The following is a 57,671-nucleotide window of genomic DNA, read 5'->3' as shown; positions in this document are numbered from 1 at the left end:
CTGCTGTTGCCCGGACAACGCCCGCAGCACTTCCTGGCTGGGCCCGAACGCTTGCAGATGGCCTTCGCCGAGCACCAGCAATTTGTCGGCCTGGGCCAATGCCGAGGAGCGATGCGTCACCAGCACGACGCTGCTGCCTTGGGCTTTCATCTGCACAATGGCGCTGGCCAACGCCGCTTCGCCGACCGTATCTAGGTTGGAGTTGGGCTCATCCAGCACAATCAGGCGCGGCCCGCCGTACAGGGCGCGGGCCAGGGCCACGCGTTGTTTCTGGCCACCGGACAGGCCGCCGCCGTTATCGCCCAGCACCGTGTCGTAGCCTTGGGGCAGGCGCAGGATCAGCTCATGCACACCGGCCTGTTGCGCGGCCTGGACCACCAGCTCCGGGTCGGCCTCGCGAAAGCGTGCGATGTTGTCGGCGATGCTGCCGCTGAACAGCTCGATGTCCTGGGGCAAATAGCCGATGTGCGGGCCGAGGTCGTCGCGGTCCCAACGGTGAATGTCCGCGCCGTCCAGCCGCACGGTGCCGGCCAGGGTCGGCCACACGCCCACCAGCACGCGGGCCAGGGTGGACTTGCCGGAGCCCGACGCGCCCAGCACGCCCAGCACTTCACCGGCCGCCAGGTTGAAGCTGACTTGATGCAAGGTCGCCATGTGCCGCCCCGGTGGACCAGCACTGACCTGTTCGAAACTGACCTGGCCCTTGGGCGCCGGCAAGGCCATTTGCTCGCCCTCTGGCGGGAATTCACGCAGCAGCCCATCAAGGCGCTGGTAAGCCAGCTTGGCCGAACTCCATTGCTTCCACACCGCGATCAGCTGGTCGATGGGGCTGAGTACGCGGCCCATCAGGATGGAGCCTGCGATCATCATCCCGGCGGTCATCTGGCCCTTGATCACCAGGTAGGCGCCCAGCCCCAATACCAAAGATTGCAGGCACAGGCGCAGGGATTTGCTCAGAGAGGTAATGACCGACCCGGTATCGCTGGCGGTGTTCTGGAAGCCCAAAAACTGCGAATGCACGTCGAACCAGCGTTTGCGCAACGCACCGAGCATACCCATCGCCTGGATCGTCTCGGCGTTGTGCAGGTGGCTGGTGGCCAACTGGGTCGACTGCTGGGAAAACACACCCGCCTCGCCCAATGGTTTTTTGGTCAGGTATTCATTCAGGCAAGCCAGGGCAATCAACAATACCGCGCCAGCCGTGGCCAGCACGCCGAGCCACACGTTGAAGAGGAAAATCACGAACAGATAGATCGGGAACCATGGCGCATCAAAGAACGCGAACAGCGCAGGCCCGGTGATGAATTGACGCAACGCGGTCAGGTCGCCCAGTGATTGCCCAGCATGACCCTGGCCGCGTTGCAGGTTGCGTTCGAATGCGGCCTTGTACACGCGCAGATTGAAACGCCGCTCCAACTGGCTGCCAATTCGAATCACGATAAAGCTGCGGATAACTTCAAGCAGGCCAATAAACGCAAAGAAGCCCACGACCATCAGCGTCAACATCACCAGGGTGGTTTCATTCTGGGAGGACAACACACGGTCATACACTTGCAACATGTAAATCGACGGCACCAGCATCAGCAGGTTAATCAATGCCGTGAAACAGCCAACGCTGATCAAAATACTCTTGTATTCACCCAGCGCCCTGAATAAGGGCGCGACCCCTTGGGACTTCGCCATATTGTTTTATCTTCCTGGAGCGCACTGCACGTAATAGTCGCCCTGCCGAGGAAGCGCACGGCCAACTGCTAAATCGAGTTATATGCTTATAACTTTTAACTAAGGCATTCGTTTCAGCTCGACAACTTGCCCGGTTTTAGTGCGGGCTTGATATTCGCCTTCTTTCTGGCGATTCAAATGCGTGATCCCTGAGCCTTCGGCGTTAAACAGCCAAATGCCGTCCGGCGTTGGCGACCACGTCTGTGGCTTGTCGCCCAGCCATTGCTCCACACAAGCGATATCGCCTCCCAGGGCATTGGCCTGTTCCAATAAATCCAGCGCGCATACCTGGTCCTGCTGCTTCAATTGCCAATGCCCCGCCAACTGGGCGGAGGTCGGTAATACAAGACTGCTAGCCATTGCGTGGGCTCCTGCCAAAACGAACAACACCTGCGAAGCACAGGCGATCAAATGAGAAAAACGTGGCATATAAAGCTCCATCCTGGAGCGCGGCGCCGAGGCGCCGCGCCGTGCATCAGGCCACGATGTCGCTGACGGCTGCCTGGCCAACGGTGGTGACGAGGAAATCCGCCACGCCGTGCCCGGAGAAGTCCACGGCCAAGGTGCCCAGGTTAGTACCCGAGGCATAGCTCAGCACAGCATCGCCGGCATGGCCGGTGAACGCATTGACGAAGCTCAAGCCCGCCCCCTTGGTGATGCCCGACAGATCGATCTTGTCGGAACCGGAGGTGAAGTCAAAGATCTTGTCCGCAGCCCCTGGCTTGGAATCGGAACTGGCACCGTACACGAAGGTATCGCTGCCGGCCCCGCCCCACAGTTGGTCCGCACCGCCGCCGCCGTAGATGAGGTCGTTGCCGGCCCCGCCCTTGATGGTGTTGGCGACTTGGTTACCAATGATCAGGTCGTTGCCCGAACCGCCGAATGCGTTCTCGATGGTGACGCCCTTGGCGATCGACACGTTGCCGACCAGGCCGCCAACATCGGAGAACGAGGTGGCAGTGAGGTTGATCTTCTGGTTTTGAGTGAAGCCAGAGAAGTCCAGGGTGTCGTTGCCGCCACCGTCCCACACCGAGAACACCAGCTTGTCGGCGTTGGATGTGGCGCTGAGGAAATCACGCCCGGTGTTGGAGTTGAACCCGTAGGTGGTGTCGCCGGCGCGGGTGTTGAGGTTGGCACCGTAGAGCTTCTGGATCGCGGCGATGTCGTCGATCAGCGGGCCGGAAGCGTAAGCCTCGACGCCACCTTTGCTGAAGTTCTGGTTGGTGTTGCTCTCGCTCCAGTAACTCATGAGGCTATAGCCACGCGTGTCCTGTCCATAGGTCGCGTCGTTATAGGTCGGGTTGCCGTTCCCGGCGTTGTAGTCGCCAGGGTGAGCCAGGCCCAGGGTGTGGCCGATTTCGTGGGTCAGGGTCTGCCGACCATAGTTGTTCAGGTCCGGAGTCTTGTTCGGCGTGTAGCTGTTGTTGGTCAGGTACCACGAGGTGCCATCGTAGCCCGCACCGGTGCCGGGCAGGTAAGCGAAGGCCGCGGCGCCGTCCTGGCCGCTGCTGTAGTTGCCGAAGGTCATGTGACCGTCACCGCCGGAAGCCTTTTCGGTAAAGGTCACGTTGGCGACATCCGACCAGGATTGCATGGCCAGTGCGGCCTGTGCTTTCTGCTGGGCGTTGAACTGGCTGAACCCTGAGATGCCATGTTTGTTCATGGTGCTCTGGGTAGCCGAGGTGAGGAAGGTGTAGGTCAGATCGATCTTGCCGTTGCCATCAAAGTCCCGATACGCGGCGCCATCCCGCAGCAGCTGGGTCGCTGCCTGGTCCACGGTGTAGGACGGTTTGCCATTGACTGTGAGGTTACCGCCACGGTCATACAAATGGCTGAAGCTATCGATTTGCGAGTAAGCAGTGCTGGCTTGCGCGGCAGATACAATAGCTTTGTCTTTTACTTTTGACATAAACGTACTTCCTTGTTTGCAAGTGCATCAGTCTTTGTTCGATAGGAACCTCGCGGGCGAGGATAGTCCTATCACTCACCTCTTTTGAAGGCGTAAGAAAACTGACACAACTTGAAATCTTTCGTCTACATCTATTTCCACAGCAAAAATGTGACACAGGTTCAACTTGAGGAAGTCCCACGCAGTGTTTACTGGGAACGCTTGCTTTTACCCGCCGAATTCGAGCGCCGCATTATTTAAATATTAAATAGCAGTAAAGCCGCTCCAAGTTGAGCGGCGCACTTGAGTAATGGATCCAATATATTGTCACGGTGTCATTAGCGGCATTAAATAGCCACTACTTGCACTATTAAAGTGCAGTGTCCCCTATTGCCGGGGCACACTCCAGCCACACTTGTGCAATGCTGCCAAGAGGGTCTCGCCGGCCAGGCCAGGCACCTGGACACCCGCCTGTGTGGTCATGTCTTCCCCTGCCAGCATCGCGTTGATGATTGCTTCTTCCACTGCCTCCGCCGCCGCGCTGAACAGTGGAGAAATATGATCGTTATTGACCATATGCAACGCGGTACGCAGCGGCAGGTCCTTGCGCCCGTAGTCCGCCTGCGGCAAATCCTGATTACCGGTGGCAAAGGCCAGAAACAAGTCACCGCTGGAATCCTCGGTGCCGCCACCGGTGCGTGCGATACCGATGGACGCCCGCTGCGCCAGGCGTTGGCACTGATGGGGCAGCAACGGCGCGTCGGTGGCGATAATCACCACGATGGACCCCATGCCGGGCGTGCCCTGCTCGGCAAAGGGCGAAGTGATGTCCATCAAATGTCGGCCCACCGGGTAGCCATCGACCCGCAGCTCCTGGCGCTTGCCATGGTTGGCCTGCACCAATACGCCGACGGTCCAGCCGCCCTGCTCCGCCGACAAGCGCCGGGATGCGCTGCCGATGCCGCCCTTGAACTCATGGCAGATCATCCCGGTGCCGCCGCCCACGGCGCCTTCCTGCACCGGGCCGGTTTCGGCATGGTCGAGTGCCTGGCGCACATGCTCAGGTTGCACATGCTGGCCCCAGATATCGTTGAGCAGGCCGTCATAGGTTTCCATGACCACCGGCATGCACCAGTACACCGCGGGGTCTTGCAGGCGTTCGCGCTCCAGGGCGATCAAGGTGTCACGCACGATCCCGACGCTGTGGGTGTTGGTGATGGCCATCGGCGTGGTCAACAATCCGGCCTCGTTGATCCACTCAAGGCCGGTGGCATCACCATTGCCGTTCAGCACGTGGTACCCGGCAAAACAGGGTTGATGCCGGGCCTCACCGGCGCGTGGCTGGACCACCGTCACGCCGGTACGCACCTGCTTGCCGTCGACACGCGTCTTGAGCGTGGTGTGACCGACGCGAACCCCGGGAACATCGGTGATGGCATTCAATTCGCCAGGCGTGCCCAGCCCCAGCGTGATACCCAATTGACGTGCGCGCATACCCACTCCTTACAATTTCTGAAAGACCGGACTCGACCGGCCACTGATGCAATACAAAATCACCGACAGCGCCAGCAAGCCGATAATGACCATGATGTCGCGCATCGACGCCTCAAGGATCAAGGTCACTAACAGATACCCCGCGCCGAGCACCGCCAGCACGGCCGGCAACGGCCACAATGGCATGCGATAGGGATGTTCGCGATCACGCAGCAGCACCCGGCTCATCAGCGCGCTCAGCGCCACCACCAGGTACACCAGCATGATCAGCAACACGCTGAACGACGTCAGATCCGCCAGGTTCGAGCTGAAACTCAACAGCGCCGAAGGAATCGCCAGGAACAACGTAGCCAGCCACGGCGAATCCCAGCGCGGATGAATCCGCGTGAACAGCTTGTTGATACTCGGCGTCCACAGTGCATCGCGTCCGCTGCTGAACACCACCCGGCCGATCTGGATGACAATGGCCACAATTGCGTTGAACACCGATAGGAAAATCCCGGCACTGACCAACCGCGACAGGGTTTCATTACCGTGACTGGTCAACAGATAGCCAATGGGGTCGGGGCTGCTGATCATCTCACTCAGGGACGGCGCGCCGATCAAGAGTGCGGTGATTGGCACCAGTTCGATCACCACCACCAACCCCAGGGACCACAGCACCGCCTTGTGTACCCCCTTGCCGCCGCATTTCATGTCTTCGGCCAGCAACACCGCCGGGCCGTAGCCATTGAATGAGAACAGGCCAATACCGACGGCACCGATCACCAGGGCCCAGGGCGCGAGGTGCAACACGCCGTTTTCGACGATCTGCGGCTGGAACAATACGCTGGCCGGCTGCACCGGGTTGCCGAAGCCGATCACCACAATCACCAGCAACGCTGCCACTTCCAACAGCAGGCAGGTGCCGGTAATCCAGGCATTGAGCTTGATATTGAGAATGCCCAGGGCGTAGCTGCACACCACGATCACCAGGGCGACAGTTTGGGAGTCGAAGTTCGTACCCAGGGCATTATTCAGATAAGTCGCCGCACCAGTCGCCAATACCGGCGGAATAAACAGCAACATCACCAGCACTGTCAGGAACGTGGCGTAGCCGGCCATGCCACCAAACACGCGCTTGGCATACACATACTCGCCACCGGCACTGTTATGGGCGCGTCCGAGTTCGGCGTAACAGAAGGCGAACATCAACGCCAGCAGCCCGGCCATCACAAACGCCAGGAACACACCGCTGCCCGCTTGCTGAATGGCGAACGGGGCGATCACAAATACGGAACTGGCCGGCGTCACCGCAGAAACGGTGATAGCCACTACATCAAAGACGCTCAAGGTGGGCTTGAGCACGCCATCGGGCGTGGGGGTAGCGGTCATATCGTTATCCTCTGTCGTTGTTTTTGGTGTGAGGCAGAAACGAAAAATGATGTGTGTGTGCGGGATATGCTTCCCGTTGAATAGTGACGACGTTATCGGCTGGCGGGCCGGTAGGCCAATTCCCCTATTGGCGTACTCCCCTTGACGGTACCGGCTAAAAGCCGAACCCTTGGCCGATCTTTTGAGGGGAGCCAGTGATATGAGCCTGTTCCGGGAAATCGGCATGCACGCGGGATTGGGGCGCACCCTGTCACAAATCGGCAGCGAACGGTTCTGGAAACAATTGGTGCTGTTATTGCACCAATGCCTGCCCTTCGATAACGCCCTGGCGATTTTCTACCCGCTGGACGGCCCGCCCCAGGCCCTTGAGGAGTACGACGCCCAGCCCAGCAGCAAACCGGCGTCGATGCTGGTGTACCTCAACGGTCTGTACCTGCTCGACCCGTTCTACCAGGCGTGCCGCGAGAACTATGCCAGCGGCGTGTACCGCCTGGAGGAAGTGGCGCCGGACCATTTTCGCCAGAGTGAGTACTTCCTCAACTACTTCCACGACAACGTGCTGGAAGACGAAGTGCAGTTGATCCTGCAATTGCCCGGTACCGGCACGCTTTCACTGTCCCTGGGCATGCAGCGACGCTTCAGCTTTGAGGAAACCGGGCTGTTGACCACACTGGCTGCTTGGGTGCTGCCATTGATGCAGCAGCACTGGCAGCAAAGCACTCAGCGAGCACCGGCAATAGACAGCCAGATTCGGGACGCGCTGAGTCATTTCGGCAGTGGTGTACTGTCGGACCGCGAGCTGGAAATCGCTCGCCTGGTGTTGCGGGGTTTTTCCTCCAAGGCCATGGCCGAACGCCTCAAGATCTCGCCGGACACGGTCAAAGTGCACCGCAGGCACCTTTACGCCAAGCTCGATATCTCGTCACAGCCCGAGTTGTTTTCACTGTTTATCCAGTCGCTGGGGCATGACCTGGAGAACCCGTAGGCTTAATCCGAATGGAAGAAATTAATATGCTGCGGCAACAGATTTACACCATCAACGCGTACGGAAAAGTTCGGCCCTTCGGCATTGACTTTGATAGTCAATGTACTCACGCCGAACGCGTGGCTCAGTTGCACATCGCCCACCTCCACAGGCGGGCCTGGTTGAATATTGATTGCTGATATAGCGTGGTCCTTTAACATCAGGGACACATCGATCTCATCTTCTTTCGGATTGAAATTCAGGATCGTGTCCGGATCATCGCTGAGGGAGTCGGTGCTTTTTTCATATTTGAATGTATTGGCCCCCTGACGCCCCACCAGTTGGTCGCCGCCTGCCCCACCGACCAGCACTGAAGGCTCGCCGCGCCTGGCCTCCAGGCGTTCGCGCTGGTCTGTGCCACGCAATTCGGACTGGGTCCATGTACCGCCGATTGGAAGGCTTTCTATGGAAGACATATAAGTCACCTGTTGATAATCAGTTATGTGAGAGTGTTACGTGTTGCGGCCGAAATCTCTCACAGTGACACCCCTTCTTTCCATTCGGAATAGTTGACAGAAAATGTCTTAATCATGACGCCATTATTTATTTAACCAGTGGCCGGTTAATTATCTGAAAAGTGTCAATTAACGTCCGGTGCGATGTAGGCCGACCCGTTGCACAACTTGATAGCAGCCAACGTAACCACGATGCGAAGCGAGCCGCTCTTGATCTGCTTTTGATCTTGATCTTAGGCGCCCCGTCAAACCACGCTGGCCGGAATTCGACAGGGATTTGGGGGGTAAACCGGCAGGGATGCCGGTTTAGCCGCCCCGCGCCATGGATGGCGCGTGGCGGCGGCCCCCCAAATCCATGGCGGATTACGGGCACACCGAGCCTAAGCGAGGTGCCGAGTGGTGGGGCAAGAGCGCTTTGGTTACTTTCGCGCTTTTCGAAAGTGACCCGCTGTAAAAGCGGAACCAATAGTGGCCGTTACCCAAACAACGGATATGTACTCGGCTGATCCAGCACCCTGGTCGGCCCTGAGGCCGCCATCGGGAGCAAGTCGAATCCTGCGCCAGCACAGCGAACAAAATGCTTGAGATTGCCTAAATCTACCCGCCCCCCACAATGGCCAGACGACCATTCGAAGTAATGGCCTTTTGCCTAATCTGCTGTAGGACATGATCCACATCAAAATCAGGTAAAAGAACCGCCGAACGGGGCCGAAAAACTCACCTTGTACTTGCGAACGAATGCTATTTTTAAGTTCTTCGCCGTCTTGACCAACGAAGGTCCTGACCCCTGCCGCGAGCTAAAGGAAGCGCTCAATGAACAAGGTGGGCAACATGAACAAAGTGACTTTTCCCAATGCGTGCCAGTTGATGCGCTGGCATTTTCATCCGATGGGCTTCGAGGGGAGTATGGATGCCCCCGGCAGCATGATCGCCCGCCTGTTCGACCGCGCCAGCGGTGAAACATTGATCGCCATCGCCGGCATACCTTGCGCCACAGTGATGAACGCCGCTGATGTGGAGCGCATTATCGAGGCCGTGGAGGATGAGCTGGAGTGTTTTGTGCCGCCGTTGTCGTTGCGGGCCTGAATAGTATTTGTCAGCCGCCGATTACCTGATGCGGGAGGGGACAAGCCCCTCCCACATTTTGCTGTGTGTCAGATGAAGGTTCAGCGCTGATCGTCGAAAAACGCTTTCTTGCCATCCACCCGCTCGGATGCCCTGGGCACGTTTACACCCTGGCCCTCCGACTTTTCCACATACCAGTAGCAGTGGCTGACCGCTCGGGTAATACCGACGTAGGCCAGTCGTAGTATTTCGTCCTTTTGCGCATTGTCGTACGGCTCGCTGTCACCTTCCTTGCCCAAGCCCGCCATGCGGTAGACCTGGTTTTTGTAGGGCGAGCTGGTGAGATGCTGGCAGTCCCCAAGCAGAAATACTGCATCGGCCTGCAGGCCCTTGGCGCTGTGGTAAGTGAGCTGTTTCAGACGGCGCTCGTGGATCGGCAAGCTAGAATCCACATTAACAACAGACTGAATATGCTCTTGAATCAGCAACTTATCGCTGCTTTTTCGATAAAGCATCAAGACCGTATCCCCGCGTTGATAATGCTCCAGCAACCGCCGGCCGAGCGCCGCGTCGTCGCGCTCCAGCACGGTAACCGGCACCAACGCCTTGGACTCGCCACTGGCCTTGGCCTTCTTGCCGGGGATGGCCGGTGCGGTGCGCACGATATGCTCGGCCGCGTCGATGATGTGTTGGTGGCTGCGGTAGTTCTCGCCCAGCATCACGCGAGTGGTGCTCGGTGCGACAAATTCCTGGTTGAACTCCATGAAGTACTTGGGCGAACTGCCGCGCCAGCCATAAATCGACTGCCAGTCATCGCCGACACACAGCAAGGATGAGCGTTGCGCCCCACGCCCGACGTGCATGGCCGGGCCGCGACTGCGGATTTCCCGCAGCGTGGCACGGATCCACGAGACAATCTGCGGCGATACATCCTGGAATTCGTCGATCATCAGGTGTGACATCGGCCGCAGCAAGGGATCACTGAGCAGCTTGAGGTTCTCCGGGGTATTTTCGCCAAACAGGGAAAACATTCGGTTGTAGGTCATGATCGGCGGTGATTGATCGAGCAGGTGGTCTTCCAGGGCCTTCCAGAAAATGCTCAAGGCCTCGAAGAACAACCGATCCGGGTCATCCTTGGCGAAGCTCATCTGGCCCACGGCCGTCGGTACGTCCAGCCCGAGGTTCTCGATAAACCCGGCCGCCATGACAAAACTGTCCAGCAGCGGGGCCGAGGCGAGTTCACCCTTGACCTTGTAATCAAAGCCCGGCCCGGCCGTGGCTTCGCCGGCCAGACTGCTTAAAAGGCGCTTGGATGAATCGTAGTTATCAAGCCATATCAACGGCTTATGGCAGAAAGCTTGAAACAGGGTGCGCTTTACCGCCCACTCTGCGCGCACCGATAGTTTTGAGTTTGGGCGGCTGATCCCCGCGTTTTCCCGCGCATCGAAACCCAATACGACCCAGGCATCCAACTGCGGGATATAGCCGTGACAATGAAACTTGGCACCGTTGATTTCAAAAGTCTGACGGCTGGGTTCGATGCCTTTGATCGGCCAGGCGCCCGCGCGGAACCACAGGTCCTCGATCACGTCGCAGAGTTCTTCATCACGTTTGGCCGCCAACTCGGTCACGGCCATGCGCTTTTGCACGTCCGGATGATCGCGCTCAAGCTCCTTGAGCTGCAGGCCCTGGCGAGCCAGCGGCGCAATCAACTCGCGAAAACGCGCATGATGCCCCTGCAAACGGTGATAACAGGCGTTCATATGTTGGCGCTGGGCATCACTGATACGTAGATCGAAGGCATTGCTATCGGCGTCTTCGAAGCCGCCACTGAGGTTTTCAAAGGCTTGCAGCCGTTCAAAACCCGGCAGGCTGCGCACCATCGGCAGGATGCGCGAGTGAAACGTACGCACCACCGCCTGGGCTTGTTTCAGGTCAAGGGGTTGGCCCCACAGGCTCAGAATCTCCATGAGCTTGTTGATGAAGTCCTTGCGCGACTCGCGGGTGAACGTCACCACGGTCATCGAACTCAACTCAAAACCCAGGTAATGGGTGAGCAACAGGATACGCAACACCAGGGAGGTCGATTTACCTGCGCCGGCGCCCGCAATCACCGAGGTCGAGGGCGTGTCGCTGAAGATCATCTTCCACTGCGCTGTGCTCGGCTGCGCGTGGGCTGGCAGCAGGCGCGCCACATCCGCCTTCATGCGCTTCTTCACATCGGCGGTGAGCGGCAATCGCCAATCGTCGAACAGGCTGTCATCCACACCGGGCGCTCGGTGCTCATCAGGGCGAAAGTCGCGAATCAACAGGACTTGCCGGCCCTCTTCAAGACCATCGGCCTTACCCTCGCGATACCCATATTCCACACCGGCTTCATGCCCATTGCGAAAACCGTCGGCCTGGCCATGCAGCCAGGAAAACCGGTGCTGCGCGCGCAAACGGGTGAGACCATGGCCGAACAGGCGAGCGGCCAGCCGCTTCAATAACGGCATTTCAGCCAAGGGGCGCAGTTCAGGGGGCAGATCAGGCTTTTGTTGCGGCACGCGGACTCCTGCGATGAGCTTGGCTTTGACAAGGCCGCCATGGTCGCCGGAATCGACGCTCAGTTCCAGCCAATTGCTTTACGGTCATGTAGTTAGGCGATGAAGTGAAAGTTGAAGCAGGTTTAAATGATCGAATTGATGGATAGGAATCAGGCATTTTTTACGCTTTTTATCGATCATGCGCTGCTGGATGATGGGCTCATTCCCAGGAGACGATCATGCTTGAACTTCGACCTTTCAACACCCTCGGCGGCGCCCATCATGGCTGGCTCGACGCCCATCACCACTTTTCATTCGCCGAATACCACGACCCCGAGCGTATGCACTGGGGCAATTTGCGGGTATGGAACGACGACATCATCGCGCCTGGCAGCGGTTTCCCCCAGCACCCGCACCGCGACATGGAAATCATCACCTACGTACGCGAAGGCGCAATCAGCCATGCCGATAACCTGGGCAACAAAGGCCGCACCGAGGCGGGCGATGTACAGGTGATGAGCGCTGGTACCGGGATCGCCCACAGCGAGTACAACCTGGAGGCCACCCCGACCAAGATCTTCCAGATCTGGATCATCCCGAATGAGGCCGGCTTGCCACCGTCCTGGGGTGCCAAGCCGTTTCCGCAAGGTAATCGTGAAGGCTTTGTGACGCTGGCCAGCGGCAAGGCTGGCGACAGTGAAAGCCTGCGCATTCGTGCCGATGCACGCTTGGTGGCGGCAAACCTGAAAGCTGGGGAAAGCGCCGAATACCGGCTGGACAACGGACGCCGGGCGTACCTGGTGCCGGCAACCGGCGTAATTGAAGTCAATGGTTTGCGCGCACAGGCGCGAGACGGCGTGGCCGTTGAGGATGAGCAAGTGTTGCGGGTGACGGCGATCGAGGACAGCGAGATCGTGCTGGTCGACCTGGCCTGATCTTGCATCATGCTGCTATCTAATGTGGGAGGGAGTTTGCTCCCGATGAGGTTATGCCAGTCAACACATCTGTGACTGACCCACCGCTATCGGGGGCAAGCCCCCTCCTACACCGTTACTGGGAAATTGCGCCGTCCACCAGCACCTGCGCCTCTTCCACCAGCTGCTTGAGGTGTTCTTCGCCGATAAAGCTCTCGGCGTAGATCTTGTAGATGTCCTCGGTACCCGATGGCCGCGCAGCAAACCAGCCGTTTTCAGTCATGACCTTCAAGCCGCCAATCGCCTGGTTATTGCCCGGGGCATGGCTGAGGATCTGCTGGATGCTCTCGCCGGCCAATTGGGTGGACGTCACCTGCTCCGGCGACAGCTTGCCCAGCAGGGCTTTCTGCGCCGGGGTCGCCTTGGCATCCACGCGAATGGCAAACGGTTCGCCGAGTGCATCGGTCAGGCCGCGGTAGATCTGGCTGGGATCCTGGCCCTTGCGCGAGGTCATTTCCGCTGCGAGCAAGGCCGGGATCAGGCCGTCCTTGTCAGTGCTCCAGACCGTGCCGTCCTTGCGCAGGAACGAAGCACCAGCGCTTTCTTCGCCGCCAAAACCCAACGAGCCTTCGAACAAGCCATCGGCAAACCATTTGAAGCCCACCGGCACTTCATACAGGCGCCGGCCCATACGTGCAGCCACGCGATCGATCAGGCCACTGCTGACCACGGTCTTGCCCACCGCAGCATCGGCTCGCCAATCAGGACGGTTCTGGAACAGGTAATCGATGGACACCGCCAGGTAGTTGTTCGGCGCCAACAGGCCGCCGGAGGGCGTGACGATACCGTGACGGTCATGATCCGGGTCACAGGCAAACGCCACGTCAAAACGTTCCTTGAGACCAATGAGGCTCTGCATGGCGTAGCTGGAGGATGGGTCCATGCGGATCTGTCCATCCCAGTCCACGCTCATGAAGCGGAAGGTGGAATCCACTTCGGTGTTCACCACCTCCAGGTTCAGGCGGTAGTGCTCGGCGATTGCCGACCAGTAGCGCACCCCCGCCCCGCCCAAGGGATCAACGCCCAGGCGCAGATCAGCACTGCGGATCGCGTCCATATCGATCACATTGATCAGGTCGGCCACATAGCTGTTGAGGTAGTCATGGCGATGAGTGGTGTCCGCCTTGAGCGCCTGGGCATGGGTGATGCGCTTGACCCCAGCAAGCTTGTTGGCTAGCAGTTCATTGGCTTTGGCTTCGATCCACTTGGTGACGTGGGTATCGGCCGGGCCGCCATTGGGCGGGTTGTACTTGTAGCCGCCACTCTGCGGCGGATTGTGCGACGGGGTGATCACAATGCCGTCCGCCAGGCCGCTGGTGCGGCCGCGGTTGTAGCAAATGATGGCGTGGGAAATCGCCGGGGTCGGTGTGTACTCATCGCCCTCAGCCAGCATGACGTGCAAGCCATTGGCAGCGAGCACCTCCAGGGCACTGGCACCGGCCGGCGTGGACAATGCATGGGTATCCAGGCCAACGAACAACGGCCCTGTGATGCCTTGGGCTTCACGGTACAGGCAGATCGCCTGGCTGATCGCCAGCACATGCCATTCATTGAAGCTCAGCTCGAACGAACTGCCTCGGTGCCCGGAGGTACCAAAGGCTACACGCTGGGTAGAGATTGCTGCATCAGGCTGGCCGGTGTAATAGGCCGTGACCAGTCGCGGGATATCCACCAGCAACTGAGCCGGCGCCGGTTTGCCCGCAAAAGGACTGATAGTCATGCATAAACCTCGGAAAATAAGGATTCGGAAAAAATGACAGTTTACTCAGAGTTGGACTACTGAGCGATGTTATCGATCCCACAATTCGGAGAGAAGTTTCACACATTAATCGGTCTGTGCCTGGAGCAGCGCCTGAGCCAGCGCATTCAGGACAATATCCAGATTGGGGTGGCCGCTGAACGTATGACTCAAGCGCATATGCTGGTGATGCAAGCCTGAGAGGCTGAACAACTCCCCCGGCGCAATCACGACCTGCTGGGCGAGCATGCGCTGGAACACCAGACGCATATCCACCGGCACCACCGACTGCAACCAGAAACTTGCCCCGGCCATAGGCATTCGATAACTCACACGCCCTTGCATATGCACATCCAACCGATGGCTCATGGCTTGCGCCTGTTCCTGGAGGCGCTGGCATAACGTCTGCAGGTGCTGATCCAACCGCCCGCTCTCATATAGCCGAGCAATGGCGCGTTGCCGAATGGATGAAAGTCGAAATGAGCGCAGCAAAAACTGGCGCTGCAACTCACTGCCCATTTGCTGCGTCAGTAGGTACCCAAACGGCGCTTCTGGCCCCAACACCTTTTCGAACGAAGAAAACACAATCAGCCGCTGCGGGTTGACCAGGTTGCGCAAAGCCGTTTGCGACGACACGAAGCTCAGCTCACCAAACGTGTCGTTCTCCAGCAACCAACAGGCGTGCCGCTCCAGCAAATGCGCTACTTGCAGCCGTTCAGGTAGCGTCAGCGCGTTACCCGAGGGCATGCTGACCACGGAGGACAGCAGCACAAGGTGCACCGGTTCGTGCTTGAGCAGGTGCTCGAACGTGGCCAAGTCGAAGCTGCCATCGGCGTGCCAGGGCAGTTCGATAACCCGCACGCCAGCGCTTTGTAACAGGCGCAAGACCAGGTAATCGCAGGGCGATTCAGCCAGCACCACCGTACCCTCGAGGCCAAGCGTGTCGATCAGGATTTGCAGTACGCCCTGAAGATCGGCGCCGATATACACCTCGTCGGCCTGCCAGCAATGGCTAGGCGACGAGGTATAACGGGCCGCCAATGCCGCCCGTAATTCCCATACGCCAGAAGGTTGCGACGGTTGCAGGTGGTGTGGATACCTGCGCACCAGCTGGCGCTCCAGCGCAAGCAAAGCGCCATCCAGTGACCCCAACAACGCCGGCTCATCACCACTGAGCACAACCATGGTCGGGCGTCGCGCCGCCGCATACAGCCGCTCAAGCAGGTCGGCGCCCGCCATGACCGGCGGGTTTGTCGCCACAGGCCAGGCGAAATAGCCAGACTTGGCCACCGAGTAGACCCGCCCTTCCTTTTCCAGCAAAGAGTAAGCGTACTGAATCGTCGAGATCGACACGTTCATGCGTGTCGACAACTGACGCAACGACGGCAACTTGACCGGCGTTTCCAGGCTGACTTCGTTGATCAGGTTGATCATGTAGCGGTACACCGCCTGATAGGCAAAGTCTGCCTGCCGCTCTCCCCTCAGGTTCATCGCCGCTCACCGGCATCTATACGCCAATGCACGGTGCTAGCGCCCCGACACTTGGGCGATCCGGGCCTCGGGCCGGCTAAACAGTTGTTTGTGGATGCGAGAGCCGTGCGCAGCCGGCAATGTTCGCTTGCGATACAAATGCTGCAATAAGGCCAGCGGCAAACCACTGGTGTCTACCAGCCACTGATGCAACATGTCCGCAGCAGGCTTGCCCTGCAGCGCCTTGTGCAGTTCGGGCAGTGCCACCAACATGCCGGGATGGCATTGACGCAAGAAGCCCTCCAGCCGTTCGCCATGCTGAACGAAAGGCGCGAACAGCAGGCAAGTCAACTGACTTTCATCCAGACCAAAAAACGCCTGGGCGTAGGTGGTCGACAATACCCGCCCATCCGGGCTGGACGCCTCGGTGATCAACTCAATGGGGACGCGTCTGCGCAGCATGTAGTCTGCCGCGTGACGAACAAAACCTTCGACACCGTGCTCATAGGAGAGCTCACGCAGGCATTGGGCCTGCAAGCCGTACATATGTGCCATGAGCAATGGGTTTGGATAGGCTGGGTGGCTGAACTGGAACTCGAACGGGTCGCGCTTGTGAGCCAGAAACTCCGTAAGCAGCGGCGCGCGCGCGACGTCGACATCGTCGAGCAGGTCGGCAATACCGATGTAGGCCAAATGCCGGTGCCCGCCCCGGCCTGGGTTCTCGGTGCCCGCGTAGTGCTCGCCATAGAGGTCGCGGTAGCAGCCGACGCTCCATTCTTCCATGCGTGCAAACAACCCGTTGAGCGATGTCGGCTTGCCGGGCGCGAACGCGAGACCGGTTGCCAGGGCATTTTTCTTCAGCCACGCGATGTATTGGCTTTGCTTGCGCACCGAATCGCCGCTGACCACTGCGTGCACACCGCCGTTCCAGGTAGCAACCCGCTGATAGAAATCGCCAAGGGCCAGATACGTGTCGTTGCGCAGGATGGCGCGAATGTCCCCGGACGTCAGGTGCCCTATCATCAGCATATTGCGCTGGCTGACTTCACGCCCGGCACTGGACGCCGGGCGCTGATGATTAAAGGGCAGTACTTCATGGTTTTCGACCATCAGCAGTTCAACCCGAGAATCATCATGGAAGAACAACGCGCCATAGCCCTGGTGCAGTGAATCAAGCGTTGCCTGAGTCATACCCGGATGCCGCAACGTTGCCACGCGCAGATGAAAAGTCTTGGGTGCACGCCCGGCGATGCTCAGTTGCGCCGCACGCAACAGCGCCAGGGTGTAGCTGCTGACCTCACCCCCGCCGTGAGCAATCAGCACTTTGTAGTTGCCTACTTGTTCCATGCCACCGGCCGCTACCACAATTCGCTGGATCAACAGTTGCAGTGCGGTACGTTCGTCACGGGTAAAGTGCCCGACCAACCGTTGCAGAACTTGCTGGTAAACATAGTTCATGGCTTGCTCATGAATAGCGCTCATCGTTCTACTACCTGAATTGAAATATTAGCTTCAAGCAATTATCAATTGTCATTGCTCGACCCATTACATCTATAAGTTTGTCGTCAGTTGCATCGTGCGAGGTTGATTCAACATTAGCACCCTGCAACAAAATCGCAGGACCGCTCACCGGAGCAGTCAATGGCGCCACCGATGCTGAGTCGTGGGCGTGCACGGCTTCCAGCGCGGCTGGCCGCATGCCTTAGGAATATTCCGACAACGCCCTACACCACTTTAACTAAGCAACTAAGGAAACGTCCGACGCATATTAGTTACCCGCTCATTGTTGGCTCAGGTAAAGCGACTGCGTATTTGTTTTGCACTTTCGAGAAGGCGACCCGTGCATCGCTAGTTTCAGAGGTGCGAGACGTTAATGTCAGGTATTCAATCATTGCTCAATCCTTGAGATGACAGCGAAGACACAATTATCGGCACTCAAATAATGATTAACAGATACAGAACAACGCCTGAAAGCAGTTCAGATGGGCAGGCGACCGAACTTTTTTGGCGCGCACGCAACAGCGCCGCGCTGGAATTCAGGGCGGCGTAAGGAAAAAAGGTATTGTTTGCAGGGCGCAACACCCTCGCGGCGGCTCAACCCCGATGCGGGTTAAGCCCTGTCAAATGGCGCATTTGCCTCATAGGCTCAGACGCCAACGTATTCATTTACGAATACTCCTACAGCTCAAACAGCTTCAACCTGCAACGCCACACGCTCGCGACACGGGCATTCGTCCATGTATCGATGTGCTTCGACGAACTTACCGAACGGAAACACCGTGGTTTTCAGTGGGACCAGCACCCGGTCGGCCGTCAGTTGGTTGATCTCACGCAAGGCGCGCTGCACTGCCACCTGGTCCTGGATGATGCCCAGTTCCGGCTTGCCCGTGAAGTTGCCGATACAGTGCACGAAGAACTGAATGTTCTTCTGGAACGCCGCACAGGCCGGGAACGGCGTCTGGTTGCCGCCTTGCAGGCCATACAGCACCAGGCTGCCACGCGGTGCCAGCACATCACCGAGCAGCGACATCTGCGGGCCACCCAGGCCATCGAATACCACGTCCACGCCACGGTTATCGGTGAACTTGTTGATCTGCATGAGCAGGTCTTGTTCTTCGGTGACGATGACTTTTTCTGCCCCAAGGGACAGCAGGTATTCGCGCTCGGCACTGTCTTTGGTAGCGGCGATCACCCGCACACCCAAGGCCTTGCCCAGTTGTACAAACGATGGGCCGGAACAATGGCTGGCATCGGTCACCAAGGCAAACTGCCCCGGTTTGACCCGCGCCAGATCCATGTAGGCAAAGTAGGCAATCAGCAACGGCGTGTAGTGCACGCTGGCTTCAATCGGGCTCAACACATCCGGGTAACGGGTCAGGGCCGAACGGGGCAGGACTATTAGCTCGCCGTACACCGGGTAATCATTGGGGCTCTCGGCCGGAAAACTGGCCACCTTATCGCCCACTGCCAAGTCATCCACGCCCTCACCGAGGGCGACAACAACACCGGCCATTTCATGACCAAGGCCCGAAGGCAAGCGCGCATGGGAAGACGCCAGGTTCTGGCGCCACAGAATGTCGTACCAGCTGATGCCAATTGCCTCGACACGCACCTGCACTTCGCCCGGTGCGGGCTGCGCGGCTGCATGCTCTTCGCATTTGAGCACCTCGGCCGGACCAAACTTGTGAAAACGGATCGTGCGGGACATCGCAAACCTCGTCAAAGTAACCTCTAATGCCATGAACTTTATCTGGGCTTTCCAGGTAAGACCACCGGTCGCCATTAATAGTCGACATGCCTGTCATTGATTCCGCGAAGGAGGAGCAGACCTCAACTATCGTAGGAAAAATCAATTAGCCGGTGCAGAGTACCAGCCTTTCCCCGTAAGATTCATGCCGGTCATGCTTCTGAATAGGACCTTATGGGTTCCTGTGTGACCGCTCACATCAAGTTTGCAGACTCTTCCAGGACACAAGATGAACCGTAACGACCTGCGTCGTGTCGACCTTAACCTCTTGATCGTATTCGAAACCTTGATGCATGAGCGCAGTGTGACCCGCGCCGCCGAGAAATTGTTCCTCGGCCAGCCGGCCATCAGCGCGGCCTTGTCGCGCCTGCGTGGGCTGTTCGATGACCCGCTGTTCGTGCGCACCGGGCGCAGCATGGAACCCTCGGCCCGCGCCGTAGAAATCTTCGCCCTGCTCTCCCCGGCCCTGGACTCGATTTCCACCGCCGTCAGCCGCGCCGCCGAATTCGACCCGGCCACCAGCACCGCCGTGTTCCGCATCGGCCTGTCCGATGACGTGGAATTTGCCCTGCTTCCGCAATTGCTCAAACGCCTGCGTTCCGAAGCTCCCGGCATTGTGCTGGTGGTACGCCGCGTCAATTACATCCTGATGCCCAGTCTGCTCGCCTCCGGTGAAATCTCCATCGGCGTCAGCTACACCGCCGACCTGCCGGCCAATGCCAAACGCAAGGTACTGCGGCGCAGCCTGCCAAAACTGCTGCGCGCCGACAGCGTGCCCGGCTCGCTGAGCCTGGACGACTTCTGCTCACGCCCCCATGCATTGGTGTCATTCGCCGGCGACCTGAGCGGGTTTATTGATGAAGAGCTGGAGAAACTCGACCGCAAACGCCACGTAGTACTGGCCGTGCCGCAGTTCAACGGGCTGGGCACGTTGCTGGCGGGTACCGACATTCTGGCCACAGTGCCGGATTATGCGGCTGAAGCGTTGACCGCGGCGGGAGGGTTGCGCGCCGAAGACCCGCCGCTGCCCGTGCGCTCGTTTGAGCTGCATATGGCATGGCGGGGGTCGCAGGATAATGATCCGGGGGAGCGGTGGTTGAGGTCGCGGATTCAGATGTTTTTCGGCGATCCGGATAGCCTCTAGCAAGAGTCGGCTTGATATGCACTCGCTGTGCAACGAAAAGACAGCGACCCAGCGCCGCGCTTGAATCCAGCCCTGCGCAGGCCTACCCTGCACGCGTCGAACAATCACCCAACACGTCAAGGAAGACTTCAAATGTGGGATGGCAGCGTTACCTTTGGCGACTCGTGGGCCGGCTACATTGGCCGTGCGGATCAAAACACTGCTCACTCCCATGTCGCCATCCAACTGTGCATCGGCGTAGGTCACCCCGCCACCCTTGAGTTGCCCGGAAGGGTGCTCCGTGCGGCAGGTGTGATCATCGGTCCCAACGTCGAACACCGTGCCGTGGCGGAGAGTCATCCGGTAGCGTTTTTATATGTCAGCCCGGACACGGCGTTGGGCCGTGCACTCAATGCGTTGCTCCAGGACGATGGAATCGCCCTGGCCAGTGATGAACTGCTGGCGTGCTTTCGCCGTAGCACATCCCTGTCGCACTTTGTCGACGCCCTATCGCGTTTGCTGGCAATTACCCCGCCGATCGACCATAGGCTCCACAAAGCCCTGAATATTTTGCGCCTGGACCGCGACGGCCCAGGTTGCGTCAGTCGCGCTGCCCAGGCGGTGGGGTTGTCCAGCCCCCGGTTGCGCTGCGTCGCCACCCACCAGATGGGTGTTTCCCTCTCCCAGTGGATCATCTGGAACAAATTGGAACGGGCCTCCAAATCCCTGGCCGGCGGTTCGACTTTATCGGACGCGGCCGCCGACGGCGGTTTCTCCGACCAGGCGCATCTGGCTCGCATGATGCGCCGCATGATTGGCATGACGCCGCGCACCGCCGCTGAGGTTTTGCGTAAGACAAGCGTTTCGTTCAAGACGCACTGATATCAAAACGCCAATATCGATCGCATCTTATTCGCGACAACGTTAAGCGCTGATCACCTCCTCCCAGAGCACCTCAGCGCCACCGAAAGTGAATAGAAGAGTGTTCGCCCGGGGCATCTGTGCCTGCAATTCGGCGAAACGCACCATGAATTCTTTCGATGAATCCGCAGGATGCGCCCTACATGTCAGCACAGCAAAAACTAACCGTCCTTCTCACTGGAGGCTCAGGGGTGCTCGGTGAGTCACTGATCGACTGCCTGGCAGAGGACTTTCACCTGGTCTGCCTGGCGCGCAAAAGCCGTATCCGCGATCCCCGAGTGGAAGTGCTCAAGGGTGATATTTGCAGCGTTGACCTAGGCTTGGCCAGCGACGTTTATGCGGCGCTGGTTGAGCGTGTCGACTGGGTGATCCACGCCGCGGCAGTGACGCGCCTGGACGGCGATATCGATCAGATCTTTTCGGTGAACTACCTCGGCACCGAAAACGTCGTGGCCTTCGTGCAGCAAGCCAAGGTGCCGCTGTATCACATCAGCACCGCCTTTACCCACCCTTGCGACTATTACGAAGGCGTGCAACCGGAAACGCCATACGAAGTCGCCAAGCGCCAGGCCGAAACCCTGGTGCGCTCGGCTGGCATCGATGTGTCGATCTTTCGTCCGTCCATCATTATCGGTGACGCCAGCACCGGGCATATGCCCAACTTTCAGGGTTTCCATATGACCATGGGGCTGATGATGTCTGGCGTACTGCCCATCGTACCCTGCCCGCCTGCTGGCTATGTCGACCTGATCGCCCGTGACGTCGCGGCCCGAGCGATTGCCAACGCGCTGCACCAGCGTTTGATCGGCGACGACTACTTTCTCACCAGCGGCCCACAGGCTCTGGATCTGACGGGGCTGCTGGACCTGATGTGCCAATCCATGGAAGCCCAGATGCAACCCTTCACACGGCCACGCTGCATGGCGCCGGATATTTACGAACGGTTGATCCGCCCGGTATTTCTGCCGGCGCTGAGCGGCAATATCCAGGCTGCCCTGACCCGTGCCACCCAGTTGTGCCGCTATGCCTGCCTGCGCACGCCACTGCCCACTTCATTGCCGCAGTTACTCGGTGAGCCGGCGTTCAGCCAGCGTGATGTTGGCCGCGAGTTGCTGCTGTCGCTCAACCACCTGGCACCCAAGCTGGGGGCTCTGACGCGCATGCTCAAGCAGCCGGTGACACCGACCACAGAAGTGAGCGTGGCATGAACCCGACAGTCATCGAACCCACCCTCGACGCCGCACAGGTCGACCAATACCTGCGTCAACACGTCAACTCGGGCTACGCACGCCTCGCTTCGCTGATGAACCTGCCGATCGAGCAATCCAGCCGTGGCGTCTATATCTACGACGAGCAAGGCCGTCAATACCTGGATGCAGGCGGCTATGGCGTGTTTTTCCTCGGCCATGGCCACCCGGTCGTCGTGGAAGCGGTTACCCGGCAACTGCAGCAAAACGCTTTGGCCTGCAAGTTGTTGCTCAACCCGCAACAGGCCTTTGCCGCACGCGCCCTGGCAGCGCAGTGCCCGGGTGACCTGGACTATGTGTTCTTTTGCAATTCAGGCGCCGAGGCCACCGAAGCCGGCTTGAAGCTCGCGCGCCTCAACGGTTGCCGTCGTACGCTGTCGACCTTCGGGGGGTTCCACGGCAAGACCCTCGGCGCCCTCGCCGTCACCGGCCGCGAGAGCTACCGAGAACCCTTCAATGGGTTGCTCAGCGACAGCGAGTTCGTGCCGTTTGGCGACAGCGTCGCACTTGAGCAGCAACTACGCGCATCGCCGGACAAGGCCTGCGTGATCCTCGAACCGATCCAGGCCGAAGCGGGAGTCATTCTGCCGCCATCGGGTTACCTCAGGCGTGTGCGCGAGCTGTGCAATCAGTATGGCGCCGTGCTGATTATCGACGAGATCCAATCTGGCCTGGGCCGCACCGGCTATTGGTGGGGCTGTGACCAGGAACAGGTGGTGCCCGACATCATGCTGGTGGGTAAAAGCCTGTCCGGCGGCTGCGTACCGGTGAGCGCCATGGTCGCCAGCGCCACGATCTATGCGCCGTTCAATCGCAACCCTACGGTCCACACCTCGACCTTCGGCGCCAACCCGCTGGCCATGGCGGCCGTGCAGGCCACGCTGCAAGTGATGGTGCAAGAAGACCTGGTCGCGCGTGCCCGGTTACTGGGCCAGGACCTGCACGCCCGCTTCAGCGCGCTGTTGCAACAAAGAGGTTGGGCCGAACGTGTGCAACTGCGCAGTGCAGGTTTGCTGTTGGGCTTTGAGTTCGCCGAGGCCTCAATCGCCGCCAATATGGTCATGGCCCTGATCGAGCAGCGCATCATTGTGTGCCACTCGCTCAATGATCACCGGGTGATAAGGCTCACGCCGTCGCCATTGCTGACGGCCCAGGATTGCAACTGGTTGATCGAAGGCTTCACCCAGGCACTGACCACTTCGATGCCATCCCTTTAAATGGAGTTTTCCCCCATGCAAGAAGTCAACGTGCAGGCCCATATTCCCCATGCCTGCGCTGATGAAGTATTTGCGGTGATCAGCGATTTCAGCAATTACGTCGAGCTCTGCGAGTCGGTGCGCGATATCAGCATCAACAAGGTCAGCGACCAGGTGTCGTTTACGTCCTGGGAGGTCAACTTCCACAGCGGCATTCTCAAGTGGCAGGAGCGTGACACCTTCAATGCCGACACCCGGGAAATTCATTTCGAGCAGATGGCCGGCGACGTCGATCACTTCTCCGGCACCTGGCACGTCTTGCCGGACGGCAAGGACGCGATCATCTCCTTCAAATCGCGCTTCGACCTGGGCCTGCCGATGCTCGCGGACATGCTCGACCCTGTGGCCAAACAAGCCATCCGGGACAACATTCACTCGATCATCACCGGCCTGTTTCCGGCGAGCTACTTGAAGGCCTGAACCATGTCACTGTCGTTACTGAATCGCTCACGCGATCTGCTTCAACGCTACGCCCCTGGTTTTGACGAGCGTCTGGCGGCCATTCCTCCGGCCCAGCGTGAGGCGCCACAGAGCGAGGTCATCGCCCTGTTCAAGCAACATGGCCCGGTGGGTTTGCTGGTCAACCGCGAAGCCGGCGGGCTGGGCGCGAATATCCTCGACGCGGTGCATGTGCAGATCGCCCTGGGGGCCCGCTCGCCCTCGCTGGCAGTGGCCAGCACCATGCACCAGTTTTCCGTGGCGAGCTTATTGGCACTCACGCAGAACGGTGGCGGCGCCGAAGGCCTGCTGCTGGCTGCCGTCGCGCAAAAACGCTTGTTGCTGTCTTCGGGGTTTGCCGAGGGCACCAGCGGAGCGGGCATTCTCGACTCGGCCATGCAAGCGGTGCACACCCCAGAGGGGGTGTTACTCAGCGGCAGCAAGAAGCCCTGCTGCCTCGGACAGTCGATGGACTTGCTCACCGCCAGCTATATCCGCCAAACCCCTGGCGGCGAAGAGCTGATGGTCGCATTGATTCCGGCCACTGCGCCGGGCATCAGCCGTAATCCCTTCTGGCAGAACAGCGCCTTGGCCGGCGCTGAAAGCATCGAAGTGCGCCTCAACGAAGTGCTGGTACCCGAGCGCATGGTGTTTTCCGCCGGTTACACCCACCAGCTGGGCGACGTGCAAACCGTGGGTTTTATCTGGTTCGAACTGTTGATTTGCGCATCCTATGTGGGTGCCTGCGCCGGCCTGATCGAGTCGGTCACAGACGCCGCCCGCTGGACCGCGCATCACCGCGTGGACCTGGCAGCCGACCTGCAATTGGCGATCAGCGCGCTGGAAGGCGCGGCCCTGGATATCGAGCGCAACCCACAGGACTTGCCTAACGTGCTGGCCCGTCTGCTGCTGGTGCGTTACGGCATCGAGCAACGCCTTGCCCAGCTCTCCGACCAGGCTCACGCCATGTTGGGCGGGATGGCGTTCATCACCAGCAACCTGAGCTCCAACGGGTTGATGGCCTGCCGCGGTCTGCAATTTCATCCACCGGCCAGGATCTCGATGGCGACCAACCTTGACACCTACTTGTCCGCATCAACCTTCAGCATGACCGGAGCGCACTCATGAATCTGCTCGGAAAAACCATTGTTATCACCGGCACCGCGCGCGGCCTGGGTTTCGCAGCGGCCTGCAAACTCAAGCAACTGGGCGCCACCGTGATTGGCCTGGATATTCTCGCACCGCAAGACAGCGGTCTGCTGGACGCGTTTTATCAAGTCGACCTGTGCGACCGCCACGCCGTGGCCAACGTGATCAGCGCTATCAGCACCGATTTCGGCGACATCGACATTCTGGTCAATAACGCCGGCACCCTGACGCTGGAACGCGGCGAAACCGGCGTCACCGATGAGGTGACCCGCGCGGTGGATGTCAACCTGTTCGCGCCTTGGCAACTGACTTCGGGGTTCCTGCCGGGGTTGCTGCGAAAGCGCGGCAAAGTGGTCAACGTGTCCTCACTGTTCGCGCTGGTGAATGCACCCTACGTGGCCGCCTATGCTGCGAGCAAACGTGCGCTGAGCGCTTATTCGGATGTGCTGCGTATGCAGTATCGCGGGGAACTTGACGTGGTCACGGTGTACCCGGGGTTCATCGACACGGCGATCCACTTGCCCGCGCAGCGTGTTGGCCTGTCGGTCAAACGCCTGGTGACCTTCAAATGGGGTGACAAGACCCTGCTGTCCCTCGAAGAAAAGCTGGATGCCGCCGCGAACGGTCTGGTACGTGCCTGCCGGAAAAATGGCCTGCGCAACCGGGGGCTGACATTCATGGGCACGCTGGCCATGTATACCGCACGCAGCGTGCCGAGCGTGGTGGATGGCTTTATCGCCATGCGCCTGCGCACGCTCACGCGCGGCGGCCACCTGGTGCTCAACCCTGAACTGATCGAGTAAGCCGTCGCCAATGGCCAGCCACCTGCACCCCAAGCCCCAGGTCCGTCTCGACCGCGCCTTGTTCAAGGCCCGGCCGAGGGAGTCCTTGCTGATCATCGCCTACGCCTTGAGCCTGTACCTGTTGCCACTGGCACTGTTTGTGTGGGTGACGACCACAGCTTCCACCCTGTGGACGCTGGTGTGTTTGCCGTTGGTGGTATTGGCGGGATACGGGTTATTTCTGCAAGCGATCCTTGGGCATGAAGGTTTCCACTTCAACCTGAGTGCGAACCCCATGCGCAGTTGCTACCTGGGCATTGCCACCAGTTCGCTGCTGCCGGGGTTCTGTGTGACCGGTTACTTTGTAGACCATTGGCAACACCACCGTTACAGCAACAGCACGAAGGACCCGGACTACCGGCTCTTTTCGCGTTACCACACACTGGTAAGCCGCATCACCCTGTCGCGCTTGATCGCCACCCTGCGTTATCTGCAGACCACCTGGCGCCTGGCGTTCGGGCCATTGGGCAATCCCTCGGCGCTGCCGTTGAGTTCAGCCCAGGTGCAATGGCTGGCGCGCTGCAATATCGCCTGTCAGGTTGTATGGCTCAGCCTTTATGGGCTGGCCATGTGGCTCATCGACGGGTTGCTGCTGGGGTTTTCCTTGAGCCTGGCGGTGGCGTTCATGCTGTCGGCGGTCAATGCCTATCAAGAACATGCTTTCGACGCAGGCCCGCACTTGCCGCCAGCGCGTTCACGCACTTCGCGCCTCAACACCTGGCTGCACGCGGGTTCGAACTTTCACCTGGAACATCATTTTTACCCCGCGGTGCCTTGCTGGCGACTGCCCAAGGTACACCGTCAACTGCTGGACGCGGGGTGGTACGAAAACCGGCAATACCTGCTGGAAAAGCACTTCGTGCGGTCTTTCCGGTATGCCACCGGGCGCCACCCCTACCGTACAAACACGGTAAACGACACACACCCTTAATTTCCGCTGGATTTTCTGCCTGACCCTTCAGGCCGCAGGAGCACGCATGCCTTTTGATATCGATAGCCACATTGAAACCGAGCGCGAGCAGCTGTTCAGTCACCCCTTGTTCGCCAGTATCCGCACCGTAGAAGACGTGCGCACCCTGATGGAATTTCACGTGTTCGCCGTCTGGGACTTCATGACCTTGCTCAAGCGTATCCAGCGCGACCTCACCTGCGTGGAGTTGCCCTGGGTACCGCCGGTACACATCACCGCCGCCCGCCTGATCAACGAAATCGTGGTCGGTGAAGAGACCGACGAGCATCCCGAGGGCGGTTTTATCAGCCACCTGGACCTGTACCTCGCGGCCATGGATGAAATCGGCGCCGACAGCAGCGTATTCCGCCGCTTCCTGGCCGCTATCCAGGCCAAGGTTCCGCTGGCCAAGGCGCTCAACCACGGAGAGATTCCAACGGCGGCCAAAGTGTTCATGTGCCAGACCCTCGATATTGCGCAACACGGCAGCACCGAAGCGGTCCTGGCGTACTTCTTCTTCGGGCGTGAAGACATTATCCCCGACATGTTTGGTCGCCTGCTGTCGCAATGGTCGGTCAGTGAAAGCGAGGTACCGATGCTCACGTATTACTTGAAGCGCCACATCGAGATGGATGGTGACGATCACGGCCCGGCGGCCAAACGCATCATCGCCGAAATCGTCACCAGCCCCGCGCAACACCTGCACATGGTCGAGAGTGCGAAAACCGCAATCAACTCACGGATTGACCTGTGGAATGGCGTGCATCAGTTCCTGCTGGACAAGGCTCAGCCGACGGTGAGCCGTCCTGCGCGGGAGGTCCACACCGTTTCTGAGCCTGCTTGACCTCAACGTGCATCGACAGGGAGTACCACATGACCAAAGGCAAGTTGATAAAACTGACGCTGTGCGGCGTCGTGGTCGGCGGGTTGCTGATACTGGGCTGGCAGCGCTGGCAGTATTCCAGCACCTACGTGAGTACCGACAACGCCGAACTCGACGGGGTGATCATCCCGGTACGGGCCAAGCTCTCGGGCGTGGTGATCAGTGTGCCGGTGGTGGACAACGTCACAGTACAAAGCGGCGACCTGCTGTTTCAGATCCGCGACAGTGAATACCGCTACCAGCTGCAGCAGCGCGAAGCACAGTGGCAAGCGCTGCTCGCCGCCGCCGGGCGCGCAGGCGTGCCGGGGGCGCTGGACAGCCAGGTGCTCGGTGCAGTGGCCATGCGCGAGGCCGCGCAAGCGGCCCTGGCTCAAGCGAGCGCCAACCTTGAGCAAGCGCGTAACGACTACCAGCGTGCCCGTCGCCTCGGCGCTCAAGGCGTGCTGAGCACCCAGGACCAGGAAGTGGCCAAGGCGCGTTTCGATGCCCTCAGCCATGCCCAGGGGGTAGCGCGCAGCAACGCCCAGGCCGCGGCCCAAAGCACCTTGGCCAACAAGGCCGAACTCAAGGTGCAGGACTATCGGATCGCGGCCGCGCAAGCTGAGCTGGAACAATCCAGGATCCAGCTCAACGACACCCGCCAGACCGCGCCGTTGCGCAGCATTGTCTCGAAAAAAGAAGTGGAGCCTGGCCAGTTTGTGGTCGCCGGCCAAAAGCTCATGAGCCTGATCGCCACCGAACCGCTGTGGATTACCGCCAACTTCAAGGAGACCCAGGTGGGCCGCGTGCGCGTCGGCCAGAACGCCCGAGTTACCGTGGACGCCTTCCCCGGGCACGCCTTCGACGGCGTCGTCGAAAGCCTGGCACCGGCCACCGGGGCGAAATTCTCATTGCTGCCCCAGGAGAATGCCACGGGCAACTTCACCAAAGTGGTGCAGCGCGTGCAGGTGCGCATCGCGCTCAACGCTGTGCCGGATGACTACAAGTCGCTGTTGAGCCCGGGCATGAGCGCGTTCGTCGAAGTGGCCGCACCTGACGACTCCGGCCAGACGCTATGAGGTCGCCCTACCTGATTGCGTTTACCGTCACGCTGGTCTCGATGATGGAGCTGCTCGATGTCACCATCGTCAACGTCGCGATTCCCAGTCTGATGGGCACCTACGGGGCGTCGGTGGATGAAATCTCCTGGGTCTCCACCGGTTATGTGGTGGCCAACGTGGTGATTCTTCCGGTCAGTGGCTGGCTATCGGCGTGGTTCGGCCGGCGTACTTATTACCTGGTCTCTACTGCGCTGTTCGTACTGGCATCGTTGGGTTGCGCGATGTCTGCCGAACTCTGGCAACTGGTCGCGTTTCGGGTGCTGCAAGGCCTGGCGGGCGGCGGGTTGCTGGGCATTTCCCAGGCCATCATCTACGACGTGTTCCCCAAGGAAAAAGTCAGCAGCGGCATGGCGTTGTACGGCGTGGGGGTGATGATGGGGCCAACCCTCGGCCCGACCGTCGGCGGCTACCTGATCGACACCTTGTCGTGGCACTGGATCTTCTTGATCAACTTGCCGATCGGTGCCGTGGCCTTGTTGCTGTGCTGGCTGTGTATCAACGACTCGCCCAACGAACAAAAACCTTCCAGCGTCGACTACAGCGGCTTCTGCTTGCTGGCTCTGGGCGTCGGCAGCCTGCAGATCCTGCTGGAGCGCGGCGAACACTGGGACTGGATGGCGTCCAACTGGACCGTAGCCTGCCTGTTGCTCAGCAGCTTCAGCCTGGTGGGCTTCTTCTGGTGGGAGCGGCGTGTGGCCAACCCAATCGTTAACGTCGCACTGTTCCAGAATCGCGAGTTCCTGATGGGATGCATCTGTGCATTTTGTGTGGGCTTCGGGCTGTACAGCACGTTGTTCATGGTGCCGCTGTTCTTGCAGACCTTACTGGCGCAGAGCGCTTACCAGAGCGGGCTGGTGATTTTCCCCGGGGCAGTGGCCAGCGCCATCAGCACCTTGGTGATCGGCAAGCTGTCCCAGGAAAACAAGATCGACGAGCGCGTGTTCGTCACGCTGGGCATCGTCATGTACTGCTATGCCATGTTCCTGCACACCCAGTTCACCCTCGACAGTAACCCGGACACGCTGTACTGGCCCTTGGTGATCCGCGGCCTGGGCCTGGGCATGATCTTTGTGCCGCTGACCAACCTGGCGATGCGCCGCCTGCCGCTGACATTGATCTCCGGTGCTTCGGGCGTGCTCAACCTGATGCGCCAGTTGGGGGGCAGCGTGGGTATCGCCATCGCAGCCACCCTGCTCACACGGTTCTCGTGGGAACGCTACCGCCTGCTTTCCGAACATGTCACCGAATCGAGTCTGGTTGCCAGCGGCTGGGGAGGTGTGGAAACCGACCCGCTGTTTCTTTCCCTGGGCCTGGCGAGCCATCAACAAGCCCTGGCCCTGATGCCTTACCTGCAAGCGCGCGAACAAGGGCAAATGCTGGCGTTCAGCATGCTGTTCGGCACCTTGGGAGCGGTAATGGCCATTGGTATTCCCATGGTGCTGATGATGCGCAGAAGCCACATCAGTCGATAAATCTTTCAGTGGAGCACACCCCTTGCGTATTCCAGGTTTGCATCTCAACACCACCCCGCTGCTCATGCCTCTGTATTGGCTGGCACTCGCCTGCGCGCCCACCCAGGTATCGGCAAATGACTTGTACCACCTGTACCAGAAGGCACTGACCCACGACATGCAGTTCGCCGCCGCACAGGCCCAGCAATTGGCCACGGCAGAAAAGGAACCGCAAAGCCGTGCCAACCTGCTGCCAGACCTGTCTGTCACCGGTGGCGCGGCCTGGGTCGATGCCGAGGACTCTTCCGATTATCATCGCAATCGCAATAACACCAACGCCTACGCGGTGGTCCTCACACAGCCGCTGCTGCGTTGGCAGAATGTGATCGCCCACGACCAAAGCAAACTGTTGATCAGCGCCAGTGAACTGCACACTGAACAGGCGCGCCAAGCGCTGATGCTGCGCGTTGCCCGCGCTTATTTCGACGTGCTGCTCAATCAGGAACTGTTGAACACCCGCACACAACAGCTACAAACCCTGCGCGAGAGCCAGACGCGCAGCCAGCGACTGCTGGCCGACGGGGCTACCACCGCTAACGCGCTCGCGCAGGTTCAGGCCAAATACGACCAGGCATTCGCCGAACAGATTGCCGCCCGTGGTGCATTGGACATCGCCAACGAAACACTCACCCAATTGACTGCCGCACAGGCGGGGCCTTGGTCAGGCAAAGAGCCGCAGTTCAGTGCCCCGGTGCCCGCTGCCATCGATGATTGGGCCACGACCGCGCAACAGGGCAACCTCGCCGTACAGGCGGCGCAGATTGCCCAGCGCCTGGCCGAAATGGACATCGACAAGGAACGGGCCGGCCATTTGCCCACCCTTGATCTGATCGCCGCCCATGGCCGCTTCGCCTCTGTCGGCGGTGATGTATACGATGTGACGTTACCGGAAAATCGCTATAACCAGACCGTGGTCGGGGTCAAACTGAGCGTTCCGCTCTACAGCGGTGGCCGCACCAGCAGTCGCGTGCGCGAAGCCCATGCACTGCAAAGCAAGGCAGCGGACGAAGTCGAAGACGCACGCCGCAACGCCGGGATGAAGGCCCGTCAGGCCTACCTGCAAGTCACCAACGGCATGAGCCAATATCAGGCACTCAAGCAGGCCTTGAACTCCAGCCAGATCAACCTCGCCGCCGTGACCCACGGCTTCGAAGCCGGTTCCCGCATCAACACCGACGTACTGGATGCCCAACAGAAAGTCACCGATACCCAACAACGCCTGGCCCAACAACGCTATGCGATCCTGATGGCCCAGTTGCACCTGTTGGCGTCCACCGGCAACCTGAGCGACGCGCGCCTGCGTGAGGTCAGCCGTACACTGAACTGACGCACGGATGAAAGCGCTGACATTCGCTCAACGTAGGGCCTGAGTTGGATTAAGCTGAGGGCATCTCAAAAATGGAACACTGCCCATGTTCGACCTGAACGAACTCTTCCTTTACGCCAAGGTGGTCGAGCACGGCGGCTTTGCGGCGGCGGGCCGAGCGTTGAACCTGCCTAAATCGACCCTGAGTCGCAGAGTCGGTCAGCTTGAGGCAAGGCTTGGGGCGCGGCTGATACAGCGTTCGACGCGCCAGTTCCAGGTTACTGATATCGGCCAGGCCTATTATCGACATTGTGTGGCGATGATTGCCGAGGCCGAGTCGGCAGAAGATGTGGTGGCCTTCAACAAATCAGAACCTCGCGGCTTGATTCGCCTGAGTTGCACCACCGCGCTGCTCAACTATTGGGTGGCGCCGATGCTGGCTCAATTCATGGCGCAATGCGGCAACGTCGAACTGAATGTGAAGAGCTTCAACCGTAAGGTCGATGTGATTGCCGAGGGTTATGACCTTGCCTTGAGCCTGTGTTTCCCCCCCCTGGAAAGCAGTGAACTGGTGATGAAACTGCTCGGTAAAAGTACTCAGGTGCTGGTGGCGAGCGCGGCTTTTTTGCAGGACTATGCCCTGCCCTCGCAACCCGCCGACCTTGCCGGGCTGCCCACCGTGCACTGGGGCAACCTGATGATTCAGTACGTGTGGGAGCTGACCGGCCAGGATGGTGCGACGACGCAAATCCAGCACACGCCGCGCCTGGTCAGCGATGATGTGCCGACTTTGAAAAACGCGACACTGGCGGGAGTAGGCATCGCCAACCTGCCGTGGGTGGTGGTCAAGGAGGATGTCGCCGAGGGGCGTCTGGTTGTCTTGCTGCCTGAGTGGCAGCCCGTGCAAGGCGTTATCACGGCGGTATTTCCATCCCGGCGCGGGCTGATGCCGTCGGTGCGCGCCTTGATCGACTTTCTGGGTGAAGCATTCGATGCACCTTAGGCAACAGTCTATTGTCATCAAGGCTATTGATAGCTCCCTAACGAAACCCTCATGCTAGAGGGCTGACTCCCCTCTTATATCATTCCGAATGATAGTTACCTTTGCTTCATTCGATTCGTGACATAGCACCCCGCCGCGCATGATCCGCCCATCTCAAATACATTGGCGGATGCACCTCATGGAACAGTCACTCAAACTTTTGCGCTTCCCCCTGGCGATTCTGGCCGTGGTGGTGATGAGCGCGTGCGGCAAGTCTCCCGAACAAGCGGCCGCCATGCCCCCAGCCAAGGTCAGCGTGGCCAAGGTACTGGAACAGCCGGTCAACGAGTGGGACGAATTTACCGGACGGCTGGAAGCCCCGGAAACTGTGCAAATTCGTCCTCGGGTGTCCGGCCAGATTGACCAAGTCGCTTTTACTGAAGGCGCTTTGGTCAAGAAAGGCGACCTGCTGTTCCAGATCGACCCGCGCCCGTTCCAGGCCGAAGTGCGCCGCCTGGAAGCCCAGCTTGCACAGACCAAAGCCGCCGCCACCCGCAGCGAAAACGAAGCGCAACGCGGCGAACGCCTGCGCCAGAGCAATGCGATCTCCGCTGAACTGGCCGACTCGCGCACCACCGCCGCCCAGGAGGCCCGCGCCGCCATGGCCGGGATCCAGGCGCAGTTGGACCTGGCCCGCCTGAACTTGAGCTTTACCCGTGTCACTTCACCGATCAGCGGCCGCGTCAGCCGTGCCGAAATCACCGCCGGCAACCTGGTGACCGCCGACACCACTGCGCTGACCAGTGTGGTGTCCACCGACAAGGTCTACGCCTACTTCGACGCCGACGAGCGTGTGTTCCTCAAGTACACCGAACTGGCCCGTGAAGGCCGTCGCGGCGCAACCACCCCGGTGTATCTGGGCCTGTCCAACGAAACCGGCAACCCGCACCTGGGCCAGATGAACTTCGTCGACAACCAGGTCAACCCGTCCACCGGCACCATCCGTGGCCGTGCGGTGTTTGACAACAGCAAGGGCGAATACACCCCTGGCCTGTATGCGCGCTTGAAGCTGGTCGGCAGCGGCACCTACTCCGCCGTGCTGATCAACGATGAAGCCGTCGGTACCGACCTGGGCAAGAAGTTTGTGCTGGTGATGGACGGCGACAAGCCGGCTTACCGCGCGGTGGAATTGGGGCCCAAGATCGAAGGCTTGCGCATCGTACGCAGCGGCCTGACCAAGGACGACACCGTGATCGTCAAGGGCCTGCAGCGTGTGCGCCCCGGCTCACCGGTCGCGCCGGAAACCATTCCGATGGCCAGCAAGGAAACCCTCGCCGCCTTGGCCCAACAACGACAAGCGCTTGAAGCCAGCAACCTGGAGCAAGTGGCGCCGGAAACGACCGCGCCCAAGCTCGCCAGCACTGCGACTCCACGCGGTTAAGGGATAAGACTCAAGATGAATTTTTCCAAGTTCTTCATTTCGCGGCCGATCTTCGCAGCGGTGCTGTCGCTGTTGATCCTGATCGCGGGTGCAATCTCGCTGTTCCAACTGCCGATCAGCGAATACCCGGAAGTAGTGCCGCCGACTGTGGTGGTACGCGCCAACTTCCCGGGTGCCAACCCCAAAGTCATCGGCGAAACCGTGGCCGCACCGCTGGAGCAGGCCATCACGGGTGTCGAGAACATGCTGTACATGTCCTCGCAGTCCACCGCCGACGGTAAGCTGACCCTGACTATCACCTTCGCCCTGGGCACCGACCTGGACAACGCGCAGGTGCAAGTGCAAAACCGTGTGACGCGGACTCAGCCAAAGCTGCCGGAGGAAGTGACACGCATCGGTATCACCGTGGACAAGGCTTCCCCCGACCTGACCATGGTGGTGCACTTGACCTCCCCGGATCAGCGTTACGACATGCTGTACCTGTCCAACTACGCGATCCTCAACATCAAGGACGAACTGGCCCGTTTGGGCGGCGTCGGCGATGTGCAGCTGTTCGGCATGGGTGACTACTCCCTGCGCGTATGGCTGGATCCGAACAAGACCGCCTCGCGCAACCTGACCGCCACCGATGTGGTCACGGCGATCCGCGAGCAGAACCGCCAGGTGGCTGCCGGTGCCCTGGGCGCTCAGCCTGCGCCGAGTGACACCAGCTTCCAGTTGTCGGTCAATACCCAAGGCCGCCTGGTCACCGAGGAAGAGTTCGAGAACATCGTGATTCGTGCCGGCGCCAACGGTGAAATCACGCGCCTCAAAGACATCGCCCGGGTCGAGCTGGGCTCCAGCCAATACGCGCTGCGCTCGTTGATCGATAACCAGCCGGCCGTTGCGATTCCGATCTTCCAGCGCCCCGGCTCCAATGCCATCGACATCTCCAACGATGTGCGCAGCAAGATGGCCGAGCTGAAAAAGAGTTTCCCGGCGGGCATGGATTACCGCATCGCCTATGACCCGACCATTTTTGTACGCGGCTCTATCGAAGCGGTGGTGCACACACTGTTCGAAGCGCTGATCCTTGTGGTGCTGGTGGTGATTCTGTTCCTGCAGACCTGGCGCGCCTCGATCATTCCGTTGGTGGCGGTGCCGGTATCCTTGATCGGTACGTTTGCGGTGATGCACCTGTTCGGATTCTCGCTCAACGCCCTGTCATTGTTCGGCCTGGTACTGGCCATCGGTATCGTGGTGGATGACGCGATCGTGGTGGTGGAGAACGTCGAGCGCAATATCGAACTGGGCCTGGAGCCGTTCCCGGCCACCGAAAAAGCCATGAGCGAAGTTACCGGCCCGATCATCGCTACAGCGCTGGTGCTGTGTGCGGTGTTCATTCCAGCCGCTTTTATCAGTGGCTTGACCGGGCAGTTCTACAAGCAGTTCGCGTTGACCATCGCGATCTCGACCGTGATCTCGGCGTTTAACTCGCTGACGCTGTCCCCTGCCCTGGCCGCCGTGTTGTTGCGCGGTCACGATGCGCCGAAGGATCGCTTCTCGAAGTTCCTCGACAAGCTCTTCGGTGGCTGGCTATTCCGTCCCTTCAACCGCTTTTTCGAAAAGGCCAGCCATGGCTACGTGGGTACCGTACGCCGAGTGATTCGCGGCAGTGGTATTGCCCTGTTCGTATACGCCGGGCTGATGGTGCTGACGTTCTTCGGGTTTGCTCACACCCCGACCGGTTTCGTACCGGCCCAGGACAAGCAATACCTGGTGGCCTTCGCCCAACTGCCCGACGCTGCAAGCCTGGACCGCACCGAAAACGTGATGAAGCGCATGTCGGAGATCGCCCTTAAACAGCCCGGCGTGGAGGCCGCGATTGCCTTCCCGGGCCTGTCGATCAACGGCTTCACCAACAGCCCGAACAGCGGCATTGTGTTTGTGACCTTGAAGCCCTTCGATGAGCGTAAAGACGCGAGCATGTCGGCCGGGGCGATTGCCGGGGCGTTGAATGGCCAATACGCCAACATTGAAGAAGCGTACATGGCGATCTTCCCGCCGCCGCCGGTACAGGGCCTGGGCACCATCGGCGGGTTTCGCCTGCAGATCGAAGACCGTGGCAACCTCGGCTATGACGAGTTGTACAAAGAAGTCCAGAACGTGATTGCCAAGAGTCACAGTGTGCCTGAACTGTTCGGCCTGTTCACCAGCTACACAGTGAACGTGCCGCAAGTCGACGCCGCCATCGACCGCGAAAAGGCCAAGACCCATGGCGTAGCGATCAGCGACATCTTTGACACGCTGCAGGTTTACCTGGGTTCGTTGTATGCCAACGACTTCAACCGCTTCGGGCGTACCTACCAGGTCAACGTGCAGGCCGAGCAGCAGTTCCGTCAGGACTCCGATCAGATCGGCCAGTTGAAAGTGCGCAACAACAAAGGCGAGATGATCCCCCTGGCGACCTTTATCAAGGTCAGCGACACCTCGGGCCCGGACCGCGTGATGCACTACAACGGCTTTATCACCGCTGAAATCAACGGCAACGCCGCACCGGGCTACAGCTCCGGCCAGGCCCAGGCTGCGATTGAAAAGCTGTTGAAGGATGAACTGCCCAACGGCATGACCTACGAGTGGACTGACCTGACCTATCAGCAAATCCTCTCGGGCAATACCGCGCTGTTCGTGTTCCCGCTCTGCGTGCTGCTGGCGTTCCTGGTACTGGCCGCCCAATACGAAAGCTGGAGCCTGCCGCTGGCGGTGATCCTGATCGTACCGATGACGCTGCTGTCGGCCATTACCGGGGTGATCATCTCGGGCGGCGACAACAACATCTTCACCCAGATCGGCCTGATCGTACTGGTGGGCCTGGCCTGCAAGAACGCGATCCTGATCGTCGAGTTTGCCAAGGATAAACAAGCGGAGGGCCTCGACCCGCTGGCCGCGGTACTGGAAGCCTGCCGCCTGCGTCTGCGGCCGATCCTGATGACCTCGTTCGCGTTCATCATGGGTGTGGTGCCGTTGGTATTGTCCAGCGGTGCGGGTGCCGAGATGCGCCATGCCATGGGTGTGGCGGTGTTCTCCGGGATGATTGGTGTGACCTTCTTCGGTCTGTTGCTGACGCCAGTGTTCTACGTACTGATCCGTCGCTATGTTGAGCGCCAGGAAGCGCGCAAAGCGGCCAAGGCCTTGAAGCTGGAGACACAGCAATGAGTGTGAAAGTATTCCTGCCGAGCTTGCTGGTACTGGCGCTCGCCGCCTGTGCCGTAGGCCCGGACTACAAGACCCAGCAACTGGAGGCGGCCAACATCACGGCCGCCGCCGACAGCAAAAGCTACGACCATGCCAAGTACGAAGGCATCTGGTGGCAGCAGTTCGAAGACCCGACGCTCAACCAGCTGGTAACCCAGTCGCTGAGCGGCAACCGTGATTTGCGCGTAGCCTTTGCCCGCCTGCGGGCAGCACGGGCTATCCGTGACGACGCGGCCAACGACATCATGCCAGTGGTCACCTCCCGCGCCAGCAGCGATGTGGGCAAGAGCCAGATTCCCGGCCAGACTACCAAGCGTGTCAACAGCGAGCGCTATGACCTGGGCCTGGACATGGCCTGGGAAGTGGATTTGTTCGGGCGCATCCGCCGCAACCTGGAAGCCAGCGACGCTGACCAACAGGTGGCCGAAGCCGACCTGTACCAACTGCAAGTCACCATGATCGCTGAACTGGTGGATGCCTATGGCCAACTGCGCGGGGCGCAACTGCGTGAACGCATCGCCCTGGACAACCTGAAGAACCAGCAAGAATCACGCACCATCACCGTCAGCCTGCGCGATGCCGGCGTGGGTGATCAACTCGACGTCGAGCGTGCCGACGCACGCCTGGCGGCGGTGGAAGCCAGCGTGCCGCAGCTGCAAGCCGAACAAGTGCGCGAGCGCAATCGCATCGCCACCCTCCTCGGCCAGCGTCCCGACAAGCTGAGCGTGGACCTGAGGCCCAAAGACCTGCCGGCAATCGCCAAGGCCCTGCCGATTGGCGACCCGGGGCAATTGCTGCAACGGCGCCCGGACATCCTAAGCGCCGAACGCAAGCTGGCCGCCGCCACCGCGCGTATCGGCGTGGCCAAGGCCGACCTGTTCCCACGGGTCAGCCTCAGCGGCTTCCTCGGTTTTACCGCCGGGCGTGGTTCGCAGATCGGCTCGGCTGCAGCAAATGCCTGGTCCCTGGGCCCGAGCATTACCTGGGCCGCGTTTGACCTGGGCAGTGTGCGTGCGCGTTTGCGCGGTGCGAATGCCGAGGCCGACGGCGCCCTGGCAACCTACGAGCAGCAAGTGCTGCTGGCCCTGGAAGAGTCCGAGAACGCCTTCAGCGATTACGGCAAGCGTCAGCAACGCCTGGTGTCTCTGATCCGCCAAAGCGAATCCAGCCGCGCCGCCGCCGACCTCGCCGCGATCCGCTACCGCGAAGGCACCGTGGACTTCCTGGTACTGCTCGACGCCCAACGCGAACGCCTGGCCGCAGAGGACTCCCAGGCCCAGGCCGAAGTGGATCTGTATCGCGGCATTGTGGCGATCTACAAGGCCTTAGGGGGTGGCTGGCAGCCGGATACGGTGGTGGCCAGCAGCAAGTGAGGTAAAGAGCTCCTTTGGTTGGTCGCATCCAGCCAATTTTTAGCCCTGCGATCCATTCGGTCGCGGGGCTTTTTTTTGCCGGGACTTCCTAAAATGTTGAAAGTAACTTCTGTAAGTCAAATAAGAAGGCCTTCGTAGGTAATTTCCTAGTACTGCGCCATACCTGGCTTCCAGGTTTAAATACTTCAGAAACAACAGTGCATTTTCATGTAGGCAAGCGGTACACCCACGTTAAAGTAATTGGCGCACGTGTCGACAACCAAGTGCCACTTACTAATGGAGGAAGGCGACATGGCTATCATGTTGACTGCTGAGCAGATGAGGCATACCAAGGCAACCAACGCTTACGTTATTAAAAATCCTGAACAAATAACGAATGAATTCACAATCACTGAGGAGTCCGTAGCAGCTGACACACTAAATCTTGGTGAAACAAAAAAAATCGCCGACCTGAAAGAATATTTAAAGGGCTTTGACATGACAGCCATAAGCTCAGATGACCTCAGAAAAGTAGCACGACGATTATTCGACGATGAAATGATAGATATACATGCATTTGTAATATTCGCCGAAGGCAATTTGGCGAGTGGTGCAGATGGTCTTCCTACAGAAACAGACGTCAAATTCAACGCCATCGCTTTGTTTAATGAGCGGCTTGAGGACTACAATGATTTCCTTGAAAATAATCCTGCAGACGTGAAAGAAGATACTTTGAGGTGGCGGCGTGGGATGATAGATGCCAATCACGCGATAGGCGCATTGAACTACTTCGTCAACTCTTCCAGAAGTGATTTAAAGATTCATGAGCAAGCTTGAATCCAAGTCGTTTGGGCAGTGCGCTAAGGAGGATCTTAACGCACTGCCATTGCAGGCCTTCAGCGGCCGTATTTGGCGGTGCCTGAGTAGGATTTCACATCAGGGTCGGAATTGAACATAGCGACTCGATAGGTACCAAACGATCCAGAGTATGAAGCGCTGCTCCCAAAGCTTGTCGCAACAGATTGCCAAGAGGCTCCCAACTGCTTTTGGATAATCAACTGTGGCGCCCGCCCTCCTCCCGTGGAAGCTGAGGCATCAATAGTCGCACCCGCACATCCATTCGCGGAAGTTATTGTGAACGGGCCATACACAGTCGTTTCGACACCAGGTGGCAAAAGCCCGCTATAGCTATCACTTATATACAGACACAAGGCCGACACCTGAGCAGACAAAAGCATTAACGCGAGACACGACAACGCAATAAGACCTTTCATGATCTCACCTCAAATCAGAAAATAGTAAATAAATACCCACTCAAAATATCTGATCTTTTATTTCCCCATAAGCGCACCTCGCAGTTAAGCAACGGCTGCCAGTACATGACACTCGATATCAGCCCAGCAGATATCAAGCACCCACTAATGCGGGTAGGAACACGTTGCTTACTGTGCACGAAATCAAGCGCTAAATATGCCAGCCACGTCCTAAAATATCGAAGGAGCGTTCTGTCATACTTGGGTGAAGGAATAAGTGAGAATTATCCTAATCCCGCATGACGGAAGTTAGAGTCGACTCGATTCGCTCAAAATCAAACTCCGATAATGCCCCGGATTCGACCCCACCCACTTGCGAAACGCCTTGTAGAACGAACTCGCATCGGCAAACCCCAGCCGCGTGGCAATCTCGGCAAAGCTGATCTGCGGTTCAGCCAACCACACAATCGCCAGTTCTTTGCGCACACTGTCTTTGAGACCCTGATAAGTCTGCCCCTCTTCCGCCAGGCGCCGACGCAGGGTGGACGCAGAAATACATAGCCTGGCTGCAAGGCCCTCCGTTTCCGGCCAGGTGTCGGGAGGCATCTGCCGAAGGTCGTGCTTGATGCGCGTGGCGAGGCTTTCAGGGTCGCGGTATTTGACCAGGATGTTAGCGGGTGCATGGGCCAGAAAACGTTGGAGCTCCTGCTGACTGCGTTTGATCGGCAGGTCCAGGCAGTCGGCAGAAAAGATCATGCGGGTACGAGGTCGATCAAAGCGCAGGTTGTCGGAAAACATTACCTGGTAATCGTCACAGAAGTCCGGCTGCGCGCAACGCAGCTCAATGGCCAGGATCGGGATGCGACGCCCCGCCAGCCAGCACGCAACGCCGTGGACGATCATCCAATAAGTGAAATACGTGAACGCACGCTTGGGCTCATCGGGTTCGAGCAGGACGATCTCCGCCAGGCTCTGTTGGCGAACCAACTGGCCTGGCATGTGCTCCAGCATCAACGAAAGAAACCCCAGGCCGGTTTCCAGGCCCGCCGCCAGGCTAGGTTGCGCCATGGCGACGCGACACAGAAACGCCAGGCTACCGGATTTGAGTGCGCGCGGGTCCATGCCAAAAAACTCGTCATCCCTGCGCCGCGCCAGCAAACGCCAAAGGCGCGCATAGGCCGTGGCCGGGACACGGGCATTGGGCTGCTCAAGCAACGCAGGGTCAATCCCGACTTTGCTCAATGCCTCGACAGTGGCCGCACCAGGCGCACAGCTCTGCAACAGCGCTTCGCGCACAAGGTGGATGGAGATGGTGTCTTTTTCCGACATGGGATGTTGAGTTATCCGACTGCAAACCAGGTGGCCTGCATCATAAGGGCGGTCGCGCTTCGCCACCACTGTTCAGCCCTCGTTCAGCAAAGGTCAATATTTCTTGTTTAGCAATGAGTATCATTATGTTACAACTTAGCTTCCTAACTAGTTACGCCCTGGTGCCCGATGCTCGTTCCTTTTTTAATCATGCTGCGCGAAGGCATTGAAGCCGCCTTGATCGTTGGCATCATCGCCAGTTACTTGCAACAGACCGGGCGTGGCCAATGGATGCCTGCGGTGTGGATTGGCGTATTCCTGGCCGCGGCCCTGGCGTTGCTGGTGGGCGGCGGTCTGGAACTGGTCAGTGCGGAATTTCCGCAAAAGCAGCAGGAATTGTTCGAAGGGATCGTAGGGCTTGTCGCAGTGGGCATCCTCAGTTCCATGGTGTTCTGGATGCGCAAGGTGGCGCGTTCGATCAAGCATACCCTGCACGAATCCCTTGACCTCGCCCTGACCGGCTCCAGGAACCAAGTGATCGCGTTGATCGCCATGGTGTTTTTCGCCGTGGCCCGCGAAGGCCTGGAGACGGTATTTTTCCTGTTGGCCGTGTTCCAGCAGAGCGAAGGCCCGGGCGCGCCGATAGGTGCCCTGCTCGGCCTGATCCTGGCCATCGTCGTCGGTTTCCTCATCTATTCCGGCAGCATGCGCCTGAACCTCGGCGCGTTTTTCCGCTGGACCGGCCTGTTCATCCTGGTGGTGGCGGCCGGCATTCTCGCCAATTCGGTGCAAGCCCTGCATGAGGCCGGTGTGTGGAACCACTGGCAAACCGTGCTGTTCGATTTCAGCGCTGCGCTGCCCGTGGATAGCCCGTTGGGCTCGGTACTGGCCGGCATGTTCGGTTATCAGGAGGCGCCGACCGTCAGCACCCTGGGTGCCTATGTGATTTACCTGGTGGTGGCCCTGGTGATGTTCTTCCTGCCCTCGGCCCCCGCCAAGCCTGTCGCCACGACTTCTTCCGTTTCCAGCCAGTAAGGACCGTCTCTTGTCCAACCCAACCCCTCAATCGGCCCCGCCATCCCGCGCCTTGCGCTGGGGTGTGGCCGGCTCGGTGGTGGTGATGATCGCCGCCGGTGGCCTGTTCTACTACGCCTCGCAATTGGCCGCGACCAAGCGCCAGACCAACCACAATGAAATCGCAGTCACGATTCACAGCCACGCCTGCGAGCCCAGCGCCCTCACCGTGCCGGCCGGGCGCGCAAGCTTTCGTATCATCAACCGCTCCGACCGTGCGGTGGAGTGGGAAATCCTCGACGGTGTGCTGGTGGTCGAGGAACGGGAAAACATTGCCCCTGGCCTGAGCCAGGTGATCAACGCCAATCTGTTGCCCGGTGACTACGCCATCACCTGTGGCCTGTTGAGCAACCCGCGTGGCACCTTGCATGTCACCCCCACCGCGGAGTCCGACGCTCAGGCCAAGGCCAAGCCGTCGATGGTGGCGTTTATCGGCCCGTTGTCGGAGTTCCGTGTGTACTTGAGCGGCCAGAGCGGTGCGCTGATCGAGGCGGTGACGGCGCTGCAACAGGCTATCGACGCCGGTGATCTGGCCCAGGCGCAGGCCCTGTATGTGCCGGCCCGTGAGGCGTATCAGCGCCTGGCGCCTGCCTCTCAACGCCTGGCCGAATTGGATAACGCAATCAACGCCCGCGCCGACTACTTTGAAAAGCGCGAGCTGGACCCGGCCTTCAGCGGCTTCCATCGCCTCGAATACAGCCTGTTCCAGCAACACAGTCTCGACGGCCTGGCGCCGGTCGCGCAACGCCTGGTGGCCGACGTCACCAAGCTCAAGCAACAATTGCTGGCGCAATCGCTGCCCCCAGAGCAACTGGTGAGCATTGTGGTACGCAACCTCAACAGCCTGGCGGATGTACGTGCCCGCAGTGGTGAAGAGGAGCGCTACAGCCATATCGATCTGAACGGCTTTGCCGCCAACCTGGACGTCGCTCGTAAAGTGGTCGACTTGATGCGCCCGCTACTGGGCAAGTCCGCAGCCGGCTTGCTGCCCGATATCGACAGCGCGCTGAATGCCTTCGACGCCGAACTCGCTGCATTCAAAGTCGGCAATACCTACAGCACGTACGACAGCATCACCGCCGATCAGCGCCAGCAGATCGCCGACAAGGCCAAGGCACTGGCCGCCGCACTCGATGGAATCGACCCCGCCCTTGGCCTTTCCGGCCTGCAGTGAGACGAACGCATACATGAGTGATTCAGAACAGCTAAACCTTGCGCGTCGCCGCGTCCTGCTGGGCATGGCGGCCACCGGCGCGGCCATCGCCGGCAGCACCTTGACCTGTCCGGCCATGGCCGCAGCGGCCGAGCAAGTCACCAGCGCTCCGCGCAGCGACAAGACCCACGATCACCAGGCTTTTTTCGGTCAGCATCAGAGCGGCATTGTCACGCCGCGCCCGGCCTGCGGCATGGTGGTGGCCTTCGACGTACTGGCCAGCGACCGCGAGGACCTCGAACGTTTGTTCCGCACCCTGAACGAGCGTATCGCGTTCCTGATGAGCGGCGGCACCGTGCCGCAGGTCGACCCGAAACTGCCACCCACCGACTCCGGCATTCTTGGCCCGGTGGTTACCCCAGATAACCTGACCATCACCGTGTCGGTCGGCGAATCGTTGTTCGATGAGCGCTTCGGCCTCAGCGCCGTCAAGCCCAAGCGCCTGAGCCGCATGGTGGGTTTCCCCAACGATGCACTGGAGCCGGCGCAGTGCCACGGCGACCTGAGCCTGCAGTTCAGTTCCAACACGCCCGATACCAACATCCACGCCCTGCGCGATATCGTGAAAAACCTGCCTGACTTGCTGCTGGTGCGCTGGAAACAAGAAGGCAGCGTGCCGCCCCAGGCCCCGGCCAAGCCCGGCGAACCGGCGCAGAGTGCGCGTAACTTCCTGGGTTTTCGCGACGGTTCGGCCAACCCCGACTCCAACGATGCCAAGGCCATGGACCAGATCGTCTGGGTGCAACCGAGCAGCGACGAACCCGCCTGGGCGGCCCATGGCAGTTACCAGGCCGTGCGTATCATCCGCAACTTTGTCGAGCGCTGGGATCGCACCCCACTGCAAGAACAGGAAAGCATCATCGGCCGCGTCAAACCCACCGGCGCCCCCATGGATGGCCAGCATGAAACCCAGGTGCCGGACTACAGCAAAGACCCGCATGGCAAGTTGACCAAGCTTGATGCGCACATCCGCCTGGCCAACCCGCGCACCCCGCAGACCCAGGCCAACCTGATCCTGCGGCGGCCGTTCAACTACTCCAACGGCGTCAACAAAAACGGTCAGCTGGACATGGGCCTATTGTTCATCTGCTATCAGGCTGACCTGGAGAAAGGCTTTATCAGCGTGCAAACGCGGCTCAACGGCGAACCGCTGGAGGAATACCTCAAGCCGGTCGGCGGCGGGTATTTCTTCACCTTGCCCGGCGTCACCGGCCCTGAGGATTTCATCGGGCGCACGCTGCTTGCTGCAACGCACTCCACCCCCCCTGCCAAGACCTGAAACACACCAGAGCGGAATGCCCCCATGAAGAAGTCGTCTATCGTGTTGTCGTTGTTAATGAGCCTTGCGCCGCTGGCTGCCTTCGCCGCTACCGCGCCGCTCGACCTGGTAGGCCCGGTATCGGACTACAAGATCTACGTTACCGAGGAAATCGGCGAACTGGTCACCCAGACCCAGGCGTTTACCAACGCCATCAATAAAGGTGACCTGGCCACCGCCAAGAAGCTCTATGCGCCGACCCGCGTGCACTATGAGGCCATCGAGCCGATCGCCGAGCTGTTCAGCGACCTCGACGCGTCCATCGATTCGCGTGTCGATGACCATGAAAAAGGTGTAACGGCCGAAGACTTCACCGGTTTTCACCGGATTGAATACGCGCTGTTCTCGCAAAACTCGACCAAGGGCCTGGAAGCACTGACCGCCAAGCTCAATACCGATGTGAACGATCTCAAGACGCGGGTCGATGGCCTGACCTTCCCGCCGGAAAAAGTCGTCGGCGGCGCTGCGGCGCTGCTGGAGGAAGTCGCTGCCACCAAGATCTCCGGCGAAGAAGACCGCTACAGCCATACCGACCTGTATGACTTCCAGGGCAACATCGACGGTGCGAAGAAAATCGTCGATTTGTTCCGTGGCCAGATCGGGCAGCAGGACCAGGCGTTCCTGGCCAAGGTCGATAAAAACTTCGCCACCGTGGACAAGATCCTGGCCAAGTACAAGACCCAGGATGGCGGCTTTGAAACCTACGACAAGGTCAAGGACAACGACCGCAAGGCCCTGGTTGGCCCGGTCAACACCCTGGCTGAAGACTTGTCGATGCTGCGCGGCAAGCTGGGTTTGAATTAAAGACTACCGGCAAAAAAAACACCTAGGCCCCTCAGCAGGGCCTGGGTGTTTTTTTTGCCTGCAGGATAACGGCTACAAAATGCGGTACAGCAAACGCTCAATACGCACTCGGCTGACCCGACGCAGGAATTTACCCACTGCCGGCGGGTAATCAACCAACGTCTGCAATTGCTGGTAGCCCTGGATACGCGTGGTGTGCTGGAAGATCTGCGCCAGCTCGGTATGTCGCGGCTCCAGCCATTGGCCCTTGGGGTCGTCGATCAGCAAGCCGTTTTCCAGGTCGAGGCGAAATGCCCTGGGGTTGAGGTTGTTGCCGGTCAGCAAGGTATAGCGCTGGTCAACCCACATGCCCTTAAGGTGGTAGGTGTTGTCGCCATCGCGCCACAGGTGCAGGTTCAACTGGCCGCTGTCGATCATCGGCTGGTGACGCTTGGCAAAGCGCCGCAGGCTGATCTCATATAGATAAGGCAAGGCCGCGATCACCTTGAACGGCTCGCTGGGCGGAATATAGAAGTCGTTGGCCGTCTTGTCGCCGACCACGATGTCGATCTTCACTCCACGCGCCAGGGCGCGGTTGATCTCGCGGGTCACCGGCAACGGCAGGTTGAAATACGGGGTGCAGATGGTCAACTGCTGCTGGGCGCTGGCGATCAGCTCCAGAATGACCCGGCTCAGGGGGTTGTTCTTGCCAACGCCGAGCAACGGGCTCACCGAGAGGTGACCATTGGGCAACTGCCCGGCCGTGGTGTCATAGGCCGCGTGCTTGAGACGGCTGCGCAGGTCGCCGATATCGTTGCGCAGGCTGCGGGTGGTCGGCGGGTTGGGCAGGTCCAGGCGGTGCACGGCCTTGGATGCCACCAGGCCGTGCTCGATCAGGTGTTGCATAGAATCGGCCAGCACCTGGCTATGGATCAGGTGGTAACGATCAAAGCGGTACTTGTCGAACTTGTGCAAATACACATTGTTGAGGCTGGCGCCGCTGTACAGCACGCTGTCATCGATCACAAAGCCCTTGAGGTGCAATACGCCAAACAGCTCGCGTGTTTGCACCGGCACGCCATACACCGGCACTTCGCTGGCGTGGCTTTGCGTCATGGCCTGGTACCAGGCGCTGTTGCCCGGCTGCTTGCCGGCGCCAATCAAGCCACGCTGGGCGCGCAACCAGTCGACCATCACCACGATGTCCAACTCCGGCCGTGCCGCCTTGGCAGCGTGAAGAGCGTCGTAGATCTCCTGCCCCGCTTCGTCGTGCTGCAAGTACAAGGCGACGATGTAGATGCGACGCGTCGCCTGGGAGATTTTTTCCAGCAGGCAGCGACGATAGGCATCGGCGCCGGACAGCACCTCGATGGCCTCCGGGGACAGCGGGAAACCGCGTAGTTTGGGCAACAGGGAGCGTTTGAAGAACGACGGCATAGGGCTCGCAATGGGTCGAATCCGAAGAGGTCAAGAGCTTACACCATGGGGCTGCTCAGGTCTCGCCGTACGGCATGGAAAAAAGCCGGTTGACCAAGAAGAACGATCGTTCTACTGTAATAAGCATGAACGACATAACCCGCGACATTATCCTCGACGTCACCGAAAAGCTGATCTATCGCCATGGCATCGCCGCCACCGGCATGGACTTGCTGGTAAAAACCGCTGGCGTATCGAGAAAAAGCATCTATCGCTATTTCGCCAACAAGGACGAGTTGGTGTTTGCCGCCCTGCAGCGTCGCGACGAACGCTGGATGCAGTGGCTGCGCAGCGAAGTGGAACGCGGCGACAACAGCGGCGAGCGCTTGCTGGCGCTGTTCAGCGCCCTGAAAAGCTGGTTCGGTTCCGCGGATTTTCGCGGCTGCGCCTTTATCAACACCAGTGGCGAAACCGGCAACGCTCAAGATCCGGTGCGCCTGCTGGCCAAGGCCCATAAACACAAACTGTTCGAGTACGCACTTGAACTGTGTCAAGCACATGGCACCCCCGACCCGCAACAGCAGGCCGCGCAACTGCTGATCCTGATCGATGGCGCCATTACCGTTGCCCTGATCATGGGTGATTCAACAGCTGCCGATAATGCGCAATGCATGGCGCGAACGTTATTGGGACTTTGAATTCTCGGAATTGGCAACTTCTATCATTCAACCCTATTGTTTTAAGGAGCCACCCCATGTCAGCCAATGCACAAGCCCGCCCGCCCCTACCGCCCTTTACTTGCGAGTCAGCCATCGAAAAAGTCCGGCTGGCCGAAGACGGCTGGAACTCCCGCGACCCAGAACGGGTTTCCCTGGCCTACACCCTGGACACCCAGTGGCGTAACCGCGCCGAATTCGCCCACAACCGCGAAGAAGCCAGGCAGTTCCTGAGCCGTAAATGGGCCAGGGAACTGGATTATCGATTGATCAAGGAGTTGTGGGCGTTCACCGGCAACCGCATCGCCGTGCGCTATGCCTATGAGTGGCATGACGACTCCGGCAACTGGTTTCGTTCCTACGGAAATGAAAACTGGGAGTTCGATGAGAACGGCCTGATGGCCAACCGCTTTGCCTGCATCAACGATAAGCCGATCCAGGAAAGCGAACGCAAGTTCCACTGGCCGCTGGGGCGTCGCCCGGATGATCATCCGGGCTTGTCAGACCTAGGGCTGTAGCTCTCTTACCCTTTGTAGGAGCGAGCTTGCTCGCTCCTACAAAAAGCGATTACCGAAAGGCATCAGTCCTGATTCAGCCCGACCCGATACAACACTCCATTATCCTCATCCGTCAGCACATACAGAAACCCATCCGGCCCCTGCCGCACGTCACGAATTCGCGCTTTCAACTCGCCCAGCAAACGTTCCTCGTGAACGACCCTGTCACCCTCGAACTGCAACCGAATCAACTCCTGAGTGCCCAGCGCACCGATAAACAGATTGTGCTGCCACACCTTGAACCGGTCGGCGTCATAGAACGCCATGCCGCTGATGGCCGGGGACTTCTCCCAGACATGATGGGGCTGCACCGTGCCTTCTGCCGTTTTGCCCTTGGCTTCGGGAATCGGTAGCAGAGAGTAGTTGATGCCGTGGGTCGCCAGCGGCCACCCGTAGTTCTTGCCGCGCTCGATGATGTTCACTTCATCGCCCCCACGCGGCCCATGCTCGTTTTCCCAGATCGTGCCGCTCCACGGGTTCAGCGCCAGGCCCTGTGGGTTACGCTGGCCGTAGGACCAGATCTCGGGACGTACACCGGGTTGACCGACGAAGGGGTTGTCATCCGGTACGCGGCCATCTGGATAGATGCGCACAACTTTGCCTTGCAGCTTGTCCAGGTCCTGGGCGGTCGGGCGGTCGTTGTTCTCGCCCAGGGTCACGAACAGATAGCCGTCACGATCGAACGCCAGGCGCGAGCCGAAGTGGTTGCCGGTAGACAGCTTGGGCTCCTGGCGCAGGATCACCTTGAAGTCCTCCAGGCCGCTCATGTCAGCGGACAGGCGCCCGCGCCCCACAGCGGTTCCGGCTTTGCCATCCTGCCCGCCGCCTTCGGCGTACGACAGGTAGACCATACGGTCCTGCTTGAAGTCGGGTGACAACACCACATCCAGTAACCCGCCCTGCCCCTTGGCCCAGACTTGCGGCACCCCCTTCAACGGAGCGGAAAGCTTACCGTCGGGGCTGACAAATCGCAGGTACCCGGGAAGCTCGGTCACCAGGAAGCCCTGCCGATCCGGTAGAAACGCCAGCGCCCATGGATGATCCAGGCCTTTGGCGATCGGCGTGACGGTGATGCTGCCTTGCTCGCTGGGGAACTGCTGGCTATCGGCGGCATAAACGGTGGTCAGCGGCAGCAGCGTGGCGGCACAGACAGCCGCTAGCAGAGTTTTGCGTAGAAACATAAGGTGAAGTCCTTACCGGCGATTGCCGTTGGCATCATAGGTGGGTGCTTTGGTTTCGGTGGCCGGGCGACTGGGAGCTACGTCGCGCTTGGGATACGTATTGCCGATTCCGCGGTTTTCCACGGTCGGCCGAGGGCCGGTGGGCGCAGTCTGGATACCGCCGGCCGCAGGTGCATTGGGCTGAGTGCCCTGCATGCTATTGGGGTTGGCCCGGTGAATCGGGCTGTTATTGGTGTCGTATTGGCCCGGCAGGTTTTGCGCCTGGGCCCAAGGCGCCAGGGCCAGGGCCAGGCCCAGCGCAAGTACTGCAAGATAACGTACATAAGCATTCATGACGGAGCCTCTCTATGCCGAGTACTACGTGCTTTCGATAACACGCTACGCCATGGGTTCGGCTTGCGACACTAAATAGTTTCTCATCAGGTGTAACACGATCTGTCCGAGCATCTGCCCGCCGAAACTTTTGCCGCGGCCTGCGAGTCACCAGAACAGGCTCACTTTTTAAGGAATCGGAGTTATGCCACGGGCAATCTGGAAAGGCGCTATCAGTTTCGGTCTGGTTCATATCCCGGTGTCGCTGGTCTCGGCGACATCTTCCCAAGGCGTTGATTTCGACTGGCTGGACAAACGCAGCATGGACCCGGTCGGCTACAAGCGCATCAACAAAACCACGGGCAAGGAAGTCACCAAGGAACATATCGTCAAGGGCGTCGCCTTTGAGAAGGGCCGTTATGTGGTGCTCAGCGAAGATGAAATTCGCTCGGCCCATCCGAAATCGACCCAGACCATTGAGATCATCGCGTTTGTCGCCGCTGACCAGATCCCCCTGCAAAACATCGACACGCCCTACTTCCTGGCGCCGGACAAACGTGGCGGCAAGGTCTATGCACTGCTGCGCGAAACCCTGAAGAAAACCGGCAAGGTCGCCCTGGCCAATGTGGTGCTGCATACCAAACAGCACTTGGCCGCGTTGATGCCGCTCGAATCGGCCCTGGTACTGGTGATGCTGCGCTGGCCCGCAGAAGTGCGCAGCCTGGACGAGTTGGAACTCGGTGCCGATGTAACCAAACCGACCCTGGCCAAGGGTGAATTGGACATGGCCAAGCGCCTGGTGGAAGACATGAGTGCAGACTGGCAACCCGACGAGTACCGCGACAGCTTCCAGGACAAGATCATGGCGCTGGTGGCGAAAAAGGCCAAGGCCGGCAAGATCGAAGACGTGGAGTCGAGCCAAGACAGCGAAGAGCGCAAATCCGCCGACGTTATCGACCTGACCGAACTGCTTAAACGCAGCCTGGCGGGCAAACCCGCGGCGAAAAAGCCCGCCGCGAAGAAATCCAACAAAAAGGCCTCTTGAGCCTGCCATTGACTGGAGCGCGACATGGCAAAGCCCCTGAGCGAATACAACCGCAAGCGCGATTTCAAGATCACCGCCGAACCCGCCGGCAGCTCACCCGCCAGCAAGCGGAAAGCCTCGGCGCTGAGCTTCGTGATTCAAAAGCATGATGCGCGCAACCTGCATTATGACTTTCGCCTGGAGCTCGATGGCGTGCTGTTGAGCTGGGCGGTGCCCAAGGGCCCGAGCCTGGACCCAAGCCAGAAGCGCCTGGCGGTCCACGTTGAAGACCACCCCCTGAGCTATGGCGGTTTCGAGGGCAGCATCCCAGCCGGCCAATATGGCGCAGGCGATGTGATTGTGTGGGACCGAGGTATCTGGCAGCCCCATGACGAGCCGCGCAAAGCCTATGCGGCCGGCAAGCTCAAGTTCACGCTGGTGGGCGAAAAACTCGCTGGGGATTGGACCCTGGTACGCACCCGACTCAAGGGCAGTGGCGACAAGGAGCAGTGGCTACTGATCAAGGAAAAAGACCAGCAGGCACGCCCCGCTTCTGAATACGATATTGTCGACGCCGAGCCTGCCAGCGTGCTCAGCGATGCGGTGGTCGGCACGCCCAAGGCCAAGGTCCCAGTCAAAAAAAAGCCAGCGCCAAAGGCCAAGGCCCGCACGCAAGTGAGCGCCATACCCGAAGAATTTGCCCCGCAATTGGCGACCTTGGTCGATCGCGCCCCCGAGGGCGATTGGAGCTACGAGATCAAGTTCGACGGTTATCGCATTCTCGCGCGCATCCATGACGGTGAAGTGCGCCTGTTCACTCGCAACGGCCACGACTGGACCGAACGCCTGCCGCGCCAGGCCAAAGCCTTGCAAGCCCTCAAGCTCAAGGACAGCTGGCTGGATGGCGAAGTGGTCAGCCTCAACGGCGACGGGTTGCCGGATTTCCAGGCGTTGCAGAATGCCTTCGATATCGGCCGCAGCCTGGACATCGTCTATTACCTGTTTGATGCCCCCTTCCTGAACGGCCGTGATCAACGCGAAGATCCGGTCGAGGAGCGTCGGGCTGCGCTTAAAGCTGCGCTCGCCGGCAGCAAAAGCAAACTGCTGCGTTTCTCGGAAGCCTTTGCCGCCAACCACCGCGATATTTTCGAAAGCGCCTGCGACCTGGCGCTCGAAGGCGTGATCGGCAAGCGTGCAGGCAGCCCCTATGTGTCCCGCCGCAGTGCTGACTGGATCAAGCTCAAATGCCGCCTGCGCCAGGAGTTTGTGATTGTTGGCTACACCCGCCCTCAGGGTTCGCGCAGCGGGTTTGGCGCGCTGCTGCTGGCCGTCAACGATGAAACCGGGCTGGTATATGCCGGGCGTGTGGGCACCGGATTTGATCAGGCCACGTTGAAATCCATCTACGCCAAGCTCACGCCATTGGAGCGCAAGGACTCGCCCTTGCAAAAGCCTTTGACCAGCACCCAGGCCCGTGGCGTGCATTGGGTCGAGCCGCGCCTGGTGGGTGAAGTGCAATTCGCCGAATGGACGCGTGAAGGCGTGGTGCGCCAGGCGGCCTTTGTGGGGCTGCGCACTGATAAGCCTGCGTCGCAGATCATTCATGAACAGCCGCGTGCGGCAAAGTCGGTCAATGCCTCGAACAAGCAGAAAACCGATAAAGCCGACATAGCGGTGAAGAACGTGAAAATCACCCACCCCGATCGCATTATCGACAAGCACAGTGGCACGCAAAAACAGCAATTGGCGCAGTTCTACGCCGACATCAGCGAATGGATCCTGCCGTTCCTGCGCGGTCGTCCTGTGTCGCTGCTGCGCGCACCCGAAGGCATCGAAGGGGAGCAGTTTTTTCAGAAGCACTCCGAACGCCTGGCAATTCCCCACATCAAGCAACTGGATCAGGCCCTGGATCCCGGTCATGCACGCCTGATGGAGGTAGACAGCGCAGAGGCGCTGGCCGGCGCCGTGCAAATGGGCACTGTCGAGTTGCATACCTGGGGCGCCACTACGGACAAGATTGAAACCCCTGACCTGTTCGTCCTGGACCTCGACCCGGACCCGGCCCTGCCTTGGAAATCCATGCTGGAAGCGGCCGAACTGACCCTGTCGGTGCTGGATGAGCTGGGCTTGCAAGCCTTCGTCAAGACCAGCGGCGGTAAAGGTCTGCACCTGATCGTGCCGCTGGCCCGGCGTGATGGCTGGGACGCCGTCAAGGCATTCGCCAAGGCCATCGCCCAATTTATGAGCCAGCAACTGCCCGAACGCTTTACCGCCACCAGCGGCCCTAAAAACCGTGTGGGCAAGATCTTTATCGACTACCTGCGCAACGCCCGTGGCGCCAGCACTGTGGCGGCATACTCCGTGCGTGCGCGGCCGGGTCTGCCGGTATCGGTGCCGGTCAGTCGGGAAGAATTGAAAGGATTGCGCGGGGCCCAGCAGTGGACGGTGGCGAACCTGCATGAGCGTCTGCAGGGGTTGAAGGGCGACCCATGGGCCGGCTATGCCAATCGGCAGAAAATCGGCAAGAAGATGTGGGACAAGCTGGGCGCAAAACCACCGCAGTGATTCGCGCCCGGCACAGGGCTCAGATAAGAATGAAGATCAGCGCCAGACCGGCAAAGATCGCCCATTTTTCCAGGTAGTAGCGTGTGCGGTTGCGCTTTTTGAGCTCTTTGCCGCGCAGGCGGATCTTGTACAAGCGGGTAAAGGCGCGGTTGAGGCCGCCGGTCTTGTCGCCATCATCATTGGGCGAGCCTGCAGCGGCCATTACATTGCGGCTGAACCAACGGTTGAATGCCGCCGCCCAGCGGTACTTCATCGGGCGTTCAATATCGCAGAACAGAATGATGCGGTTCTGCTGGGTGGTGTTTTCTGCGTAGTGAATGTAGGTCTCGTCGAACATCACCGGCTCGCCGTCGCGCCAGTAATAGCTCTCGCCATCCACATTGATGTAGCACCCCGGGTCGTTGGGCGTATCGAGCCCCAGGTGATACCGATAGGAGCCCGCGTACGGGTCACGGTGGCGCACCAGCTTGGAGCCCGGCGGCAGTTCGGCGAACATCGCGGCCTTGATCGAGCCGATCCCTTGCACCAACTCGGTGGTGCGCGGGCACAGCTTCATCGCCGAAGGGTGGCTGTCGCCATACCACTTGAGGTAAAAGCGCTTCCAGCCCGACTTGAAAAACGAGTTGAAACCCACGTCGTTGTACTGATCCGAACGTTTGATCTCCCCGGCCCGCATCAGGTTCTGGCCTTCCTCGCGGATCTCTTGCCAATGTTCCTGCAGGGGGCTCAGGTCTGGAAAATCGCTGGGCGACAGATAGGGACGGCTGGGCTGCTTGGAGAACAAGTACAGGAAACAGTTGATCGGCGCCAGGAACGTCGAGTGATCGCTAAGCTGGCGACCCAGCTTGTGTCGCACCCGACCACGCAGGTGTACATACGCAATGGAGGCAACGTAGAGAGCAACAATGATGAGTTTCAAGGGATTCGTCACAAGTCAGGGAGAGAACAGGCTGCTCCTGCGGGCCCACAACGGCCGAGGATGGATATGCAGCACCTGAAATCACAATTCACGTACAGGTGACACGGCAGGCTGGGCGACCTGCGGCGTGTAACCATTGGCCGTTATTTAGCCATACTTTGTAACCAAAGGTTAACTAAGAATTGTGAAAAGCTGTCTACTGAGTGTGCTGGGGAAGGGAACAGGCGGGCGTTCCCGCCCACCTGCTTAAAGGTTTTGCTGAAATTATTGCGGGGTGTCCTTAATCTCGCGGCGGGGCAAACTGCCGTCTCCCAACGCCGTAAAGGGTACGGCCTGGCTGCGGCTGCGGATGAAGTAGCGAATCAGCGCGATCATGAGTCCCACCAACAGGCCGCCCACCAGACTCAAAGCAATGATCAGCGATTTTTTCGGTTTGATCGGCGCCAGAGGCTCTTGGGCGCGGCGGTCGACCGTTACCAGCTTGAGGTTGCTCATGTCGATGTTCAAGCCACGCAGCCTGGCAACTTCAGCACGAAGCGGCTCGACGTCCTGCAGGAATATGTCCTCATTGCCGCGCTTGCGCAGCACCTCGACTTCGCGGTTGCTTTCGAGCAGTTGCAAATCCTTGCCGATCTCGGCAATTCGCGGGTTGGTGAAGTCATCGCTGGTGCGCTGTTGCAGCGCAGCGCGTTCGGCTTCCAGAGCCTCGGTGCCCATGAAGTACAGCGGGATCTTCTGATTGTTCACCTCTGTGCGCATGACCTGGCTCGACCCACTGCGCGTGGAGTCCGCCATGGAAGATGGTGTCGTCGGGGTGCGGATGCCCATGGACCTGGCAATAGAGATGGCTTCCGCCAGCTCGGCCAGGCGATTGGTACGCTCCATCTTCATCTGCAAGCGCAGCGCGCTGAGCTCATCCTGCAACTGGGCACGCTTGAGTCGGTCAGCCTCGAGCAACTTGGCGATCTTGGATTCCTTTTCCGTATCGTAGTTGTCACGGGCGGCGTCGATCTTGCCTTTGAGTTCGCTCAAGCGGTTATTGACGATCACCTTGAGGTCGGCGCCAACCTGCTGACGCTCGGCGGCGATGGCGTAGTCTACAAAGCCGTTGAGGATCGCGACACCATCAACGTCTGTCGGGTATTGCAGTTCCAAGCGAATATAGCTGCTCAGCGAGTCTGATTTCTTCGGGTCCGGCAAGATCAGGTTGACAGAGTTTCGATTGAACGCCTCAAAGCTTTGCTCAAGGCTCTGCCCCGGCTTCTTGAACGCCTTGAACAATTCCTCGTGTTCCTTGAAAAATCCCAAGCGCGCCTCATAAGAGTCTAACTGTGCTCCCACTTTCATCAGGGCGTCAGCGGGAGGCAACTTATAGACTTCCGAACGGTTCAACGCATCCAGTTCATTGATTGCCGCAGGCCGCAGCACACTGCTGACTTCATAAGTCTTGGGTGCCAGGAACGCGTACCCTGCCCCTAATACGCCCACCAGAAGCGTACATCCGACTACCAGCTTTTTTTGTCGCCAGATGGCGTGAAACAATTCAAACAAGTCAATTTCATCAGACGCTACGGAGGGCGGGAGCGGGGAAGTGCGATTCAAAATAAGAACACCTTAAAATAATACTAAAAGGCCATCATTCTCAGAAACCTAAATGGCTTCAAAAATCAGGGACAACGCCCTGGATACGCCGGACCGGTGGCGATGTGACCACTTAGCCAGCCGAAATATCCCACATTTCCAAGGATTATTTCGGTTTTATATCGAGGAGTAGTACAAATGGCGCAGCATCGTCGGACTTGCGCGCTTGCAAGCATAGTCAATAGAACATCAAAATGCTGTCAAATAGCTGTCTTCTAAAGAAAAAACTTATCCGCCTACGTCGTGGTTGCGTACCTGATGCAACTGGGCGCTTCCCTGATCAGCAATAAGGAATTTGCATGCTGTCTGTTTCAACTCTCGATTTACGCGGCTTACAAGGCACCTGGGAGCAGACTGCCCTTGAAGACAGTGGCATCCTCAACCCCGCCGACGCCCACAGTGCGCCAGGGGCTATTACCACCATCACGGGCGATTGCTTCGAAGTGACCACCGTCAATGGTGATCAACTGCTGGCGGGCCGTTTTTTCCTGGATGCCAGTACCACGCCCAAAAGCATTACCTGGATTGACGCTATCGGCGATGACGCGGGCAAGCAGCTTCCCGCCAGTTACCGGCTCGACGGCGATGATTTCGTATTTATCGCAGCGGATGAAGGCATGCCCAGGCCCACCGTATTCAGCACCGGCCCTGGGCAAACCATGCGCACCTTCGTGCGGCGCTCATGAGTTACCTCTGTAATTAGATGGACTCGCCCAAGCCGAGGCGTCTATGCGCCACGGTGGCATTCTTATAGAAGCCAACGACAGCGAGGGCGAGCCCATGAAAAAGCATACGACGATCAATCAGTCTTTGTCAGCCGATGTATCTACTTGCGTAAACGTCGCGGTAGACCTTGCCAAAAAGGTCTTCCAGGTGGCCGGTGAGAATGCGCTCGGACAGGTGATATTCGAGGATCGGATTAAGTCACGAGAGGCCTTTCAAACCTTTCTTCTTAAGCTTCCAGCAAGCGTGACGGTGCTGGTGGAAACCGGGCCAGGTGCTCAGGCATTGGCGTGATTACTGCAGGCATAGGGCAATTTCGGCAAGATGAGCAAGAAGGGTGATGCGTATTTGCGCAGCCTGGCGGTCCAGGGGGCCCACGCCGTGTTAAGACAGGTGCGACCGGATTCAGAACAGCCCGACGACCAGTGGCTACAGCGTTGGGTATCTCGCCTAGGGCGCAAGGAGGCGGCGGTGCGTTTGGCCAACCGCAACCTGCGTATCCTCTGGCGGCTCTTGCAAAACGACCAGACTTATCGACGTCAGCCAGGCAATAGTCAGGAGGCTGCGATGAGCCACTGATTTACAGAGTTCTGCCACCGGGGCGTTTAGCCGCTCCAACCCGTGCTAACGAACATTGACCCCTGGTCAGACCGTCGCGAATTGATGCCTGTGCTCCTACCGGCCCTTGAGGCCTTTTTGTAATGGGCAGATCGCGAGCTGATCCAATGTTGGCCAGAAGCTGTTTGGAGCTTCCTCGGATAGGCCTGATACATAGATGCAACCGGGTACCAATGTTTGAAAAGCGGGTTGAAAGTGGGGGCGAGTCCATACATAGCCGACTACCCGACCCACTGACCGGTGCTGACGGGTTACCTGGGGCTGTTCGTCGCGGCGTTTGGCGCCGCAACGTTATTGCCCCTGCAATCTGAAGCCGTGCTGGTCGGCCTGCTGATCAGCG

46 protein-coding genes and 2 pseudogenes (1 of these 48 running past the window's edge) are annotated in these 57,671 nt (G+C 59.4%); 31 read left to right on the top strand and 17 right to left on the bottom strand.

The window, feature by feature from the left end:
• The 5 genes from J1G33_RS14495 to J1G33_RS14475 form a co-directional block, all read right to left on the bottom strand.
• Positions 1–1,683, bottom strand: the 5' portion of a protein-coding gene (locus J1G33_RS14495) for a type I secretion system permease/ATPase (RefSeq protein WP_223018273.1). 72 nt of this gene lie to the left of the window's left edge; only the first 1,683 of its 1,755 coding nucleotides appear in the window; the start codon lies at positions 1,681–1,683; its stop codon lies off the left edge, out of view.
• Between the two features lie 99 nt (positions 1,684–1,782).
• The gene (locus J1G33_RS14490; protein WP_032875255.1) at positions 1,783–2,151 is read right to left on the bottom strand and encodes an AprI/Inh family metalloprotease inhibitor; all 369 of its coding nucleotides are present in this window, start codon (positions 2,149–2,151) and stop codon (positions 1,783–1,785) included.
• A gap of 46 nt (positions 2,152–2,197) precedes the next feature.
• Positions 2,198–3,631, bottom strand: coding sequence for a serralysin family metalloprotease (locus tag J1G33_RS14485; protein WP_005788454.1), 1,434 nt, complete (start codon positions 3,629–3,631; stop codon positions 2,198–2,200).
• 366 nt (positions 3,632–3,997) lie between these two features.
• Positions 3,998–5,104, bottom strand: a complete 1,107-nt coding sequence (locus J1G33_RS14480) for a P1 family peptidase (RefSeq protein WP_148853203.1) — start codon at positions 5,102–5,104, stop codon at positions 3,998–4,000.
• Positions 5,105–5,113: 9 nt separating this feature from the next.
• The gene (locus J1G33_RS14475; RefSeq protein ID WP_223018272.1) at positions 5,114–6,478 is read right to left on the bottom strand and encodes an APC family permease; all 1,365 of its coding nucleotides are present in this window, start codon (positions 6,476–6,478) and stop codon (positions 5,114–5,116) included.
• A 199-nt stretch (positions 6,479–6,677) separates the two neighbouring features.
• On the opposite strand from J1G33_RS14475, the gene J1G33_RS14470 reads away from it, so the two are divergent.
• Positions 6,678–7,463 (top strand): LuxR C-terminal-related transcriptional regulator, encoded by a 786-nt coding sequence (locus J1G33_RS14470; RefSeq protein ID WP_223018271.1) that lies wholly within the window; start codon positions 6,678–6,680, stop codon positions 7,461–7,463.
• 2 nt (positions 7,464–7,465) lie between these two features.
• Here the strand turns inward: J1G33_RS14470 and J1G33_RS14465 are convergent, their stop codons facing one another.
• Positions 7,466–7,918, bottom strand: coding sequence for a M10 family metallopeptidase C-terminal domain-containing protein (locus J1G33_RS14465; protein WP_032875250.1), 453 nt, complete (start codon positions 7,916–7,918; stop codon positions 7,466–7,468).
• 852 nt (positions 7,919–8,770) lie between these two features.
• Here J1G33_RS14465 and J1G33_RS14460 point away from each other — a divergent pair.
• Positions 8,771–9,043: a DUF1652 domain-containing protein gene (locus J1G33_RS14460; protein WP_005788459.1), complete on the top strand. Its 273-nt coding sequence runs from the start codon at positions 8,771–8,773 to the stop codon at positions 9,041–9,043.
• Between the two features lie 80 nt (positions 9,044–9,123).
• Here J1G33_RS14460 and J1G33_RS14455 read toward each other — a convergent pair whose 3' ends face one another.
• Positions 9,124–11,568 carry a UvrD-helicase domain-containing protein gene (locus J1G33_RS14455; RefSeq protein WP_223018270.1) on the bottom strand — a complete coding sequence of 815 codons (2,445 nt, stop codon included), beginning with the start codon at positions 11,566–11,568 and terminating at the stop codon, positions 9,124–9,126.
• A gap of 218 nt (positions 11,569–11,786) precedes the next feature.
• Between J1G33_RS14455 and J1G33_RS14450 the strand changes: the two genes are divergently transcribed.
• A complete protein-coding gene (locus J1G33_RS14450; RefSeq protein ID WP_032875247.1) occupies positions 11,787–12,482 on the top strand; it encodes a pirin family protein in 696 nt (231 codons plus the stop codon).
• A 115-nt stretch (positions 12,483–12,597) separates the two neighbouring features.
• Here J1G33_RS14450 and pgm read toward each other — a convergent pair whose 3' ends face one another.
• From pgm to J1G33_RS14430, 4 genes are all read right to left on the bottom strand, one after another.
• Positions 12,598–14,241 carry a phosphoglucomutase (alpha-D-glucose-1,6-bisphosphate-dependent) gene (pgm, locus tag J1G33_RS14445; protein WP_223018269.1) on the bottom strand — a complete coding sequence of 548 codons (1,644 nt, stop codon included), beginning with the start codon at positions 14,239–14,241 and terminating at the stop codon, positions 12,598–12,600.
• Positions 14,242–14,346: 105 nt separating this feature from the next.
• Positions 14,347–15,750, bottom strand: a complete 1,404-nt coding sequence (locus J1G33_RS14440; RefSeq protein ID WP_223018268.1) for a PLP-dependent aminotransferase family protein — start codon at positions 15,748–15,750, stop codon at positions 14,347–14,349.
• Between the two features lie 36 nt (positions 15,751–15,786).
• The gene (locus J1G33_RS14435; RefSeq protein WP_177327387.1) at positions 15,787–17,211 is read right to left on the bottom strand and encodes a hypothetical protein; all 1,425 of its coding nucleotides are present in this window, start codon (positions 17,209–17,211) and stop codon (positions 15,787–15,789) included.
• Positions 17,212–17,914: 703 nt separating this feature from the next.
• The gene (locus J1G33_RS14430) at positions 17,915–18,937 is read right to left on the bottom strand and encodes a zinc-dependent alcohol dehydrogenase family protein (protein WP_223018267.1); all 1,023 of its coding nucleotides are present in this window, start codon (positions 18,935–18,937) and stop codon (positions 17,915–17,917) included.
• 268 nt (positions 18,938–19,205) lie between these two features.
• On the opposite strand from J1G33_RS14430, the gene J1G33_RS14425 reads away from it, so the two are divergent.
• From J1G33_RS14425 to J1G33_RS14345, 17 genes are all read left to right on the top strand, one after another.
• On the top strand, positions 19,206–20,120 hold the full coding sequence (locus tag J1G33_RS14425) for a LysR family transcriptional regulator (RefSeq protein WP_078821402.1): 915 nt from the start codon (positions 19,206–19,208) through the stop codon (positions 20,118–20,120).
• Positions 20,121–20,252: 132 nt separating this feature from the next.
• A complete protein-coding gene (locus tag J1G33_RS14420; RefSeq protein WP_223018266.1) occupies positions 20,253–20,981 on the top strand; it encodes an AraC family transcriptional regulator in 729 nt (242 codons plus the stop codon).
• 182 nt (positions 20,982–21,163) lie between these two features.
• Positions 21,164–22,228 (top strand): SDR family oxidoreductase, encoded by a 1,065-nt coding sequence (locus tag J1G33_RS14415; RefSeq protein ID WP_223018265.1) that lies wholly within the window; start codon positions 21,164–21,166, stop codon positions 22,226–22,228.
• A complete protein-coding gene (locus tag J1G33_RS14410) occupies positions 22,225–23,484 on the top strand; it encodes an aminotransferase class III-fold pyridoxal phosphate-dependent enzyme (RefSeq protein WP_223018264.1) in 1,260 nt (419 codons plus the stop codon). The genes J1G33_RS14415 and J1G33_RS14410 overlap by 4 nt, the downstream gene beginning before the upstream one ends.
• Before the next feature lie 15 nt (positions 23,485–23,499).
• Positions 23,500–23,943, top strand: a complete 444-nt coding sequence (locus J1G33_RS14405; protein ID WP_032875168.1) for an SRPBCC family protein — start codon at positions 23,500–23,502, stop codon at positions 23,941–23,943.
• 3 nt (positions 23,944–23,946) lie between these two features.
• The gene (locus J1G33_RS14400; RefSeq protein ID WP_032875165.1) at positions 23,947–25,089 is read left to right on the top strand and encodes an acyl-CoA dehydrogenase family protein; all 1,143 of its coding nucleotides are present in this window, start codon (positions 23,947–23,949) and stop codon (positions 25,087–25,089) included.
• On the top strand, positions 25,086–25,913 hold the full coding sequence (locus tag J1G33_RS14395) for an SDR family NAD(P)-dependent oxidoreductase (protein WP_078821404.1): 828 nt from the start codon (positions 25,086–25,088) through the stop codon (positions 25,911–25,913). Before J1G33_RS14400 ends, J1G33_RS14395 begins: the two co-directional genes overlap by 4 nt.
• A 10-nt stretch (positions 25,914–25,923) precedes the next feature.
• A complete protein-coding gene (locus J1G33_RS14390) occupies positions 25,924–26,883 on the top strand; it encodes a fatty acid desaturase (RefSeq protein ID WP_032875159.1) in 960 nt (319 codons plus the stop codon).
• A 46-nt stretch (positions 26,884–26,929) separates the two neighbouring features.
• Entirely contained in the window at positions 26,930–27,745 is an 816-nt protein-coding gene (locus J1G33_RS14385) for a DUF3050 domain-containing protein (RefSeq protein WP_032875157.1), read from the top strand.
• 29 nt (positions 27,746–27,774) lie between these two features.
• On the top strand, positions 27,775–28,842 hold the full coding sequence (locus J1G33_RS14380; RefSeq protein ID WP_223018263.1) for an HlyD family secretion protein: 1,068 nt from the start codon (positions 27,775–27,777) through the stop codon (positions 28,840–28,842).
• Positions 28,839–30,356 (top strand): DHA2 family efflux MFS transporter permease subunit, encoded by a 1,518-nt coding sequence (locus tag J1G33_RS14375; protein WP_148853193.1) that lies wholly within the window; start codon positions 28,839–28,841, stop codon positions 30,354–30,356. Before J1G33_RS14380 ends, J1G33_RS14375 begins: the two co-directional genes overlap by 4 nt.
• A gap of 22 nt (positions 30,357–30,378) precedes the next feature.
• Complete coding sequence (locus tag J1G33_RS14370) at positions 30,379–31,722, top strand: TolC family outer membrane protein (protein WP_223018262.1); 1,344 nt, start codon at positions 30,379–30,381, stop codon at positions 31,720–31,722.
• 85 nt (positions 31,723–31,807) lie between these two features.
• Positions 31,808–32,704: a LysR substrate-binding domain-containing protein gene (locus tag J1G33_RS14365; protein ID WP_032875145.1), complete on the top strand. Its 897-nt coding sequence runs from the start codon at positions 31,808–31,810 to the stop codon at positions 32,702–32,704.
• Between the two features lie 178 nt (positions 32,705–32,882).
• Positions 32,883–34,124, top strand: a complete 1,242-nt coding sequence (gene mexE / locus J1G33_RS14360; RefSeq protein WP_078821430.1) for a multidrug efflux RND transporter periplasmic adaptor subunit MexE — start codon at positions 32,883–32,885, stop codon at positions 34,122–34,124.
• Between the two features lie 15 nt (positions 34,125–34,139).
• Positions 34,140–37,319 (top strand): efflux RND transporter permease subunit, encoded by a 3,180-nt coding sequence (locus J1G33_RS14355; RefSeq protein WP_032875142.1) that lies wholly within the window; start codon positions 34,140–34,142, stop codon positions 37,317–37,319.
• Complete coding sequence (locus J1G33_RS14350) at positions 37,316–38,731, top strand: TolC family protein (protein WP_223018261.1); 1,416 nt, start codon at positions 37,316–37,318, stop codon at positions 38,729–38,731. The genes J1G33_RS14355 and J1G33_RS14350 overlap by 4 nt, the downstream gene beginning before the upstream one ends.
• A 291-nt stretch (positions 38,732–39,022) precedes the next feature.
• On the top strand, positions 39,023–39,547 hold the full coding sequence (locus tag J1G33_RS14345) for a hypothetical protein (protein WP_223018260.1): 525 nt from the start codon (positions 39,023–39,025) through the stop codon (positions 39,545–39,547).
• Positions 39,548–40,272: 725 nt separating this feature from the next.
• On the opposite strand, the gene J1G33_RS14340 is transcribed toward J1G33_RS14345, so the two are convergent.
• Positions 40,273–41,292, bottom strand: coding sequence for an AraC family transcriptional regulator (locus J1G33_RS14340; RefSeq protein ID WP_223018259.1), 1,020 nt, complete (start codon positions 41,290–41,292; stop codon positions 40,273–40,275).
• Between the two features lie 168 nt (positions 41,293–41,460).
• On the opposite strand from J1G33_RS14340, the gene efeU reads away from it, so the two are divergent.
• The 4 genes from efeU to efeO (J1G33_RS14320) are packed head-to-tail and all read left to right on the top strand — an operon-like array spanning position 41,461 to position 45,680.
• Complete coding sequence (gene efeU / locus J1G33_RS14335; protein ID WP_223018258.1) at positions 41,461–42,306, top strand: iron uptake transporter permease EfeU; 846 nt, start codon at positions 41,461–41,463, stop codon at positions 42,304–42,306.
• Between the two features lie 10 nt (positions 42,307–42,316).
• Positions 42,317–43,519: an iron uptake system protein EfeO gene (gene efeO, locus J1G33_RS14330; protein ID WP_223018257.1), complete on the top strand. Its 1,203-nt coding sequence runs from the start codon at positions 42,317–42,319 to the stop codon at positions 43,517–43,519.
• A 13-nt stretch (positions 43,520–43,532) separates the two neighbouring features.
• A complete protein-coding gene (efeB, locus tag J1G33_RS14325) occupies positions 43,533–44,837 on the top strand; it encodes an iron uptake transporter deferrochelatase/peroxidase subunit (RefSeq protein ID WP_223018256.1) in 1,305 nt (434 codons plus the stop codon).
• A gap of 24 nt (positions 44,838–44,861) precedes the next feature.
• The gene (gene efeO, locus J1G33_RS14320; RefSeq protein WP_223018255.1) at positions 44,862–45,680 is read left to right on the top strand and encodes an iron uptake system protein EfeO; all 819 of its coding nucleotides are present in this window, start codon (positions 44,862–44,864) and stop codon (positions 45,678–45,680) included.
• 72 nt (positions 45,681–45,752) lie between these two features.
• Here the strand turns inward: efeO (J1G33_RS14320) and pssA are convergent, their stop codons facing one another.
• Positions 45,753–47,096 carry a CDP-diacylglycerol--serine O-phosphatidyltransferase gene (gene pssA, locus J1G33_RS14315; RefSeq protein WP_223018254.1) on the bottom strand — a complete coding sequence of 448 codons (1,344 nt, stop codon included), beginning with the start codon at positions 47,094–47,096 and terminating at the stop codon, positions 45,753–45,755.
• Between the two features lie 125 nt (positions 47,097–47,221).
• On the opposite strand from pssA, the gene J1G33_RS14310 reads away from it, so the two are divergent.
• Both J1G33_RS14310 and J1G33_RS14305 read left to right on the top strand, forming a co-directional pair.
• A complete protein-coding gene (locus J1G33_RS14310; RefSeq protein WP_223018253.1) occupies positions 47,222–47,773 on the top strand; it encodes a TetR/AcrR family transcriptional regulator in 552 nt (183 codons plus the stop codon).
• Between the two features lie 56 nt (positions 47,774–47,829).
• Positions 47,830–48,309 carry a nuclear transport factor 2 family protein gene (locus J1G33_RS14305; protein ID WP_223018252.1) on the top strand — a complete coding sequence of 160 codons (480 nt, stop codon included), beginning with the start codon at positions 47,830–47,832 and terminating at the stop codon, positions 48,307–48,309.
• A 62-nt stretch (positions 48,310–48,371) separates the two neighbouring features.
• Here the strand turns inward: J1G33_RS14305 and J1G33_RS14300 are convergent, their stop codons facing one another.
• Both J1G33_RS14300 and J1G33_RS14295 read right to left on the bottom strand, forming a co-directional pair.
• Positions 48,372–49,529, bottom strand: coding sequence for a PQQ-dependent sugar dehydrogenase (locus J1G33_RS14300; RefSeq protein WP_223018251.1), 1,158 nt, complete (start codon positions 49,527–49,529; stop codon positions 48,372–48,374).
• Between the two features lie 12 nt (positions 49,530–49,541).
• Complete coding sequence (locus J1G33_RS14295; RefSeq protein WP_223018250.1) at positions 49,542–49,862, bottom strand: hypothetical protein; 321 nt, start codon at positions 49,860–49,862, stop codon at positions 49,542–49,544.
• A gap of 184 nt (positions 49,863–50,046) precedes the next feature.
• Here J1G33_RS14295 and J1G33_RS14290 point away from each other — a divergent pair, with 184 nt between their 5' ends.
• Together J1G33_RS14290 and ligD are read left to right on the top strand one after the other, a co-directional pair.
• The gene (locus J1G33_RS14290) at positions 50,047–50,886 is read left to right on the top strand and encodes a Ku protein (RefSeq protein ID WP_005788504.1); all 840 of its coding nucleotides are present in this window, start codon (positions 50,047–50,049) and stop codon (positions 50,884–50,886) included.
• 24 nt (positions 50,887–50,910) lie between these two features.
• Positions 50,911–53,430 (top strand): DNA ligase D, encoded by a 2,520-nt coding sequence (ligD, locus tag J1G33_RS14285; protein ID WP_223018249.1) that lies wholly within the window; start codon positions 50,911–50,913, stop codon positions 53,428–53,430.
• A 19-nt stretch (positions 53,431–53,449) separates the two neighbouring features.
• Here the strand turns inward: ligD and lpxO are convergent, their stop codons facing one another.
• A complete protein-coding gene (gene lpxO, locus J1G33_RS14280) occupies positions 53,450–54,349 on the bottom strand; it encodes a lipid A hydroxylase LpxO (protein ID WP_032875099.1) in 900 nt (299 codons plus the stop codon).
• A 264-nt stretch (positions 54,350–54,613) separates the two neighbouring features.
• On the bottom strand, positions 54,614–55,951 hold the full coding sequence (locus tag J1G33_RS14275; RefSeq protein ID WP_223018248.1) for a Wzz/FepE/Etk N-terminal domain-containing protein: 1,338 nt from the start codon (positions 55,949–55,951) through the stop codon (positions 54,614–54,616).
• 338 nt (positions 55,952–56,289) lie between these two features.
• On the opposite strand from J1G33_RS14275, the gene J1G33_RS14270 reads away from it, so the two are divergent.
• The 3 genes and pseudogenes from J1G33_RS14270 to J1G33_RS27880 form a co-directional block, all read left to right on the top strand.
• Positions 56,290–56,676, top strand: coding sequence for a TIGR03067 domain-containing protein (locus tag J1G33_RS14270; protein WP_032875090.1), 387 nt, complete (start codon positions 56,290–56,292; stop codon positions 56,674–56,676).
• Between the two features lie 94 nt (positions 56,677–56,770).
• Positions 56,771–57,292, top strand: a pseudogene (locus J1G33_RS14265) (hypothetical protein).
• Between the two features lie 279 nt (positions 57,293–57,571).
• Positions 57,572–57,671, top strand: a pseudogene (locus J1G33_RS27880) (DedA family protein); the annotation flags it as partial.

It is taken from the genome of Pseudomonas sp. P867, assembly GCF_019891455.1.
Taxonomy (GTDB): Bacteria; Pseudomonadota; Gammaproteobacteria; order Pseudomonadales; family Pseudomonadaceae; genus Aquipseudomonas; species Aquipseudomonas synxantha_A.
This window is presented reverse-complemented; position numbering and strand designations above follow the sequence as displayed.

Bases quoted from the DNA above. Each gene is read 5' to 3' on its own strand.
- J1G33_RS14490 (WP_032875255.1), bottom strand. From the start codon at position 2,151: ATGCCACGTTTTTCTCATTTGATCGCCTGTGCTTCGCAGGTGTTGTTC.
- J1G33_RS14485 (WP_005788454.1), bottom strand. From the start codon at position 3,631: ATGTCAAAAGTAAAAGACAAAGCTATTGTATCTGCCGCGCAAGCCAGC.
- J1G33_RS14480 (WP_148853203.1), bottom strand. From the start codon at position 5,104: ATGCGCGCACGTCAATTGGGTATCACGCTGGGGCTGGGCACGCCTGGC.
- J1G33_RS14475 (WP_223018272.1), bottom strand. From the start codon at position 6,478: ATGACCGCTACCCCCACGCCCGATGGCGTGCTCAAGCCCACCTTGAGC.
- J1G33_RS14470 (WP_223018271.1), top strand. From the start codon at position 6,678: ATGAGCCTGTTCCGGGAAATCGGCATGCACGCGGGATTGGGGCGCACC.
- J1G33_RS14465 (WP_032875250.1), bottom strand. From the start codon at position 7,918: ATGTCTTCCATAGAAAGCCTTCCAATCGGCGGTACATGGACCCAGTCC.
- J1G33_RS14460 (WP_005788459.1), top strand. From the start codon at position 8,771: ATGAACAAGGTGGGCAACATGAACAAAGTGACTTTTCCCAATGCGTGC.
- J1G33_RS14450 (WP_032875247.1), top strand. From the start codon at position 11,787: ATGCTTGAACTTCGACCTTTCAACACCCTCGGCGGCGCCCATCATGGC.
- pgm (WP_223018269.1), bottom strand. From the start codon at position 14,241: ATGACTATCAGTCCTTTTGCGGGCAAACCGGCGCCGGCTCAGTTGCTG.
- J1G33_RS14440 (WP_223018268.1), bottom strand. From the start codon at position 15,750: ATGAACCTGAGGGGAGAGCGGCAGGCAGACTTTGCCTATCAGGCGGTG.
- J1G33_RS14435 (WP_177327387.1), bottom strand. From the start codon at position 17,211: ATGAGCGCTATTCATGAGCAAGCCATGAACTATGTTTACCAGCAAGTT.
- J1G33_RS14430 (WP_223018267.1), bottom strand. From the start codon at position 18,937: ATGTCCCGCACGATCCGTTTTCACAAGTTTGGTCCGGCCGAGGTGCTC.
- J1G33_RS14425 (WP_078821402.1), top strand. From the start codon at position 19,206: ATGAACCGTAACGACCTGCGTCGTGTCGACCTTAACCTCTTGATCGTA.
- J1G33_RS14420 (WP_223018266.1), top strand. From the start codon at position 20,253: ATGTGGGATGGCAGCGTTACCTTTGGCGACTCGTGGGCCGGCTACATT.
- J1G33_RS14415 (WP_223018265.1), top strand. From the start codon at position 21,164: ATGTCAGCACAGCAAAAACTAACCGTCCTTCTCACTGGAGGCTCAGGG.
- J1G33_RS14410 (WP_223018264.1), top strand. From the start codon at position 22,225: ATGAACCCGACAGTCATCGAACCCACCCTCGACGCCGCACAGGTCGAC.
- J1G33_RS14405 (WP_032875168.1), top strand. From the start codon at position 23,500: ATGCAAGAAGTCAACGTGCAGGCCCATATTCCCCATGCCTGCGCTGAT.
- J1G33_RS14400 (WP_032875165.1), top strand. From the start codon at position 23,947: ATGTCACTGTCGTTACTGAATCGCTCACGCGATCTGCTTCAACGCTAC.
- J1G33_RS14395 (WP_078821404.1), top strand. From the start codon at position 25,086: ATGAATCTGCTCGGAAAAACCATTGTTATCACCGGCACCGCGCGCGGC.
- J1G33_RS14390 (WP_032875159.1), top strand. From the start codon at position 25,924: ATGGCCAGCCACCTGCACCCCAAGCCCCAGGTCCGTCTCGACCGCGCC.
- J1G33_RS14385 (WP_032875157.1), top strand. From the start codon at position 26,930: ATGCCTTTTGATATCGATAGCCACATTGAAACCGAGCGCGAGCAGCTG.
- J1G33_RS14380 (WP_223018263.1), top strand. From the start codon at position 27,775: ATGACCAAAGGCAAGTTGATAAAACTGACGCTGTGCGGCGTCGTGGTC.
- J1G33_RS14375 (WP_148853193.1), top strand. From the start codon at position 28,839: ATGAGGTCGCCCTACCTGATTGCGTTTACCGTCACGCTGGTCTCGATG.
- J1G33_RS14365 (WP_032875145.1), top strand. From the start codon at position 31,808: ATGTTCGACCTGAACGAACTCTTCCTTTACGCCAAGGTGGTCGAGCAC.
- mexE (WP_078821430.1), top strand. From the start codon at position 32,883: ATGGAACAGTCACTCAAACTTTTGCGCTTCCCCCTGGCGATTCTGGCC.
- J1G33_RS14355 (WP_032875142.1), top strand. From the start codon at position 34,140: ATGAATTTTTCCAAGTTCTTCATTTCGCGGCCGATCTTCGCAGCGGTG.
- J1G33_RS14350 (WP_223018261.1), top strand. From the start codon at position 37,316: ATGAGTGTGAAAGTATTCCTGCCGAGCTTGCTGGTACTGGCGCTCGCC.
- J1G33_RS14345 (WP_223018260.1), top strand. From the start codon at position 39,023: ATGGCTATCATGTTGACTGCTGAGCAGATGAGGCATACCAAGGCAACC.
- J1G33_RS14340 (WP_223018259.1), bottom strand. From the start codon at position 41,292: ATGTCGGAAAAAGACACCATCTCCATCCACCTTGTGCGCGAAGCGCTG.
- efeU (WP_223018258.1), top strand. From the start codon at position 41,461: ATGCTCGTTCCTTTTTTAATCATGCTGCGCGAAGGCATTGAAGCCGCC.
- efeB (WP_223018256.1), top strand. From the start codon at position 43,533: ATGAGTGATTCAGAACAGCTAAACCTTGCGCGTCGCCGCGTCCTGCTG.
- efeO (WP_223018255.1), top strand. From the start codon at position 44,862: ATGAAGAAGTCGTCTATCGTGTTGTCGTTGTTAATGAGCCTTGCGCCG.
- pssA (WP_223018254.1), bottom strand. From the start codon at position 47,096: ATGCCGTCGTTCTTCAAACGCTCCCTGTTGCCCAAACTACGCGGTTTC.
- J1G33_RS14310 (WP_223018253.1), top strand. From the start codon at position 47,222: ATGAACGACATAACCCGCGACATTATCCTCGACGTCACCGAAAAGCTG.
- J1G33_RS14305 (WP_223018252.1), top strand. From the start codon at position 47,830: ATGTCAGCCAATGCACAAGCCCGCCCGCCCCTACCGCCCTTTACTTGC.
- J1G33_RS14300 (WP_223018251.1), bottom strand. From the start codon at position 49,529: ATGTTTCTACGCAAAACTCTGCTAGCGGCTGTCTGTGCCGCCACGCTG.
- J1G33_RS14295 (WP_223018250.1), bottom strand. From the start codon at position 49,862: ATGAATGCTTATGTACGTTATCTTGCAGTACTTGCGCTGGGCCTGGCC.
- J1G33_RS14290 (WP_005788504.1), top strand. From the start codon at position 50,047: ATGCCACGGGCAATCTGGAAAGGCGCTATCAGTTTCGGTCTGGTTCAT.
- ligD (WP_223018249.1), top strand. From the start codon at position 50,911: ATGGCAAAGCCCCTGAGCGAATACAACCGCAAGCGCGATTTCAAGATC.
- J1G33_RS14270 (WP_032875090.1), top strand. From the start codon at position 56,290: ATGCTGTCTGTTTCAACTCTCGATTTACGCGGCTTACAAGGCACCTGG.